The sequence below is a fragment of the Blautia sp. HA9023 genome (genome assembly GCF_056504095.1).
This window is the reverse complement of the sequence record NZ_JBWLUR010000008.1, coordinates 115,343-173,013: the sequence shown is the minus strand read 5'-3', so window position 1 is coordinate 173,013 and position 57,671 is coordinate 115,343. Positions and strand designations below refer to the sequence as shown.

At 45.1% G+C, this 57,671-nt stretch carries 52 protein-coding genes, 2 pseudogenes and 1 other annotated feature (1 of these 55 cut by a window edge); of the genes and pseudogenes, 11 read left to right on the top strand and 43 right to left on the bottom strand.

Features of this window, described 5'->3' with window-relative positions; all coding sequences use genetic code 11:
• The 3 genes from fabD to AC04Q6_RS10745 form a co-directional block, all read right to left on the bottom strand.
• Window positions 1-832 carry the 5' portion of an ACP S-malonyltransferase gene (fabD, locus tag AC04Q6_RS10755; RefSeq protein ID WP_021977156.1) on the bottom strand. The gene continues 89 nt to the left of window position 1, outside the view, so only the first 832 of its 921 coding nucleotides appear in the window; its start codon is at window positions 830-832; its stop codon lies beyond the left edge, outside the window.
• A gap of 4 nt (window positions 833-836) precedes the next feature.
• A complete protein-coding gene (gene fabK / locus AC04Q6_RS10750) occupies window positions 837-1,781 on the bottom strand; it encodes an enoyl-[acyl-carrier-protein] reductase FabK (protein ID WP_119248006.1) in 945 nt (314 codons plus the stop codon).
• A gap of 101 nt (window positions 1,782-1,882) precedes the next feature.
• Window positions 1,883-2,848 carry a beta-ketoacyl-ACP synthase III gene (locus tag AC04Q6_RS10745; protein ID WP_119248005.1) on the bottom strand — a complete coding sequence of 322 codons (966 nt, stop codon included), beginning with the start codon at window positions 2,846-2,848 and terminating at the stop codon, window positions 1,883-1,885.
• A gap of 377 nt (window positions 2,849-3,225) precedes the next feature.
• On the opposite strand from AC04Q6_RS10745, the gene AC04Q6_RS10740 reads away from it, so the two are divergent.
• Window positions 3,226-3,939, top strand: a complete 714-nt coding sequence (locus tag AC04Q6_RS10740; protein ID WP_119248004.1) for a YczE/YyaS/YitT family protein — start codon at window positions 3,226-3,228, stop codon at window positions 3,937-3,939.
• Window positions 3,940-3,969: 30 nt separating this feature from the next.
• Here AC04Q6_RS10740 and AC04Q6_RS10735 read toward each other — a convergent pair whose 3' ends face one another.
• From AC04Q6_RS10735 to AC04Q6_RS10720, 4 genes are all read right to left on the bottom strand, one after another.
• Window positions 3,970-4,242: a DUF1294 domain-containing protein gene (locus AC04Q6_RS10735; protein WP_021977152.1), complete on the bottom strand. Its 273-nt coding sequence runs from the start codon at window positions 4,240-4,242 to the stop codon at window positions 3,970-3,972.
• A 56-nt stretch (window positions 4,243-4,298) separates the two neighbouring features.
• A complete protein-coding gene (gene mnmM / locus AC04Q6_RS10730) occupies window positions 4,299-4,865 on the bottom strand; it encodes a tRNA 5-(aminomethyl)-2-thiouridylate-methyltransferase MnmM (RefSeq protein ID WP_021977151.1) in 567 nt (188 codons plus the stop codon).
• A gap of 22 nt (window positions 4,866-4,887) precedes the next feature.
• Complete coding sequence (locus AC04Q6_RS10725) at window positions 4,888-5,379, bottom strand: GNAT family N-acetyltransferase (protein WP_021977150.1); 492 nt, start codon at window positions 5,377-5,379, stop codon at window positions 4,888-4,890.
• A gap of 95 nt (window positions 5,380-5,474) precedes the next feature.
• Window positions 5,475-6,110: a Crp/Fnr family transcriptional regulator gene (locus tag AC04Q6_RS10720; RefSeq protein ID WP_021977149.1), complete on the bottom strand. Its 636-nt coding sequence runs from the start codon at window positions 6,108-6,110 to the stop codon at window positions 5,475-5,477.
• 216 nt (window positions 6,111-6,326) lie between these two features.
• Here AC04Q6_RS10720 and AC04Q6_RS10715 point away from each other — a divergent pair, with 216 nt between their 5' ends.
• Complete coding sequence (locus AC04Q6_RS10715) at window positions 6,327-8,120, top strand: flavin reductase (protein WP_021977148.1); 1,794 nt, start codon at window positions 6,327-6,329, stop codon at window positions 8,118-8,120.
• 174 nt (window positions 8,121-8,294) lie between these two features.
• On the opposite strand, the gene AC04Q6_RS10710 is transcribed toward AC04Q6_RS10715, so the two are convergent.
• Complete coding sequence (locus AC04Q6_RS10710; RefSeq protein WP_119248003.1) at window positions 8,295-9,425, bottom strand: glycerate kinase family protein; 1,131 nt, start codon at window positions 9,423-9,425, stop codon at window positions 8,295-8,297.
• 397 nt (window positions 9,426-9,822) lie between these two features.
• Between AC04Q6_RS10710 and AC04Q6_RS10705 the strand changes: the two genes are divergently transcribed.
• Entirely contained in the window at window positions 9,823-11,064 is a 1,242-nt protein-coding gene (locus AC04Q6_RS10705; RefSeq protein WP_244832821.1) for a CdaR family transcriptional regulator, read from the top strand.
• A gap of 11 nt (window positions 11,065-11,075) precedes the next feature.
• Here AC04Q6_RS10705 and AC04Q6_RS10700 read toward each other — a convergent pair whose 3' ends face one another.
• Together AC04Q6_RS10700 and AC04Q6_RS10695 are read right to left on the bottom strand one after the other, a co-directional pair.
• On the bottom strand, window positions 11,076-11,771 hold the full coding sequence (locus AC04Q6_RS10700) for a YjjG family noncanonical pyrimidine nucleotidase (protein ID WP_119248182.1): 696 nt from the start codon (window positions 11,769-11,771) through the stop codon (window positions 11,076-11,078).
• 4 nt (window positions 11,772-11,775) lie between these two features.
• The gene (locus tag AC04Q6_RS10695; RefSeq protein ID WP_021977144.1) at window positions 11,776-12,048 is read right to left on the bottom strand and encodes an acylphosphatase; all 273 of its coding nucleotides are present in this window, start codon (window positions 12,046-12,048) and stop codon (window positions 11,776-11,778) included.
• Between the two features lie 247 nt (window positions 12,049-12,295).
• Between AC04Q6_RS10695 and AC04Q6_RS10690 the strand changes: the two genes are divergently transcribed.
• The gene (locus tag AC04Q6_RS10690; RefSeq protein WP_021977143.1) at window positions 12,296-12,814 is read left to right on the top strand and encodes a nitroreductase; all 519 of its coding nucleotides are present in this window, start codon (window positions 12,296-12,298) and stop codon (window positions 12,812-12,814) included.
• An 88-nt stretch (window positions 12,815-12,902) separates the two neighbouring features.
• Here AC04Q6_RS10690 and AC04Q6_RS10685 read toward each other — a convergent pair whose 3' ends face one another.
• Together AC04Q6_RS10685 and AC04Q6_RS10680 are read right to left on the bottom strand one after the other, a co-directional pair.
• Window positions 12,903-13,814 carry a LysR family transcriptional regulator gene (locus tag AC04Q6_RS10685; protein ID WP_118062322.1) on the bottom strand — a complete coding sequence of 304 codons (912 nt, stop codon included), beginning with the start codon at window positions 13,812-13,814 and terminating at the stop codon, window positions 12,903-12,905.
• A 61-nt stretch (window positions 13,815-13,875) separates the two neighbouring features.
• Window positions 13,876-14,829, bottom strand: coding sequence for a hypothetical protein (locus AC04Q6_RS10680; protein ID WP_021977141.1), 954 nt, complete (start codon window positions 14,827-14,829; stop codon window positions 13,876-13,878).
• A gap of 370 nt (window positions 14,830-15,199) precedes the next feature.
• Here AC04Q6_RS10680 and AC04Q6_RS10675 point away from each other — a divergent pair, with 370 nt between their 5' ends.
• Window positions 15,200-16,291 carry a DnaJ C-terminal domain-containing protein gene (locus AC04Q6_RS10675; RefSeq protein ID WP_118062321.1) on the top strand — a complete coding sequence of 364 codons (1,092 nt, stop codon included), beginning with the start codon at window positions 15,200-15,202 and terminating at the stop codon, window positions 16,289-16,291.
• Window positions 16,292-16,405: 114 nt separating this feature from the next.
• On the opposite strand, the gene AC04Q6_RS10670 is transcribed toward AC04Q6_RS10675, so the two are convergent.
• From AC04Q6_RS10670 to AC04Q6_RS10660, 3 genes are all read right to left on the bottom strand, one after another.
• On the bottom strand, window positions 16,406-17,497 hold the full coding sequence (locus AC04Q6_RS10670) for a PTS sugar transporter subunit IIC (RefSeq protein ID WP_118062320.1): 1,092 nt from the start codon (window positions 17,495-17,497) through the stop codon (window positions 16,406-16,408).
• Between the two features lie 49 nt (window positions 17,498-17,546).
• Entirely contained in the window at window positions 17,547-18,671 is a 1,125-nt protein-coding gene (locus AC04Q6_RS10665; RefSeq protein WP_118071345.1) for an aldo/keto reductase, read from the bottom strand.
• 341 nt (window positions 18,672-19,012) lie between these two features.
• Window positions 19,013-19,648: a YczE/YyaS/YitT family protein gene (locus AC04Q6_RS10660; protein ID WP_147343506.1), complete on the bottom strand. Its 636-nt coding sequence runs from the start codon at window positions 19,646-19,648 to the stop codon at window positions 19,013-19,015.
• A 79-nt stretch (window positions 19,649-19,727) separates the two neighbouring features.
• On the opposite strand from AC04Q6_RS10660, the gene AC04Q6_RS10655 reads away from it, so the two are divergent.
• Window positions 19,728-20,573 (top strand): AraC family transcriptional regulator, encoded by an 846-nt coding sequence (locus AC04Q6_RS10655; protein WP_118071346.1) that lies wholly within the window; start codon window positions 19,728-19,730, stop codon window positions 20,571-20,573.
• Window positions 20,574-20,588: 15 nt separating this feature from the next.
• Here AC04Q6_RS10655 and AC04Q6_RS10650 read toward each other — a convergent pair whose 3' ends face one another.
• Entirely contained in the window at window positions 20,589-22,220 is a 1,632-nt protein-coding gene (locus AC04Q6_RS10650; RefSeq protein WP_242997059.1) for a glycoside hydrolase family 36 protein, read from the bottom strand.
• A 614-nt stretch (window positions 22,221-22,834) separates the two neighbouring features.
• On the opposite strand from AC04Q6_RS10650, the gene AC04Q6_RS10645 reads away from it, so the two are divergent.
• Together AC04Q6_RS10645 and AC04Q6_RS10640 are read left to right on the top strand one after the other, a co-directional pair.
• On the top strand, window positions 22,835-23,287 hold the full coding sequence (locus tag AC04Q6_RS10645) for an Hsp20/alpha crystallin family protein (RefSeq protein ID WP_118071347.1): 453 nt from the start codon (window positions 22,835-22,837) through the stop codon (window positions 23,285-23,287).
• Window positions 23,288-23,595: 308 nt separating this feature from the next.
• Window positions 23,596-24,240: a phosphoribosyltransferase gene (locus AC04Q6_RS10640; protein WP_021977133.1), complete on the top strand. Its 645-nt coding sequence runs from the start codon at window positions 23,596-23,598 to the stop codon at window positions 24,238-24,240.
• 255 nt (window positions 24,241-24,495) lie between these two features.
• On the opposite strand, the gene AC04Q6_RS10635 is transcribed toward AC04Q6_RS10640, so the two are convergent.
• The gene (locus tag AC04Q6_RS10635) at window positions 24,496-25,473 is read right to left on the bottom strand and encodes an RpnC/YadD family protein (protein ID WP_118071348.1); all 978 of its coding nucleotides are present in this window, start codon (window positions 25,471-25,473) and stop codon (window positions 24,496-24,498) included.
• Window positions 25,474-26,089: 616 nt separating this feature from the next.
• Between AC04Q6_RS10635 and AC04Q6_RS10630 the strand changes: the two genes are divergently transcribed.
• Entirely contained in the window at window positions 26,090-27,283 is a 1,194-nt protein-coding gene (locus AC04Q6_RS10630) for a DUF4317 domain-containing protein (RefSeq protein ID WP_118071349.1), read from the top strand.
• 176 nt (window positions 27,284-27,459) lie between these two features.
• The gene (locus AC04Q6_RS10625; protein WP_118071350.1) at window positions 27,460-28,257 is read left to right on the top strand and encodes an HAD family hydrolase; all 798 of its coding nucleotides are present in this window, start codon (window positions 27,460-27,462) and stop codon (window positions 28,255-28,257) included.
• A gap of 87 nt (window positions 28,258-28,344) precedes the next feature.
• On the opposite strand, the gene AC04Q6_RS10620 is transcribed toward AC04Q6_RS10625, so the two are convergent.
• The 19 genes and pseudogenes from AC04Q6_RS10620 to AC04Q6_RS10530 form a co-directional block, all read right to left on the bottom strand.
• Window positions 28,345-29,628: an FKBP-type peptidylprolyl isomerase gene (locus AC04Q6_RS10620; protein WP_118062311.1), complete on the bottom strand. Its 1,284-nt coding sequence runs from the start codon at window positions 29,626-29,628 to the stop codon at window positions 28,345-28,347.
• A 213-nt stretch (window positions 29,629-29,841) separates the two neighbouring features.
• Window positions 29,842-33,168, bottom strand: a complete 3,327-nt coding sequence (gene mfd / locus AC04Q6_RS10615) for a transcription-repair coupling factor (RefSeq protein ID WP_118071351.1) — start codon at window positions 33,166-33,168, stop codon at window positions 29,842-29,844.
• Window positions 33,169-33,175: 7 nt separating this feature from the next.
• Window positions 33,176-33,754, bottom strand: coding sequence for an aminoacyl-tRNA hydrolase (gene pth / locus AC04Q6_RS10610; RefSeq protein ID WP_021977127.1), 579 nt, complete (start codon window positions 33,752-33,754; stop codon window positions 33,176-33,178).
• A gap of 13 nt (window positions 33,755-33,767) precedes the next feature.
• On the bottom strand, window positions 33,768-34,718 hold the full coding sequence (locus tag AC04Q6_RS10605; protein ID WP_021977126.1) for a TIGR03943 family putative permease subunit: 951 nt from the start codon (window positions 34,716-34,718) through the stop codon (window positions 33,768-33,770).
• A gap of 94 nt (window positions 34,719-34,812) precedes the next feature.
• A complete protein-coding gene (locus tag AC04Q6_RS10600; RefSeq protein WP_118071352.1) occupies window positions 34,813-36,039 on the bottom strand; it encodes a CobW family GTP-binding protein in 1,227 nt (408 codons plus the stop codon).
• A gap of 211 nt (window positions 36,040-36,250) precedes the next feature.
• Entirely contained in the window at window positions 36,251-36,484 is a 234-nt protein-coding gene (locus AC04Q6_RS10595) for a hypothetical protein (protein WP_015525508.1), read from the bottom strand.
• 137 nt (window positions 36,485-36,621) lie between these two features.
• Window positions 36,622-37,734, bottom strand: a complete 1,113-nt coding sequence (locus AC04Q6_RS10590; RefSeq protein WP_118071353.1) for a DUF3878 family protein — start codon at window positions 37,732-37,734, stop codon at window positions 36,622-36,624.
• Window positions 37,718-38,650, bottom strand: coding sequence for a GTP-binding protein (locus AC04Q6_RS10585; protein ID WP_118071354.1), 933 nt, complete (start codon window positions 38,648-38,650; stop codon window positions 37,718-37,720). Before AC04Q6_RS10585 ends, AC04Q6_RS10590 begins: the two co-directional genes overlap by 17 nt.
• A 162-nt stretch (window positions 38,651-38,812) precedes the next feature.
• Window positions 38,813-42,145: a TRAP transporter large permease subunit gene (locus AC04Q6_RS10580; RefSeq protein WP_244832822.1), complete on the bottom strand. Its 3,333-nt coding sequence runs from the start codon at window positions 42,143-42,145 to the stop codon at window positions 38,813-38,815.
• Window positions 42,146-42,649, bottom strand: a complete 504-nt coding sequence (locus tag AC04Q6_RS10575; RefSeq protein WP_118514171.1) for a TRAP transporter small permease — start codon at window positions 42,647-42,649, stop codon at window positions 42,146-42,148.
• Between the two features lie 86 nt (window positions 42,650-42,735).
• Window positions 42,736-42,982: a binding site (T-box leader), on the bottom strand.
• Window positions 42,983-43,069: 87 nt separating this feature from the next.
• On the bottom strand, window positions 43,070-44,467 hold the full coding sequence (locus AC04Q6_RS10570) for an alanine/glycine:cation symporter family protein (RefSeq protein WP_110102704.1): 1,398 nt from the start codon (window positions 44,465-44,467) through the stop codon (window positions 43,070-43,072).
• Window positions 44,468-44,624: 157 nt separating this feature from the next.
• Entirely contained in the window at window positions 44,625-45,647 is a 1,023-nt protein-coding gene (locus AC04Q6_RS10565) for an alpha/beta fold hydrolase (protein WP_118071358.1), read from the bottom strand.
• Window positions 45,648-45,930: 283 nt separating this feature from the next.
• Entirely contained in the window at window positions 45,931-46,467 is a 537-nt protein-coding gene (locus tag AC04Q6_RS10560; protein WP_021977439.1) for a nitroreductase family protein, read from the bottom strand.
• Between the two features lie 199 nt (window positions 46,468-46,666).
• Entirely contained in the window at window positions 46,667-47,350 is a 684-nt protein-coding gene (locus AC04Q6_RS10555) for a pyridoxamine 5'-phosphate oxidase family protein (RefSeq protein ID WP_330636889.1), read from the bottom strand.
• Between the two features lie 72 nt (window positions 47,351-47,422).
• Window positions 47,423-48,364, bottom strand: coding sequence for a DMT family transporter (locus AC04Q6_RS10550; protein WP_021977437.1), 942 nt, complete (start codon window positions 48,362-48,364; stop codon window positions 47,423-47,425).
• Between the two features lie 4 nt (window positions 48,365-48,368).
• Window positions 48,369-49,460 (bottom strand): hypothetical protein, encoded by a 1,092-nt coding sequence (locus AC04Q6_RS10545; RefSeq protein WP_243004406.1) that lies wholly within the window; start codon window positions 49,458-49,460, stop codon window positions 48,369-48,371.
• Window positions 49,441-50,175: a class I SAM-dependent methyltransferase gene (locus AC04Q6_RS10540; RefSeq protein WP_118071369.1), complete on the bottom strand. Its 735-nt coding sequence runs from the start codon at window positions 50,173-50,175 to the stop codon at window positions 49,441-49,443. The genes AC04Q6_RS10545 and AC04Q6_RS10540 overlap by 20 nt, the downstream gene beginning before the upstream one ends.
• A 173-nt stretch (window positions 50,176-50,348) precedes the next feature.
• A complete protein-coding gene (locus AC04Q6_RS10535) occupies window positions 50,349-51,470 on the bottom strand; it encodes an ISAs1 family transposase (RefSeq protein WP_476389682.1) in 1,122 nt (373 codons plus the stop codon).
• An 82-nt stretch (window positions 51,471-51,552) separates the two neighbouring features.
• Window positions 51,553-51,741 (bottom strand): annotated as a pseudogene (locus tag AC04Q6_RS10530) (type II toxin-antitoxin system HicB family antitoxin); the annotation flags it as partial.
• Window positions 51,742-51,985: 244 nt separating this feature from the next.
• On the opposite strand from AC04Q6_RS10530, the gene AC04Q6_RS10525 reads away from it, so the two are divergent.
• Entirely contained in the window at window positions 51,986-52,345 is a 360-nt protein-coding gene (locus AC04Q6_RS10525) for a helix-turn-helix domain-containing protein (protein ID WP_021977433.1), read from the top strand.
• Window positions 52,346-52,427: 82 nt separating this feature from the next.
• Here the strand turns inward: AC04Q6_RS10525 and AC04Q6_RS10520 are convergent, their stop codons facing one another.
• The 7 genes and pseudogenes from AC04Q6_RS10520 to AC04Q6_RS10490 form a co-directional block, all read right to left on the bottom strand.
• Entirely contained in the window at window positions 52,428-53,132 is a 705-nt protein-coding gene (locus AC04Q6_RS10520; RefSeq protein ID WP_174095600.1) for a vWA domain-containing protein, read from the bottom strand.
• Between the two features lie 54 nt (window positions 53,133-53,186).
• Window positions 53,187-53,888, bottom strand: a pseudogene (locus AC04Q6_RS10515) (ADP-ribosylglycohydrolase family protein); the annotation flags it as partial.
• A gap of 151 nt (window positions 53,889-54,039) precedes the next feature.
• Entirely contained in the window at window positions 54,040-55,086 is a 1,047-nt protein-coding gene (locus AC04Q6_RS10510; RefSeq protein ID WP_021977431.1) for a macro domain-containing protein, read from the bottom strand.
• A gap of 232 nt (window positions 55,087-55,318) precedes the next feature.
• On the bottom strand, window positions 55,319-56,113 hold the full coding sequence (locus tag AC04Q6_RS10505; RefSeq protein WP_178087539.1) for a DUF3169 family protein: 795 nt from the start codon (window positions 56,111-56,113) through the stop codon (window positions 55,319-55,321).
• Complete coding sequence (locus AC04Q6_RS10500) at window positions 56,097-56,318, bottom strand: helix-turn-helix transcriptional regulator (RefSeq protein WP_021977429.1); 222 nt, start codon at window positions 56,316-56,318, stop codon at window positions 56,097-56,099. Before AC04Q6_RS10500 ends, AC04Q6_RS10505 begins: the two co-directional genes overlap by 17 nt.
• Window positions 56,319-56,959: 641 nt before the next feature.
• Window positions 56,960-57,217: a hypothetical protein gene (locus AC04Q6_RS10495; protein WP_330597701.1), complete on the bottom strand. Its 258-nt coding sequence runs from the start codon at window positions 57,215-57,217 to the stop codon at window positions 56,960-56,962.
• Window position 57,218: 1 nt separating this feature from the next.
• A complete protein-coding gene (locus AC04Q6_RS10490; protein ID WP_118071909.1) occupies window positions 57,219-57,641 on the bottom strand; it encodes a MarR family winged helix-turn-helix transcriptional regulator in 423 nt (140 codons plus the stop codon).
• Window positions 57,642-57,671 lie beyond the last annotated feature (30 nt).

Below are 57,671 nucleotides of genomic sequence, written 5' to 3'. Positions count from 1 at the left end.
CGGCCAGTGTTCTTCCAGGTCCGATCTCCACGAAGGTATCCACTCCCTGGCGGATCATGTTTTCCACACTCTGCTGCCAGCGCACGGAAGATGAGATCTGTTTTTCCAGAAGTGCCTTTGTTTCGGATGGATCTTCCACATACTCTGCGGTTACGTTTGTTACATATGGAATTTTAAGCTGGTGGAGTGTGATACCCTCCAGAACCTTCCCCAGCTCTTTTCCTGCTGTAATAAGCATTGCGGAGTGGAAGGGACCGCTGACATTTAACGGGATCACTCTTCTTGCGCCAGCTGATTTCAGTTTTTCAGAAGCTTCTGCAACTGCCTCTGCAAGTCCTGTGATCACGATCTGACCAGGACAGTTATAATTGGCAATGCTGACATCTGAAATGTCTGCGATCACTTCCTCGATCTTCTCTGTTTCCATTCCCATAACTGCCGCCATGCTTCCTTTTCCTGCCGGAACTGCCTGTTCCATCAGGATTCCTCTTTTTCTTACGGTTGTAATGGCATCGCAAAGCTCCATGCCGCCTGCTGCTTCGATGGCACAATACTCACCAAGGCTTAAGCCTGCAGTTACATCCGGATGAAGTCCCATCTCCTCTACGACCTTTTCCATGGCGAGGCAGGTGGTGACCAGCGCTGCCTGTGTATACTCCGTCAGATCAAGCTTGTCATTTTCTTCAAAACAGAGTGCTTTCATGTCCAGATCCAGCCACTTACTGGCAGAATCAAAAACCTTTTTTGCAGTATCATATTTCTCATAAAAATCTTTTCCCATCCCGGCTTTCTGTGCGCCCTGTCCTGGAAAGATGAATGCTGTTTTTCCCATCTGTTTATTCCTCCGCAAGAAAACTGTTTTTTCTGACTGTTTCTTTTGTCTCCGCCATCAGTCTTGCCATCAGATCTTTACAGGTGGGAATGTCTTTTACCATACCTGCGATCTGTCCGGACATCACGCTTCCGGTTTTTACATCACCGTCGACAACCGCCTTTCGAAGACCTCCCAGTGTGAGAAGCTCCAGCTCTTCAAAAGATGCTCCTGCTGCTTCTTTTTCCAGATATTCCTTTGTCATGGGATTTCTTAAGGTACGGACCGGATGACCTGTGGTACGTCCGGTTACTCTTGTGTCGATATCTTTTGCCTTCAGGACAAACTGCTTATAGTTTTCATGTACATTACATTCCTGTGTGGCAACAAAACGGGTTCCCATCTGTACAGCCTCTGCACCCAGCATAAAAGCCGCCGCAATCCCACGGCCATCTGCGATTCCACCTGCCGCGATCACCGGGATCTTTACCGCATCCACAACCTGTGGTACCAGCGCCATGGTAGTTGTCTCACCGATATGTCCACCGGACTCGGTTCCCTCAGCTACCACCGCATCTGCGCCGCAGCGCTCCATTCTTTTTGCAAGAGCTACGGATGCAACGACCGGGATCACTTTTACTCCTGCAGCTTTCCATGCTTCCATGTATTTCTCCGGGCTTCCGGCACCGGTTGTTATCACTTTGATGCCTTCTTCCACTACGATCTTCGCAACCTCATCGGCGTTTGGACTCATCAGCATGATGTTTACACCGAAAGGCTTATCTGTCAGTTTTTTTGCTTCGCGGATCTGCTCACGTACCCATTCTGCCGGTGCGTTTGCTGCCGCGATCAGTCCCAGGCCTCCTGCTTCGGATACTGCTGCCGCAATGTGATGGTCTGCCACCCAGGCCATACCACCCTGAATGATTGGATATTCGATACCAAGTAATTCTGTAACTCTTGTTTTCATTTTTTACCTCCGGGAAATTGAGTCAGGCGGATATTTGCAATCCACTTTTCTACTTACTCATAGTTTTAACAGTCCGTTAATCGGGACTTTGATTTTCTCATTTAATACTCAATCAAACTCGCTCCATACGTCAGTCCGCCGCCGAATCCTGCAAGGACCAGTTTATCACCTCTCTGCAGTTCTCCGCTTCTCTTCACCTCATCCAGAAGGATCAGAAGGCTTGCGGAAGACGTATTTCCATATCTGTCCATGTTCATGGGAAACCTGGAAATGTCTTCGCCCAGCCGCCTTGCCGCAGAACGGATGATCCGCTCGTTTGCCTGGTGGAGAAGATAATAGCGGATATCCCCACAGGGAACCTGCTCTCTGGAAAGAAGCTCCTTCACCGCTTCCGGTACTTTGGATACCGCAAAGGTAAACACTTCTTTTCCATTCATCTGTATGTAGGTTTCCTTTGCTTTGGGATTATTTTCGTAACAGATCTGATTTCTGCTCTGCAAGGTAAGTGCCCCGCCTTTTTTTCCAATGGAATGGGTTACCTGTGCATATTTGCCACCCTCTTCTGCTTTCAGCACAACTGCTCCTGCGCCGTCCCCGAAAAGGATGCAGGTACCACGGTCCGTCCAGTCCGTTAAACCGGACAGTTTTTCTGCACCGATCACAAGGGCACTCCGGTAAATTCCCTGGGCCAGGTATGCCTGCGCTGTGTTCAGTGCCAGAAGAGATCCCGTACAGGCTCCATTCAGATCAAAGCAGGTAGCATTTTCCGCTCCGATCTGCTCCTGTACACCACATGCCACACAGGGCATGATCTCTGTAGGAGAGATCGTTGCTACAATAATCAGGTCGATTTCTTCCGCCTTCATACCTGCATCTTCCAGCGCCTTCTGCGCTGCCCGGGCTGCCATTGTCACGGTATCCTCGTTTTCTTTTGCAATATGTCTCTGTACCACGCCGGTTCTCTCACGGATCCACGCATCGCTGGTTTCCACCATTCTGGCAAGATCGTTGTTATCCCACACCTTATCCGGGACCCAGGAACCTGTTCCACATATTTTACCTGTCATCTTTTTCTCCATGATATCTGTCTTACATCAGCCTGTAAAAGATCTCATCCGGTGAACATTGCTTTTATGCTTTTATGCAATGGCCTCCTGGCTGGATTAATCTATACTGCTGTTCTCTGATTTATCTTTTATCTTAAAATATTTTGATTATCAAATTATATCATCATAAAAGTATTTGTCAAGAAGGAAATTTCTTATAAAAATCGTGGATATCCTGTCAGATGGGACTATGGTTTGGTATGAATGGAATTTTGTGCTATGATTGTTATAATGCAAAATCAGAAGTAAAAGCCTGCTCTTATCGTGCAGACATGAACAACTTTTAACCTCTTTGCATCTGATATCTTATATTTTGCTGAAAGAGAGTGTGATAAGAAATGAAAAAGAACTTGTTCCTTCGGATCGTCTTCTACGTTGCCGGTCTTCTGATCCTGGTGCTGGGGATCATCCTGAACACCAAATCGGGCCTGGGTGTCTCCCCGATCATTTCTGTGGCCTACAGCATCGCCACCATTGGAGGATTTAATTTTGGTAATATTACCTTCCTTTTATATTCCGCATTTGTTGTAGTTGAGATTGTTTTACATATCTTCCGAAACCACAGATATTCCGGGGAAGCAGGCGGTGCCATTGCTCCGGCAGCACACCGGGATCTGAAGCTGGTGCTTGTAATGGACCTTCTTCAGCTGCCTTTAAGCCTTGTGTTTACACGTTTTATGAATCTGTTTTCCGCACTGCTTCCGACACCCTCTGACAATATGCCATCCAGACTTCTGGTCCTTGCCGCCGGAATCATCCTTACCGGGATTGGTGCCGCCATGTCTCTGAACATGCGTATCATCCCCAACCCGGGAGACGGGATCGTACAGGCCATTTCCGACTGTATCGGGAAATCTGTTGGGTTCACCAAGAACTGTTTCGACCTCTTTAATATCTGCCTTACCACTTCCATTGGCCTGCTCTTCGCTCATAAGCTGATCGGCATCGGCCTTGGAACTGTGATCGCTGTACTTGGCGTAGGCCGTGTTATCGCGGTCTTCAATCGCCTTTTTATGAAAAAAATGACAGCTGCCGCAGGCGTGGAGTATTGATCTCCACTGCCATACGGCAGCTGTTTTATTTTACTTCATCGCCCACTGCACCAGGCACATTGCACCGATCTGCACCAACAGTATTACCGGTACACCAATCGCAAATTTGGCTTTGCGGGTTTTGTGGTGAAAAAAACGCATGCCCAGGATAGCTCCAACGCTGCCACCGATGACAGCACTCAGGATCAGGGTTTTCTCCGGAATCCGCCAGGCATTACGCCGGGCTTTCTGCTTGTCGGCTCCGAAAAGTACAAAAGCCAGGATATTCACTGCAAGCAGATAATAATATATGTAATCGTTCATGATATCTCCCTCCGAGCTCTGTGTCCTATATTTCGGACAGTAGCAGATTCTTGTATTCACTGCAGTTTAATGATCAGCACCGGTATGGGCGGATTATTTGGCCGGTTTACATATTCCGACTGGATCACCAGATACTTATGAGGATCCAGCTGACGGATAAATGAAAGCATCGCATCCCGTTCCTGAAATCCGGTATCCCCACCGCTGTAAATACAAATCGTCATAAGGCCGCCTTTTTTCAGAAGCGTAAGGCCGCTTTCCACTGCTCTTTTGCTGCTGTCCGCTCTGGTTGCCACAGAATGGTCTCCCCCTGGAAGATATCCCAGATTAAAGGTGATACAGGATACGGTTTCTGCTTCTGCATAGGCTGCCATGTTCTCATGGGAATCCAGGAACAGCTGATAATTCTCCGGACAGTCATCCTTTTTCAGGCGTTCTTCTGTGTGTTCCAATGCCTGTTTTTGAATGTCAAATGCCAGAACACGTCCATTTTCTCCCGCAAGTCTGCTCAACAATACAGTGTCGTTACCATTTCCCATCGTTGCATCAATACAAATGTCTCCCGGCATGACCTGCTGCCGGATAAAATGTTGCGTGTATGCGGTGATCTGAAGATTTTTCATACCAAAATCCTTTCAAGATTTTTTACAGTTCATGATAATACGGGCAGATATCCTCATAATGTCCGTCCTTCATACGGAAGCCCTTCGGGATCACCCCAAGCTGTGTAAATCCAAGTCTCTCATAAAGATGTCTTGCATGGACATTACATGCCACAACCGCATTAAACTGTAGAACACCAAAACCGTGCTCTTTTCCCTGGATCAGACAGTCGGATACCAGTTTTTCTCCGATATGAAGTCCTCTGGAATCTCTGCTTACCGCATAGCTGGCATTGCAGATATGTCCACATCTTCCGATATTATTCGGATGAAGGATGTAAAGGCCGTAAACTTTTCCGCTCTCCTCATCCACTGCAGCCGCTGTATAGGTCTGCTCCGCAAAGAATGCCTTTCCGGTTTCCTCATTCAGATATTCTTCCTGTGGAAAAGCCACGCCATCTTCCACCACTTCATTCCAGATCCGGATCAGATCCGGAAGATCTTTTTCCTCGTATTTTCTTACTGTAATATTCATAATTATCTCCTCTCCGGTCAGGATCCGGGACTCTTCCAAAAACCATGACCCGGTTTTATCTCTGTAAAGCATACATTCTCAGTCAACCCGCCCGTTTATCGTAATTCCACATTCCGGCCGTCTCTTTTGATCACACCCTCATCAGACAGGTTTTTGATCTCACGCATCATGGCGCTTCGGTCCACACTTAAATACTGGGCCAGTGCGGTATAGGACATGGGCAGTTTAAACTTCCCGGTATTTTTCTCCGCAGCCAGGGAATGCAGATAAGCCATCAGCTTCTTCCTGGTGGAAGATCTGGAAAGCATATAGATCCGGTCCGTCTGCTGTCTGGAGTGAAGGGCCGTCATCTGCAGAAGATTGCTGACCATCTGGCTGTGATGATGACAGGCATTTTCACAGCGTTTGATCACATGCTCATAATCAATGAACATCACCCTCGTCTCCGTGGCAGCGCACACATAATAATGCTGGGAATCCGACGGAAGCAAAAACGGTTCACCAAATACACTGTCCTTATTCAGTTCATCGATGACATACTCATTTCCATCTTCATCACAGCAGTAAAGCACCGCCCGTCCCTCCTGGATCAGCCCGATCTTTTTCATAGAACTGGAATATTCCATAATGGTTTCTCCATTCTGAAAAACAGCCTCCCGGACTTTGAAACAGACACGCATTCTTTCCTGTTCTTCGGGCAAAATATCCGTAAATAAAGTAATGTGCTCCATGTTTTTCCTCCCCTCCTCACCAGCCAGATGAACCGTACATGTTTCTGATTTTATACCAGCACAGAAAAAATGTAAAGTCTGGAAAATTTCCCCTGTTTTGTTGTATTTGCAACAGTTTTTGTCAGTAAAATCTGTTATATTTTTATCAAAGTTAAGGAACAAACAAAACACAGTCACATAAATAAATCCACCATAGAAAGAAAAGAGGAATTGCTCATGAAAATCACAGATACTATCAAATATGTAGGCGTTAATGATCATCAGGTTGACCTTTTTGAAGGCCAGTACAAAGTGCCAAACGGCATGTCCTATAACTCCTATGTGATCCTGGACGAAAAAGTTGCAGTTATGGATACCGTAGATGCCAATTTTACCCACGAATGGCTGGATAATATTCAGCAGGTTCTGGGTGACCGGAAACCGGATTATCTGATCGTACAGCATATGGAACCGGACCACGCAGCCAACATCGCCAACTTCATGAAAGTTTATCCGGACACCACCGTTGTCTCCAACAAAAAAGCCTTCGCCATGATGCAGAATTTCTTTGACCTGGATCTGGAAGGCCAGCAGGTTATCGTAGATAATGGTGGAACTCTTTCTCTTGGAAAGCACAACCTGACTTTTGTATTTGCGCCGATGGTTCACTGGCCGGAAGTTATGGTTACTTATGACAGCACAGAAAAGGTTCTTTTCTCCGCAGACGGTTTCGGAAAATTCGGTGCCCTGGATGTGGAAGAACCATGGGACGATGAGGCAAGAAGATACTTTATCGGTATCGTTGGAAAATATGGCGTACAGGTGCAGAACCTTCTGAAAGTAGCCGCAACTCTGGATATCCAGACCATCTGCCCGCTTCACGGACCGGTTCTTACTGAAGATCTGGGACATTATATCAGTCTTTATGATACCTGGTCTTCCTACACACCAGAGGATGACGGAATCGTGATCGCCTACACTTCCGTATACGGTCACACCAAAGCGGCGGTTCAGCAGCTGGCTGACAAATTCCGCAGCAAAGGATGTCCAAACGTTGTTGTCTATGACCTTGCAAGAGATGACATGTCTCAGGCACTGAGCGACGCTTTCCGCTACTCCAAACTGGTTCTGGCAACCACCACATACAACGCAAGCATCTATCCGTTTATGAACGACTTTATCACCCGTCTGGTAGAACACAACTTCCAGAACCGTACCGTAGGTCTGATTGAAAACGGAACCTGGGCACCGCTGGCAGCAAAAGTCATGAAAGAGATGCTCTCCAAGTGCAAAAAGATCAACTGGCTGAATACCACCGTTAAGATCATGTCCGCAGTAAACGAAGAAAACCGCAAACAGATGGAATCCATGGCTGATGAACTCTGCCAGGAATACATTGCAAAAAGCGATGATCTTGCCAACAAGAGTGATATGACCGCTCTGTTCCGCATCGGTTACGGCCTCTATGTGGTAACTTCCAACGATGGCAAAAAGGACAACGGCCTGATCGTCAACACCGTTACACAGCTTACTGACAATCCATACCGCGTAGCTGTCAACATCAACAAGGCCAACTACTCTCACCACGTGATCCAGCAGACCGGTATCATGAACGTAAACTGTCTGTCTATAGAAGCTCCGTTCTCTGTTTTTGAACAGTTCGGATTCCAGTCCGGCAGAAGCACCGATAAATTTGCAGGCCAGAAAGTGAACCACTCTGACAATGGACTGGTATTCCTGGACAAATATATCAATGCTTTCATGTCTCTGAAAGTGGAAAATTACGTAGATCTTGGTACTCACGGAATGTTCATCTGCAGCGTCACAGAGGCCCGTGTCATGAACGATCAGGAGACCATGACTTACACCTACTATCAGAAACATGTAAAACCACAGCCACAGACTGAAGGCAAAAAAGGCTGGGTATGCAAAGTCTGCGGATATATCTATGAAGGCGATGAACTTCCGGAAGATATCATCTGCCCACTGTGCAAACATGGCGCTGTGGATTTTGAACCTATCGAAGGATAAGATAAAAATCCCGATCAACTGATCTTATCCGGTTACAACTCCCTTGTTTTTACAAATTATAAACCATCAAAAAAAGACAGACATTCATGGCCTGTCTTTTTTTGCGTTATCATCTGATATCTTTTCAGCATCTTTTATCTGACGGATTTTTGTGCTTTGCAGATCGGCTTTCTCTTATTTCATCAGTCTGATAACCTGCTCTGCGGTATCTGCCAGATTCCGTTTTGCGTTCTCACTTTTCATGGCCTCCTCCAGAGTTACCACTCCACGGAGGATCGGGAAAAATGCATCGATTCCCGCATCGTTGCAGGCTCTTGCGTCACGCTGTACGGCGCCCGCAAAAGCGATCACTTTTTTGCCATATTTCTTTGCAAGTTTTGCAACACCTACCGGAGCTTTTCCCATGGCTGTCTGTCCATCCATGCGTCCCTCACCTGTGATCACAAGATCCGCGTCTTTGATGTAGTCCTCAAGTTTTGTCTCATCCAGTACGATGTTGATTCCGGATTCCAGAACTGCATCGGTAAATGTAAGAAACGCAAATCCCATTCCACCGGCTGCTCCTGTTCCCGGATACTTTGGATCTGCTTTTGGAAAACGCTCTTTTGCAAGCTCTGCATAAGCGCCCAGCCACTGATCCATATCCTGGATCATCTCAGGTGTGGCTCCTTTTTGCGGTCCGTAGATGGCACTGCATCCAAGCTCTCCGCAAAGAGGATTGGTTACATCGCAGGCAACACGGAATTTACATTCTGCAAGCTCCGGAATTACATAGGCATCTGTGATCTCTGTGATATCTTTCAGTCCTCTTGCGCCTGGAAGAACCTGTTTTCCATCTTTGTCCAGAAATGCATAGCCAAGTGCCTGAAGCATTCCCACACCACCGTCATTGGTGGCACTTCCGCCGATACCCACGATAAATCTGCGGCAGCCTTTTTCGATGGCATCTTTGATCACCTCACCGACGCCGTAGGTTGTAGTATAAAGAGGATTTCTTTTTTCGTCCGGAACCTGTGTGATTCCTGCTGCACCGGCCATCTCGATCACTGCGGTCTTTGTACTTTCAATAATGCCGTACTCACAGATCACCGGCTCTCCAAGAGGACCTGTAACTTTTACATGCTCTGTTTTTCCATTCATTCCCGCAACAAGAGCTTCTACTGTTCCCTCTCCGCCATCTGCCAGAGGTCTTACAAGAACCTCAGCCTCTGCGTCTACACAATGGATGCCTTCTGCTGCTGCAAACCCTGCCTCCATGGATGTCATGCTGCCTTTAAAAGAATCGATTGCTGTTACTACCTTCATTGTATTTTCCTCCTGTGAAAATTTTTATATAAATCAAATATCCTCGTTTACAGTTCGGGTGAACCTGCTTTTGTTTTTAATCATAATAAAATTAAGCCTGTATGTATATATTATATATACTATATTTTTAAATAATTTTTATATTTTATTGTTATAAATAACATATTCAAATTGAAGCTATAAACCATATATGATATACTGACCCAAAGAAAGCACAGTCAAAAGGATATTCGCAATCCGCTTCGCTACGTAGCTCTACACCAAATAACTGCTCCGCAGTTTATCAGGAGGAGCTTGCACTCCTCCTGATACAAGCAAGTCCCCACCCACTGCTTATTGCTTTTCGCAACCCCGCAGGGGACTTACTTGATTTGGTTAACTTTTCCAGGAGGATTCCATGATCACACACATCAGCCACACGCTCGCCCAGCAGATCGTCAACACGATCAAGGACGTCTGCAGTTATGATATCAACTTCATCAATCCGTCCGGCACCATTATTGCCAGCACCAACGCTGCCCGGATCGGAGCTTTTCATGAGATTGGACGGAAGGCAGCTGTAACCGGTACTACCATCGAAGTGGCTGAATCTGACAATTTTACAGGAACCCGACAGGGGATCAACATGCCTCTTTATCATGAAGACCGTCTTCTGGCTGTGATCGGGATCACCGGTTCCCCGGAAAAAGTACGCAAGTACGCCTTTCTGGCACAGCGTATCACCAGCCTTCTGATCCGTGAACAGGAACTTGGCCAGTACAGCCGGCATCAGGCGGACAAAAAACAGTTTGTCATCAGTTCCCTGCTCCACGGAGACACTCAGAATCCGGAATATCTTCTGAAATGTCTGAGGGAATTTCAGATCGATCCGGATACACCCAAGCGACTGATATTGCTCCATACGTATCCGGCTGCTTCCAGTCAAAATCTCTCCGTAAAGATTGACCACAGAATTTTGGAATCCCAGGAAACTCCTGCTTCCCGGACAGATACCGAAAATCCAAATCTCTCACGGGAATCTTCTCTCCAGGCAGAAACTCATGACTCAGATTCCGGCATTGGGTCTGTTCTTTCAGAACATCAGATCCAGAATTTTTTCAAGACCATCGGGATCATGCTGTACACCTTCCGCTATCCCGGAGATTATCTCGCTGTTACAGACAGTTCCGGTTTTTCTGCTCTTTCCGGAACACTTCGTGATTTTGCGAAAAAGCATGCTGGCACTCTGGCCGTTGCTGTTGGCCGGTCCGTACCACTGTATCAGCTTGGTCTTTCCCTGACTACTGCGGAAACTGCCCTGCGAAACCTTAACTTTCACCGGCCTCTTACTGACCATGTCTGTGCAAAAAATTATGCCGTTTTCGATGATCTCACTCTGGAAATCGTTCTCTCTTCTGTGTCTCCGGATGACCGTGAAGAATTTTCCGGAAAAACCATTCATCAGCTGTCTCTGGATGAAAAGGAACTTCTGCGAACTTATTTTTCCCTGGAAATGTCTCTGGCTGATACCGCAGAGAAACTTTTTCTCCACAAAAATACTCTTCAATATAAATTAAACCACATTTATAAAAAATGTGGTCTCAATCCCCGGAAATTCCGGGACGCTGTTCTGTTGTATCTGGCGCTGGAGCTGGAATAAAAGGCCCATTTTTACAGAAGGTCTTTCAGTTCCTCCAGCCGCTTTATCACATGATCTGCTTTATGCGTTCTTCTCACATTTTCCAGTTCCGACTCTTCCTTCTTCTCCCGGCAAAACCAGCAGGTCTCCATCCCTGCTGCCTGTCCGCCTGCGATATCAGCAGTCAGGGAATCCCCTATGATCATACATTTCTCTGCCCTGATTCCCGGAAGCTGTTCCAGACATCGTTCAAAAAAACGTACATCCGGCTTGTCCACACCGATCTTCTCAGATACAAAACAATGATCGAAATCTTTCAGCATATCGGCTTTTTTCAGCCTGCAGATCTGCTGCTCATAAGGGCCGTTGCTGGCCGTGCACAGAATATATTTTCCCTGTAAATGATCAAGGATCTCCTTTGCCCCTTCCATAGGAACCGCGCTGTAAAACAGACATTTCCGGAACAGCATCTCCATAGCTACGCCATCTGCCTCAAGCCCAAGCTTCTTAAGAATCGCCTGCCAGCGCACATAGGGAAGATCATCCATGGTCAGGATCCCCTGTTCGATCTTTTTCCAGATCCGGTCATTCTCCTCTTTAAAAACCGAAAACATCTCCGGCTTATAGATGAGGCCTGCATCTTCAAAACAATGGGCCATGCCTTCCTGTGCCGCCGCATCAAAATCCAGCAACGTATTATCAATATCCATAAAAACAGCTCTGATCATTTCACTATCCTTTCACATGAAATCCAAACTCATCCTCAAGGGGGATCTCTTTCGATTCAATACCCTCGATCTCCACAAAACTCTGCTGAGAAAGGCGCTCTACCATCTCCCGGATCTCCTCTCTGGTTCCCTGCACTTCCATCTCCACACGATCATCCCAGAGATTTTTTACCCAGCCGGTCAGCCCCATGGACTGTGCAATATAATAAGAGCGGTAACGAAATCCCACTCCCTGTACTCTTCCTGAAAAATAAAAATGTTTTCGTATCTTCTCCATCTGGCACCTCGTATCTTCTGTCTCAACTATTCCGTCTCTGTATCTCCACCCAAAATTCTCCTGCCCACCGCAGGAATATCTTATCCCGATTATATAATAATTCTTTATAAGTTGTAAAGTTATATCCTTCTATCTATTGGAAACCATAAACATTTGCGTTATAATAATTTCTATCAGGATAAAAAGAAAACTGCTTTCTTTTGCAGGAAATATTTTCAACAGAATTTAGCATCAGGAGGTAATCATTATGAACGAAAGCATCAAAAACATGCTGGAGCGCAGAAGTATCCGCGCCTACAAAAAAGACCTTGTTCCACAGGAAACTCTGGATATGATCCTGGAAGCCGGAGAATATTCACCAAGTGGCATGGGACAGCAGAGTACCCTTATGGTAGTAACACAGAATCCGGAACTGGTTGCAAAACTTTCCAAAATGAACGCAGCTGTTATGGGCAGTACCTCAGATCCGTTCTACGGTGCCCCAACTGTGATCATCGTCTTCTCCGACAGCAAAATGGGCACCTGCGTGGAAAACGGAAGCCTTGTGATGGGAAATCTCATGAATGCCGCACATGCTCTTGACGTAGATTCCTGCTGGATCCACCGTGCAAAAGAAGTTTTTGATTCCGAAGAGGGAAAAGAACTGAAGAAACAATGGGGAGTTCCGGATGAATATATCGGTGTCGGCCACTGTGTTCTGGGATACCGCGACTGCGAGTATCCGGCTGCAAAACCTCGTAAAGAGGGCTTTGTGATCCGCGTTTGATCGTCTGAATATGTACAAAAAATCTGACAGATCTGCATTTTACACATCGCCGTGTATTATGCAGAAATCTGTCAGATTTTATTTTCTCTTATTTCAGCGCCTTATCTTTATATCTGGAAATCTCCTCGAGATATTTTTTCCCAAGAGCACTGATGTTAACACCTTTTCTTGCGATATACCCGATGGTCATGATCTCATCGGAATCCAGCTTAACCGCACAGTAATCGGAACCGTTCAGATCTTCACAGATAATACCGGAACACAAGGTATATCCGCCCAGACCTACCATCAGGTTCAGCATCGTGGCCCTGTCATCGGCCTTGATCAGCCGTTTATACTCATATGTGCTCAAAACCTCCTCCGCAAAATAAAAGGAGTTATTTCCTCCCTGTTCAAAAGACAGACAGGGGTATTCCTTCAATTCTTCCAGTGTGATCTTCTCGCGTTTCGCCAGGGGATGGCCTTTCCACATATAAACGTAGATCCTGCAGTTGAGAAGTTCGTGAAACTCCAATCCATACTCGTGAAACATTTTTGTAAGTACTTTGCGGTTAAAATCATTCACATAGAGGATCCCGATCTCACTTTTAAAGTTCCGCACATCCTCGATCACCTGATGTGTCTTGGTCTCATGGACTGCAAATTCGTACTCATCCATGCCAAACTGTTTTACCAGCTCCACAAAGGCATTGACCGCGAAAGTATAATGCTGCATGGAAACACTGAATTTTTTTCGGGACTGTTCTTTGGAGATATATTTGGCTTCCATCAGTTCGTACTGTTCTACTACCTGCCTTGCATACCCCAGGAATTCTTCACCCGCCGGTGTCACGGCAATTCCACGGTTTGTTCTTCTGAAGATCTCAACCCCGGTTTCTGCCTCCAGTTCCCGGATCGCCGTGGAAAGACTTGGCTGAGAAATATAAAGGCTTTTGGCTGCCTCGTTCATAGATCCGGCTTTTGCAATTGCTATGGTATATCTGAGCTGTGCCAGAGTCATCTGTTTGCCTCCCTGTACTTTATATCAGGCGGACATTTCTGATCCGCCTGGTGTAAAACATTTATTTAAGATAATTTTTATCTACATATCCTTCTTTTCCAAGTTTCGGAACAAACACATACCAGTAGGTACTGTCTTCTTTTTCAATGAGCTCAACCGTATCTCCGGTATTTAACTGGCCAATCTCATTATTTTTATCATAAGCTTTTTCACTTCGAAGTGCCAGATAGCCTTTGTCTACTTTAACAGTCATAGACTGGATCGCCGTTCCGGCTCCTCCAAGAAGATATTCCTTATCAACATAACCAGTTTTATCAAGCTTCGGTACATATACATACCAGTAATGTTCATCGGCTGTATCTTTTACCTGTACGGTATCCCCGGTATTTAACTGGCCAATTTCATTACTGTCATTATAGGCAGCCTGATTTCTGAGTGCCAGATAACCTTTTTCTATTTTTACGGTCCACAGTCCGCTGTTATAAATATACCGATTATCTACGTAACCGGATTTATCAAGCTTCGGCACATATACATACCAGTAGGTTGAATCACTGCTGTCCTTTACAAGCACCATATCTCCGGTATTCAGACGCCCAATCTCATTACTGTCATTATATGCAGCAGTGTTTCGAAGTGCCAGATAGCCACTCTTTACTTTCACAGTCCAGGAATCATTGGATGCAGCGGTACTCTCTGCTACCTGGATATAATTTTTGTCCAGATATCCGGATCTATCCAATCTTGGAACATATGCATACCAGTAGGTTGGGTCCTTCCGGTCTGTAACTTCCACCAGATCTCCAGTGTTCAACTGACCAATTTCATTACTTTTGTCAAAAGCCTTCTCACTCCTGAGAGCCAGATAGCCGTCAGAGACTTTAACTTTAAAGGTAGTTCCTGCTGCTGCCTTCGCCTCCCGGGCTGTTGCCGGAATAGCTGCTGCAAACATAACAGCCAGAATAGTCAGGCATTTCACTGCCTTTCTCCTGGACAGAAGAGTTCTTTTTTTCATATTTTACGCCTCCTTTTCTTTTTTGTGTCGTTCTTTGTTCTGCGGTTCTGTCTGCTTTTTATTTTATGGACCACCGCCGGAATTTATGGCAATATTATATCATATTTTGTGCTGACATCTGTAAGAATCATATCTCTCATTACAGTCCAAAATGGTCTTTCCACAGTGCAGGTATTGACACTTTTAATTAGTAGTGTTATATTACATGTAGAACAGGATAAAAGTAATACCCCCGGGAATCTTCCCGGGGAATTTTGTACGCATATGTTCGATATATGGCACTCCGGAAAGTCTATTCCTTAAGAAGGATATTACTCACCTGGAATGCTGCAGACTATAATCTATAATTATATAAGGGAAGGTGAATACCATGGCAGTAAAAAGAGATTATTACGATGTTCTGGGCATTGACCGGAACGCAGATGAGAAAACAATAAAAAAAGCATACCGTAAACTGGCAAAAAAATATCACCCGGATACCAACGCCGGTAATCCGGATGCCGCAGATAAATTTAAGGAAGTAAATGAAGCCTATGACGTTCTTGGAGATCCCAAGAAGAAAAAAATGTATGATCAGTTTGGTCACGCTGCTTTTGAGGCGGGCGCTGATCCGGGAGCCGGTGCAGGTGCCGGTGGATTCGGCGGATTCCAGAGTGGTGGCAATGGCAGCTATCAGGAATTTCACTTTAATGGTGAAAACATGGATGATATCTTTGGTGATATCTTTGGAAATATGTTCCACGGCGGTCACAGCACAGGCCATGGCTTTGGCGGAAACAGCACTTATGAGCACTTCACCGGTAACGGTGGCGGATTCCACGGCGGCTTTGGAGGAAGCGGATTTCACAGTGGCGGCGGCTTTGGCGGATTCCATCAGCAGGATTTCCCTCAGAAAGGCTCCGATGTGAAGGCCAGCATCAACGTTACCTTCGATGAGGCCGCTTTTGGTGCAGATAAAAGGATTTCTCTGTCCAGCCCGGACGGAAGCTCCGGTGCACCGCAGACATTACAGGTTCACATTCCGGCAGGTATCGATACCGGCAAGAGCATCCGCCTGAAAGGAAAAGGTATGCCAGGAACCGGTGGCGGCGAGCCTGGTGATCTGCTTCTGAAGGTTACCGTAGGAACCCGTCCTGGATATGAACGAAAGGGCTCCGATGTTTACACTACCATTTCCATCCCGTACACAACAGCTGTTTTCGGCGGTGAAGCTACTGTTCCAACACTTTATGGAAATGTTATCTGCAAGATCCGTGAAGGCATGCAGTCCGGCTCCAAGATCCGTCTCAGAGGAAAAGGCATCGTTTCCATGAAGAACCCGTCCGTCCGTGGTGATCAGTATGTAACCATCCAGATCCAGGTTCCACAGAATCTGAATTATACCGCGAAGGAGAAACTTCATGAATATGCGAAGGCATGTGGACTGGAACGGAGTAATGCCACCGGGTCACATGTAGCGTAAATAGTGAATATCGGTTAAATAAAAAAAGTATCACAGATCTCATCTTTATCAGGGAGTTTCTGTGATACTCTTTTTTTGATTTTACAAGGTAATCTGATATAAATTACTCTTCATTTATGACAATGTCATATCTCCGTCTTTTACCCATCCAAGTTTACGTACAAACATATTGATGAGCGGGCAGAGAACTGCCGGAAGAATGAAGGAGATCAGGAAAAGTCCCGCCCAGTCCATAGCTGTGACAGCTGTCTTGGTTCCTGCCGCAATGTCATTCATCCATCCTGTATACACACCGATCTGTCCCACAAAACCGCAGGTACCCATTCCTGAGGATACTGCTGTTCCGTTCATCTGAAGCTTGAACAGACAGGTAGCGATCGGACCTGTGATGGCAGAGGTTACGATGGGTGCGATCCAGATCCTCGGATTTCTGACGATATTTCCCATCTGGAGCATGGATGTTCCGATTCCCTGAGAAACCAGGCCGCCCCATTTGTTTTCTTTAAAGGACATAACCGCAAAACCTACCATCTGTGCACAGCATCCTGCTACTGCGGCACCGCCTGCCAGTCCGGTAAGTCCCAGAGCCGCACAGATCGCAGCGGAGGAAATCGGCAGTGTCAGTGCAATTCCCACAAATACAGAAACCAGGATTCCCATAAAGAACGGCTGCAGGTCCGTTGCCCACATAATTATACTTCCCACTTTCATGGCAGCTTTTCCAAGGGCAGGTGCCCACCATGCGGAAAGGCCTACACCCACCCCGATGGTTACAAGAGGCGTTACAAGAATATCTATCTTGGTCTCCTTGGAAACGGCCTTGCCGATCTCAGCTGCAAGTATCGCAACAAACAGTACTGCCAGAGGTCCGCCTGCTCCGCCAAGTGCATTGGATGCAAAACCAACCGTGATCAGCGAAAACAGCACCAGCGGCGGACAATGCAGGGCATAGCCGATCGCTACTGCCATAGCCGGGCCGCTCATTGCTGATGCCAGAGATCCAACTGTATATGGGATCTCATTAATTGTTGCAACGGTCATCGTCAGAAACGGAATGTGAAACTGTGTGCCAAGGGTATTGATGATCGTACCGATCAGCAGGGAGCAGAAAAGTCCCTGCGCCATAGCACCCAGTGCATCGATACCGTATCTCTTCAGGGAGATCTCGATATCTTTCCGCTTCAGAAATGCTTTGAATTTTTCCATTTTAAAACTCTCTCCTTACCCTGATCCGTTTCCCGTCGGATCAGTTCTTTTATTTGCAAAAAGTCTCGCTGACTTTCTCCAGTTCCTCACGGATAGAGATATGCTGCGGACAGACTTCCTCGCACTGTCCACATTTTACACATTCGTCTGCGCGCTTTCTGCCACGGCCTCCTACCAGCCATTCTTCCTGATGCGCTGCAGCAGCTTTGTTTCCGTACAGTGTCAGGTAATTCATCGCTGTGAAAGAACCGGAGATTCCGATTTCCATCGGGCATACCTTTGCACAGTAATTACAGGTTGTACATGGGATCAGAGGAATTTTGCTCATCGCCTCTCTTGCCTTGTCCAGAGTTTCCTTCTCGCTTTCCGTAAGACCGTTAAAGTCCTTCATAAAGGAAAGGTTGTCTTCCATCTGCGCGATGTTGCTCATTCCGGAAAGTACGGTGATCACGCCCTCCAGGTTTGCCGCAAAACGGATCGCCCAGGATGCTGTGGATGCTTCCGGCTCTGCTGCCTTTAAGATCTTTTCCACAGATTCCGGAGGCGTTGCCAGCATGCCGCCTTTTACAGGCTCCATGATCACTACCGGTTTGCCGTGTTTTCTGGCAACTTCGTAGCAGGCTTTTGACTGGATTGCCGGATTTTCCCAGTCTGCATAGTTGATCTGCAGCTGTACAAACTCCATCTCCGGATGTGCGATAAGGATTGCTTCCAGTTCTTCCGGTGTGGAATGGAAAGAAAATCCTGCATGTTTGATCAGTCCGGCCTCTTTCTGCTCACGGATCCAGTCCCATAAACCGTACTCATCGAAATATTTTGTTCTGTGTTCTCCAAGATTGTGGAGAAGATAGAAATCGAAATATCCGGCTTTTGTTCTCTCCAGAGATGTTTTAAACTGTGCAAGAGCTTCGTCTCTTATCTTGCAGTTGATCCAGGCTGCCATCTTGGTTGCAAGCTGATATTTTTCTCTCGGGTAACGCTCTACCAGAGCTTCGCGGATAGCATCTTCACTTCCTGCATAAGCCCACGCAGTGTCAAAGTAAGTAAATCCGGCTTCCATAAATTTGTCTACCATGACTTTGGTCTGCTCCACATCGATCACACCTTCGGATTTCTGCGGAAGTCTCATGAGACCAAAACCAAGTTTTTTAATTTCTTCGCCTAAATATGCCATATTTTTCCTCCCTTCTTATTACATCCCGGAAAATTCTCCATATCAATATCATCAGATAAGCAATATTTCCGACACGGATATCTCCCGGACTGTTATATTTTTACTGCAGGAAAAAAACCTGCGTTTCTCCTATTATAACGGTATTTCTCCCGGTGGTAAACCTTTTTCTTTTACAAGTGTCAAGACAATGCCTTAATTGTGTCTGGCCAACTGGTCCGATCTTCCCCTCGCAGATAAAGATTTTTTCCGGTCAGGCAGATATTTGCAGGCTACATTCACTGCGGAGTTTTATACAAAAAAACAGCTGCCGCACGTTTATCGCACGACAACTGCCTTTTGTTTTACTGCTTCCGTATCTGTTTCTTCTCTTTTCCATAAAGAAACGGCCTTGCCACTGTCCGGTTGAAAAACTCGATCAGTGGGCCCATAAAAAATGCGGTAACAAGAGTTCCGGCCCCAACAACCGCCCCCATAAAAAATCCGGCCGCAGTTGTGATCACATCCGTCCCGATCCTGCACATGCGGAAAGGGATCCGGGTTCTTTTATCCAGGATCAGTGCATAGGCATCATAGGCGGAAACACCCATATCTGCGGTAAAATACAGCGCTGACGCAAAACACATCATTACAACAGCGATGCACATCAGAAGTACTCTCACTCCAAATGTCCTCTCCGGCAGATACCTGTCAAAAAGCTGCATACCTTTTTCCACGATAATTCCCATAAAAAACAGGTTCAACACAGTTCCAAGTCCGATAAAATGCCGGTCCAGAAAGAACACACCCAGCAACATCAGTGCATTGATGGCAATATAAACATAACTGTATTTTATTCCCGCAAGATTCCACACCCCCATCACAAAACAGGAATTGGGATCTGTTCCAAAATCTGATGCCTTGAAAATGGCCACACTGACCCCCGCCAGAAAAATCCCTGCAAATGTCATGAGAACTCTTTTTACCGTTAATGAATTCATCTTTCTTCTTTACACCTCTGTTCAAATATTTTAAACTGATATTACCCTATAACCATGCATCGAAAGGCAGAAAACTCCCATGGAAAACAAACAGGTCCTGAACCATCAGACTTCATCAAAAGAACTTCATCTTATTTCCTGCGGCTGGGAAAAATGTACACCAGAACAATCCTATGGTCCGGGTGTCCGGCGGTATTATACCATTCACTTTGTGCTGAGCGGACAGGGTTATTTCTACATGAATAACCGGAAATATACCATAAAAGCCGGACAGTGCTTTTTCATTCCTCCTGTGACCAGCTCTCTCTATAAGGCAGAACCTTCTGATCCCTGGACTTATATCTGGATCTGTTTCAACGGAGAAAATGCTCCCATGCTTTGTGAACACTGCCATCTTACCGAGGAAACTCCGATCCAGCAGCTGGATTCTGTTCTTCCCTATCAGGAAACCATTCTTGAAATGATGACCCATCCACAGCTGACACCTTCCAGCGAAGCTTATATCCAGAGCGGTCTTTACCGGATCATCGCCATGCTGGAGGAAGAATTTCACGCTTCCTACACGACCATGGAATCCAACGAAAATTTTTATATCACACAGGCTGTTGATTACATCAAAAAAAGTCCGCTTCAGGATATTACTGTGACCGATGTTGCTGACTATCTGCATATCAGCCGCAGTCACCTTTACGGACTTTTTAAAAAACATCTTGGAACCACGCCCCAGGCTTTCCTGACTTCAGCCAAGATCATCAATGCCCGGGAACTTCTGACGATCACAGATATCCCTGTATCCAGCGTGGCGATCTCCTGCGGATATCAGAATCCTTTTGCCTTTTCCCGCGCCTTCAAAAAAGAAACCGGCATGACGCCCCGGGAATACCGGGAAAAATATCATCATGCCGAGGATCTTCTGGATTGCTGAATCACTTCTTCGGATTTACGGAACAACTACCTTTGCATTGTAGTATTCTACTGTCGCATCCATGGTCGGACCTTCGTTATCATACCAGTCGTACGTGATGGTCTCGCCGTTTTCTCCCCATACTTCCGGGCAGTCGATCTCCTCCCAGTCAAGTGGAACAAAATGCTCTTTCTGTTCTGATGCCCGCAGCATGATCTGATGAAGCTCCTCAAATTCTTCCGGGTTCAGAACTCCAGGTTTTGCGGATACAAACAGTGGTGTGCCGCTCTTTGCAAGAACGTCTGCCCACTGACGGTTTTTATCCCACGGGATCATTCCGAAAATACCTACACAGTCTGCATCAATATGATAAAAAGCATTGTGCTGTGGGAGACGGAATGCCAGTGTATTTACTCCCATTCTTCTGGTACGCTCCCAGATACGTCCGCTGGTATCGTCACCGGTCCGGTTCAGGTGCATCAGACCTGCGCCCAGGTGTCCGATAGTGTTGCAGCCGATGATCACTGCGTTATTACTGCGGGAAGCATCGTAAACTTCCTGATAAAGCATTTTTACAATTTCTGCACTGGTTTTGGTCTGGTCGTAGAAATGCCATTTCTCCATGGAATTATCTCTTAAATTTGCCTCAAATCCCCATTTTCCAAAAAGATCAAAAGTTGAAAAATCATGTTTGATCAGAGTGTATCCCCAGTCGCAGATCCGTTCGATATCTCTTCGGATATATGCCAGTGCGTCCGGATGGGACGGGTCGAGACAGTCATTATAGGAAATCCTCCACTCATCCGGGATGTTCTCATCCTCATTAAGAAGCAGACGTACCCAGATTCCCGGGCGGACACCTTTTTCTTTCAGCTTGTCTGCAAGGCCTTTCATATCCGGGAACTTGGCGTTACCTTTTGTCCATGGTCCTCCGTTGTATTCGTCCAGGCGGTGATGCTCCTGCCAGCAGTCATCAATAACCATGAATGGAGGATTTTTTACCCCTTCGGTCAGTTTCAGGATGTAATCGGTATCACTTAAGATCTCCTCTTCAGAGCTGTCGCCGTAAGCATAGTACCAGTTGTTGCTTCCATATACCGGGAACTCCGGGAAAATCGGATCTGTACACATTTTTTTGCAGAATTCCTGTGCAGTCTCAAAAGTATCTGCTCCTTCTGATTCCATGCAGACGATCTGTGCGGCATGCAGCTTTCTTCCTTTCAGCTGTACTCCTGTATTACCGCAGCGAACATCCAGAAATAATGTGATTCCCTTTGTATCTGCCTGCCAGCAGCACATAGCGGAAGGGCGGACCTTTACACCAAAGCAAAGGACTTTCTCAGAAAGCTTCGCCAAAAAATACCATGGCAGATAACGATTACCGCTCATTCCATGCCATTCCACATCACCATAGGTACGTTCCCAGGCATCTCCCAGGAATCTGGCGGATTTTGGGATCTTGTAATTCCATCTCAGTTTTACACATCTCACTGCATCCTCTGAGGTGACAAATATATCCTCATGTTCACCTGCATCCTGAAATTCCACGGTAGTCGCACCGGCCGTTACTGTCGGCTGTCCTCCCTGGCATACCAGTCTCTCATCTTCTGTCTCCACAGTTACATAATCCGGTACACCCAGTTTAAAATCTGCATATTTTTTCTTCATTTCTTTCTCCTCCTGCATTTTTCCAACTATTCAGCACATCCTTTTATTGTCAGTCCAATCCAAAATGACATAGTCAAGCGGATATTCGCAATCCGCTTTGCTACGTAGCTCTACACCAAATAACTGCTCCGCAGTTTATCAGGAGGAGCTTGCACTCCTCCTGATACAAGCAAGTCCCCACCCACTGCTTATTGCTTTTCGCAACCCCGCAGGGGACTTACTTGATTTGGTTAAAATTTTTCTTCAACGCATGTCATCTATATGCCTTATTATATTGATTTTTTTTCTTTTTTCTATGCTTTAAAGTTTCTATAACATTGCAGAATGTTCAATCCGTGTCTTTGATATGACTAAGGGTGGAAGTTACTTTTTCATTTTACCGTTCACAAATTCTTCACAAAAAAATTAGCACTCAAGGCTTGACAGTGCTAATAATACGTGTTATAGTACATATAGAACAAAGGAAGAGAGAAAAAAAGAAGAGCTTCCGGATGTTCCAGATAACTAAGACATCACCACAGCGGAATAAACCGCAATGGTAAGACCGACAACAGCTGGATCCCCTTGATCCGATCCGCCGGAACGGCGTTTCAATTTGAAAGGAGAAATGACTTATGATGTTCCCGAGTGTATTTGGAGAAAACTTATTTGATGACTGGATGGATGATTTTGGTTTCAGAGATAACTTCTTTGGCGGCAAGAATCCTCTTTATGGCAAACATGCCAAAAATATTATGAAAACTGATGTACGTGAGACTGATAAAGGCTATGAACTGGATGTAGATCTTCCTGGATTTAAGAAAGATGAAGTTCAGGTACAGCTGAAAGATGGTTATCTTACTATCTCCGCTGCCAAAGGCCTTGATAAAGATGAGGAAGATAAAAAAGGCAATTATATCCGCCGTGAGCGTTATGCAGGCAGCACAAGCAGAAGCTTCTATGTTGGTAATGGCGTAAAGACCGAAGATGTTCATGCTAAATTCGAGAATGGTGTTCTGAGACTTTCCGTTCCGAAAAAAGCAGCCGAAGAAATCGAAGCTGACAAATATGTATCTATTGAAGGATAACAATGACTCACTTTCACAGGAGGAGGGGAATCCACAGTGATTCCCCTCCTCCTCTTTTTATACATAACACCAGCCACTCGCATTCCACTTCGCTGCATTCTCATTGTCAAAAAATTCATAATATCGGGCATTTTTTAACAAAGTTATTAGTATTTCAGAATATTTTTTTGTATATTTTGCAGTACATTATTCCATTTTTTTGAAGTTAATGGTATAATATGCACATTAACTAAATCTGTTTCGCAATCTTTCAGGACAATACTCCTGAACAGCCACGTAAAACACGATCATGACAGGAGGTTTTTATTATGGATCAGGACAAAATGATTAAAATCTATGCACGTAGTGACAGCCGCATTCAGCTGAAAATGATTCCGGGACATTTCGTAACTTCTCAGTCTCATATCACGCATTATCTGGACCTCACCACCATGAAATCCAGATGCGCCGAAGCGCAACGTATCGCAGCCACTCTCGCAACAAATTATGAAGCATCCATTCCGGTAGACACCATCGTCTGCATGGACGGACTTGAAGTGATCGGTGCCTATCTCGCTGAAGAACTGACCAAAGCCGGTGTACTTTCCATGAACGCTCACCAGACCATTTACGTCATCACACCGGAATTCAACAGCACCGGACAGATGATCTTCCGCGACAACTATGAGCCGATGATCAATGGTAAAAACATCCTCATCCTCAACGGTTCCATTACCACCGGTTCCACACTGAACCGTGCCATCGAAAGCATTCTCTATTACGGTGGCAAGATTCGCGGTGTCGCAGCCATCTACAGCAGCGTAGACAGCGTAGCCACCCTCCCTGTCCACTCTATTTTCCAGGCCAGAGACATCCCGGACTACCACTCCTACCGCTCCGATAACTGCCCACTGTGCAAAAGCCGTCAAAAGATCGATGCCATTGTCAGCAGCTATGGATATTCTGTATTATAAGTTTAACCAAATCAAGTAAGTCCCCTGCGGGGTTGCGAAAAGCAATAAGCAGTGGGTGGGGACTTGCTTGTATCAGGAGGAGTGCAAGCTTCTCCTGATAAACTGCGGAGCAGTTATTTGGTGTAGAGCTACGTAGCGAAGCGGATTGCGAATATCCGCTTGACCCGAATCTGCAAACAAAGAGGAAGCCATATATTAACCAATGCTTCATAGATAACATCGATATCCCTATGGCTTCCTCTTTATGATTTCTGCTTATAATTGATATTCTCTGTACATGGCTTCACGCATTTCTTTATCCGTAACAACCTTCTGAATCTCATCACCCCGGCCATCAAGGATAAGCCTGTTGATCAGAACACTAAGACGCTCCTCACCCTGGGCCATTCCTTGGGCCATTCCTTGAGCCATTCCTTGAGCCATTCCTCGTTCTAATCCCAATGCTTCAGCCTGTTCTTTAGCTTCCGCAAGCAATCTTGCCCTTTTCTCAGATTCCAGTTCCAGAACATGTCCGCCCATAACCTCACCTATTCCTTTCCGGACTTTCTCCTCGTTTCTGAAAATATAATCAGATATCCGAGTGATCAGTCCAATCAGATCACTGAACAGTTCAGACCTTCCAGCTTCAGTAATCTCCACTTCCAGTTTACTCCGGATCACCTCATATTCATTCAGCAATTCCTGAAAAAGTTGCGGATCCTCACTCATCTCATGCCCTCTTTTCTCATATCTCATGATATAAAAAGGAAGCAGCATGAGAAGACTCTTCTCAAATATCTTATCTTTTGTATAATTATCAACTTTAATCGTGGGCACTCTGTACAAATGACATTCTCCATCCGGAAAAACCACATCCACTTCCAGAAAATCCGGCGTATTGCTACCACTTCTCAGATACAACACACAAGAACGTGGAAACTCCATCCGATACCTCCGTCCCTGCTTCCTTGCAAATTCAACAGCAGTTGCAAAATCATACTCAATCATCCGTACAGCCATCGTCGTGTCATCCGTACTCTGACATTCTATGTGATAAATCTTATTTCCGATCAACAACCGCGAATCCGTAATAATCTCACCATCCACCCGCTGATACTCATTACGCAACTGCACAATCTCCACATCAGCCGGATACGACGTATGAAAAACATCATTGATCAAAGGCACGACCAGAAACGTCATCTTCTCCATCATAGTACGAAAAACATCATCAAAAATCGTATTATCACTCAAACAATACTCCTTCTGGTATCTATAATTATACCATCAAACAAACACTGCAGAAACCCTGTATACAGTTTTTATAAATATTTTTGAAAAAACGCTTCAGACATTGAAGCCAAAAGAAACCAAATAAATGGCCAGATCTTATAAGATACATAAATCATACCACACATCCCATCACAACACCACAAAAAACCATCCCAAAAATTCGACATCCCTCCAGGCGTCCAGCAACGCGGCGACGCTCTCAACCTCCCGTCAAACCACAAACAATCTCAGCCTTTCCTCCCAGCCATCCAGCACAGTGCGAGATTTGCAGCAGAAGTCCAGGTGCTTTGGAGTGAGCCTTGGTTCATACTTAGCGTGTGAGGTGGCTCACGGAGAGGTACCCGGCAGCCACAAGCCGCAGGGTAAGGCCCATCTGTCTGAACCAGGTACGCATCAGCGTACATGGCGAGTTATGGGCCGGCCGCTCCGTGAGACACCTCAGACGCTTAGTATGACCAGGCGAAACGACGGCACCCGGACTTCTGCTGCAAATCTCACACGTCCGTCTGCGTCACCTTGCCCCCACCAAACACCTGTGCTATAATCAAACTAATCAAAAAACCGAGGTAAACCACACATGAATAAAAAAGAAATCGCAGAAATAAAAAAACAGTTCACCCCCGACCGATGTTCCATCACCCGCATCTGCGGCTGTTACGTAGACGGCGAAAAAAACAAAAAAACCGAACTCAAAGAAGCCTTTTTATCCTTATCAGAAGAAGAAACTTTTAAATACTTCGACATCTTCCGAAAAACCCTCACCGGCACCATCGGAAAAAACCTCATCAACATGGAATTTCCTCTGGACCAGGAAGCGGAAGGCGGAACCCAGAACTTCCTTATGAAGCTTCGTGAAAGCAAACTCACCGACGACACCCTCACCGAAGCCTTCTACGACAAAATCATCGAAAACTACGACTATGGTGAAAACTACTACATCATCCTCATCCACGCAGTCTACGATATTCCCGGCAAATCCTCCGACGGAGCCGAAATGTTCGACGCCTCCGATGAGATCTACGACCATATCCTCTGCAGCATCTGCCCGGTCAAGCTCTCCAAGGCAGGCCTGCACTACAACGCAGAGACCAACAATATCGAAGACCGTATCCGTGACTGGCTGGTGGAAATGCCTGACTGGGGATTCCTTTTCCCGCAGTTCAACGACCGCAGCACCGACATCCACGGGCTCCTCTACTACACCAAAAACGCCGAAAACCTCCGTTCCACCATGATGGAAGAAGTCTTCGGCTGCACCACACCACTGTCCGCAGCAACCCAGCGTGACTCCTTCAATGCTCTGGTAGAAGAAACCCTTGGCGATGACTGTGCCTACGATACAGTTCTTGAGATCCACGAAAAGCTCAACGATCTCATTGAATCCCAAAAAGACGAACCGGAACCAGTTGTTCTCACCAAGTCCGAAGTAAAGCGTCTCTTTGAAGAATGCGGTGTGGAGGACGACAAGCTTCAGAATTTTGACGAACAATACGAGCTTGCCGCCGGGGAAAAATCTTCTCTGGTAGCTTCCAACATCACCAACACCAGAAAATTCGAGATCAAAACTCCGGATGTCGTGATCCACGTAGCACCTGACCGTGCAGACCTGGTCGAGACCCGCATCATTGACGGACGGAAATGCCTGGTCATCCCAATGGAAAGTGAGGTAGAGCTCAATGGAATCCGTGTCAGCGCACTGAATCCGCCGGAAGAAATTTCTGACATCTCTCTCTCCAACGCTGAAAACGAATCAGAAGAAATACCTTTTTAACCAAATCAAGTAAGTCCCCTGCGGGGTTGCGAAAAGCAATAAGCAGTGGGTGGGGACTTGCTTGTATCAGGAGGAGTGCAAGAAGCTCCTCCTGATAAACTGCGGAGCAGTTATTTGGTGTAGAGCTACATAGCGAAGCGGATTGCGAATATCCGCTTGACCATAAGGAGGATCTTATGAACAATAAAAAAATCTTATTCTTCGACATAGATGGAACTCTGCTCACTCCACATCCTTTCACAGTTCCGGAAAGTACAAAGCTCGCTCTCAAAAAAGCACACGAAAACGGCCATCTTCTCTTCATCAACACCGGCCGCACCAAAGCCATGATGCCGGAAGAAATTTCCGAACTCCATTTTGATGGCTATGTATATGGCTGTGGAACCCACATTTACATGGATAACAAACTTCTTTTTTTCCGTACAGTCCCCAACCTTCTGTGCAAGGAGACCGTAGATCTTCTCCGAAAATGTAAGATCGAGGCAATGTTCGAATCCAACACTGCGATCCTGTATGACGGAGCCTCTCCCGCACAGTCCGAATTCGGAGCTAGAATGCGAAAAGAGATTCCAATGACTGACATCACCAAATTTAACCGTGAGGACGCCTGCACATATTCCTATGATAAATTCCTCGCACGTATGCTGCCGGACTCTGACGTAGAAAAATTCCGTAAATTCTGTAACGATCATTATACTGTTTTTGATCATGAAGATGGCATCTGGGAAGTAACCCAGAAAGGCACCAGCAAGGCAACCGGAATGGAATTTCTCCTGGATCGTTTTTCCATCCCGAAAGAAAACTGCTATGCATTCGGAGACAGCCCAAACGATCTCCCCATGCTGAAAGCAGCCGGTATCAGCGTCGCCATGGGAAATGCTTATGGGGGCATCGAAAAAGACTGCACCTGGCAGACAAGCGCAGTTGATAAAGATGGCATTTATCATGCATTAGAGCATCTGAATCTGATCTGATAATTACATCCCGCTCATGAACGCAAAACGGGAAGTGTACTATAAATCGTACACTTCCCGTTCTTTTATCTTGTCATATTCCGTATTTTATTTCTCTGCCTCAGGTGTAGCTGTAGTCTCCGCCTCAGTATCTGTCTCTGCAGTCTCATCCTCTGCTGCAACCGTAGTCTCACTCTCCTCAGCCGCCGGTGTCTCCGTTGCCTCTGTTTCAGCCTCAGATGCTGCCGGTGTTTCGGTTACTGCTGTGGAATCTGCTGCTGCGGAGTCCTCAGCTGCCGGTGTCTCTGTCACATTCGGATCCGGTGTAGGTGTCGGAGTCTGGATTGTAAAGCTGTGATTATCTGTGATCTTAATCTTCTTGATCAGTTTTTTCTCTTCTTTGATGTCGGCTTTTTTCTTCCATCCATCTGTAGTATCGTTATAAAAATCATCCTTCTTGGTATTTGTCAGAGACTCTTTCTTACTCTCTGTTGCTGTTTCATCATTCTTGGAATCCAGTCTTACCACATACCATACGGAATCTGTCTTGATAATCTCCTCGTTCAGTGCACCTTCATCCAGTTTTCTTAATGCGGTACGGACCTCATCCGGATAAGTAGTTCCGTTAGCCGCACTGTCATCGCCTTCCTCATAAGTCGGACAGGTACCGGTTGTTGCTGTCATATCTTTAGAAATCTCATCTCCAAGAGTATTGAAGTCTGCAGTAGGATCTTCTTTAACCTTGTCAAAGAATTTCTGGAGATTCTCTTTATTTGTCTTGATATCATCATCAGAAAGATCATCTCCGCTGACCTTCGCGCTTGCATAGCTGAAAGACATCTGCTGATATTCTTTCTCATCCAGCTTCACGTCTGCCTTGGCCTCAATGGCGTCTTTCATTTTCACATCGTAAGTCTCAAGCTCCAGGAAAGTTTTCACCATATCTTCATCAACTGCAAGCTCTGCAATTGTCTCATCAGAGTTTGCTGCAATAAAGTTCTTGGCAGCTTCCTCAAGAGCCTTCTGCTCATCCTCGGAGATCTCCACATTATACTCGGAAGCGTGCTCCTTCTCCAGGCACATTTTCTCAACAGTCTCAACGGATGTTGTTACCGCATTCTCACCGTAAGTCTCATCGGAATCATCACCCATCTTGGTACTCCAGATAGACATGTCGCTTCCGCCGCCAAGATACATCCTGTACATAGCCTCAGCCTGTGCCTGCTGCATACGTGCCGCAAGACTTACAACACCAAGCGGGATCTCCTGCTTATTCACTGTCACTGCAGTCTTTGTGCCGTCGAGTTTTTTATTTCCGCAGCCTGCCATCATTCCTGCTGCTGTAACGCAGACAAGAGCGGTAACTGCCGCTTTTTTTACTGAATTTTTCATTTCATCCTCCATCTATCCGTCCATAAAAATCACGGTCCGGCTCTTATTCCATAATGCTTAATTATAAACGTTTTCCTCTTTAAGAGCAAGGAATTTCACGAACTTACACGACATTTCACAAATTATCCACAAGTCTTTCCGGGAAAATATCCGGTATCCACAGACCGGATGTTTTTTCCCGTGGATAACCCTAAGCTTAGCTGATTCTTCCCTTTACTCCAGTGGCTCTGCCAGTTTTGCCAACTCCCCCGCAAACTTCATCAACTCTTCGATCAGCCTTCCCTGTGGTGTCAGGATAAATTTCGGCTCCTGATCCGCCTTAAACTGCAGTCCTCTCCGGTACTGCGCCAGAATCGCAGGAATACCTGCTGGATCCAACTTCGCTTTTTCGTAGAGCGTGATCCGCACATCTTTTCCAAGCTGCTTGATCTCCGTCACATATCCCTGATGAGCAAGGGCCTTCAGTCTTGCAATGGCAAGAAGATTCAGTACTGCTTTCGTCGGCTCACCAAAACGGTCGATCAGCTCTTCCAGCATATCGTCATACTCCTGCTGACTCTCAATACCGGCAATTCGCTTGTAAATATCCAGTTTCTGAAATTCGTTGCTGATGTAGGAATCCGGAATAAATGCATCGATATTAAGATCAATGGTCGTCTCAAAATCATCCATAGTCTGGATTCCCTTAGCCTCCTTGACAGCCTCACTGAGCATTTTGCAGTAAAGGTCATAGCCCACCGCGTTCATATGGCCATGCTGCTGAGCTCCAAGAAGATTTCCTGCTCCACGGAGCTCCAGATCCTTCATGGCGATCTTAAAGCCGCTTCCAAGATCCGAATATTCCCGCATGGCGCTGAGTCGCTTTTCCGCTGTCTCCTGAAGCATCTTATTCTTCGTATACATCAGAAACGCATAGGCAGTACGGTTAGAACGTCCTACACGTCCGCGAAGCTGATACAGCTGAGAAAGACCATATCGGTCGGAATCATGGATGATCATGGTATTTACATTGGAGATATCCAGTCCCGTCTCAATAATGGTAGTGGAAACCAGTACATCCACATCTCCGTTGATAAAATCATACATCACCTGCTCCAGTTCCCTCTGGCTCATCTGACCATGGGCAAAATCCACCCTGGCTTCCGGCACCAGCTTCGATATGCGAAGAGCTACCTCCGCAATATCATTAACCCGATTGTATACATAATAAACCTGGCCGCCACGTCGAAGTTCCCTGCGGATAGCCTCCCGGACAGTCTCCTCATCATATTCCATAACATACGTCTGGATCGGCACACGGTCCATAGGCGGCTCTTCCAGAACACTCATGTCACGGATACCAATGAGACTCATATGAAGAGTTCGGGGAATCGGAGTTGCAGTCAGTGTCAGCACATCCACATCTTTTTTCATCTGCTTGATCTTTTCTTTATGAGTGACACCGAAACGCTGTTCCTCATCAATGATCAGAAGTCCCAGATTCTTAAATTCCACATCTTTGGAAAGAACCCTGTGAGTACCGATCACAATGTCCACCTGGCCTTTTTTGATCCCCTCGATGGTCTTTTTCTGCTGGGCAGAAGTACGGAACCGGCAGAGAAGATCCACTTTCACCGGAAATTCCTTCATACGCTGCACAAAGGTGTTGTAATGCTGTTGGGCAAGAATGGTAGTGGGCACCAGATAAACGACCTGGCGGCTTTCCTGAACTGCCTTAAACGCAGCTCTCAAAGCAACCTCCGTCTTACCGTAACCAACGTCACCACACACAAGACGGTCCATGATCTTGGTACTTTCCATGTCCTTCTTGGTATCCTCGATGGCTGCCAGCTGATCCTCTGTCTCCTCATAAGGAAACATTTCTTCAAATTCCTTCTGCCAGACCGTATCCGGGCCACAGACATAGCCCTCTTTTTCCTGGCGGACCGCATAAAGCTCCACCAACTCTTTTGCGATATTTTTAACCGCACCCCGGACACGGCTCTTGGTCTTGTTCCACTCCTGTCCGCCAAGTTTATTCAGCTTGGGTGTTTTTGCATTTTCGGAAGATCCGGAATATTTCTGCAAAGCATCCAACTGGGTTGCCAGGATGTAGAGATTGCTGCCACCACGGTACTCAATCTTGATGTAATCTTTTACAACTCGGTCCACTTCCACTTTTTCGATTCCACGATAAATTCCAAGTCCATGTTTTTCGTGGACAACAAGATCCCCGATGGAAAGCTCCGCAAAATCCTGGATACGGTTTCCACTGTACTTTTTCTTCTTTTTGCGCTTCTTCTGCTCTTTGCCGAAAATGTCTGTTTCCGTCATCACCGCAAATTTGATCAGCGGATACTGGAAACCACGGCGCGCATGGCCATAAACAACCATGATCTCACCGGGGCTTATGATACGGTCTGTATCCTGTCTGTAAAAAGCATTCAGGCCTTCCTCTGAGAGATCCTTTGCCAGACGCTCTGCCCTTGTCCTGGAACCGGAAAGCAGGGCGATCCGGTACCCCTGGCTTTTATACTGGAGAAGATCTTTTACCAGAAGTTCAAAACTGCTGTTGTAAGAATCCACAGATTTCACCGTGAGATCAAATTCCTCATTGATCTTCCAGCCGGAACGTCTCGGAGAAAGTGCGGACACAGCCACGCAGTTCCGTCTGTTCAGTTTCTTCTGCACTTCCTGAAAACCACAGAGCCACTGTTCCGGAAGATTTGCCTCGCCTTTTTCCTCCCTGTGCATGCGGCTCTGACGGTACTCTTCCTCCACACCTTCGCCGTTTTCTGCCAGATGGTTCAGCTCATCCAGAAACAGCAGTGTTTTTTCTTCCGGAAAATAATCCAGGAAAGATACCATATCCTCGCAGTCCATCTTTTCTGTAGCCGGATAAATGGTGATCTCATCTATATTTTCCAGAGATCTCTGGCTTTCTGCATCAAAACTCCGGATGGAATCGATCTCATCATCCCAGAGTTCAATACGCCATGGATTCTCCTCCGTCAGCGGATAGATATCAATGATCCCTCCCCGCACGGAAAACTGTCCCGGAAGCTCCACCTGGCCAACCCGCTCATATCCCAGATCCACCAGATCTGCTTTCAGCTGATCCAGATCGATCACACTGTCACTTTTAAAATGAAGAAGGCTGCTTTTGATCTTTTCCAGAGGCATCAAAAAATCCATGCATCCGTCTATGCTGGTAACCACCGTCACTTCTTCCTGCTCCAGAAGTGCCCGGATCACACGCATCCGCTGCCGGATCAGAAGATTTCCATGAATGTCTGCCTGAAAAAACAGAAGATCTTTTGCCGGATAAAAATATACATTTTTGTCATAGAAGCGGTAATCCTCATAAATTTCCTTTGCGTTACGTTCATCATCCGCAAGGATCAGATGACATGGAAAAAGCCCGGAAAGTCCATACATCAGATGGACTTTCTGGGACTCCATACATCCGGAAACATTAAGAATTCCGCGGTTTGCGCCACAGCGCTTTTTTATTTCTTCAAACTCTGCAAGGCCCTGCAGAGGCTGCAAAAATGCTTCCATACAAACCTCAATTCTTAGGCTTTTTCCTGTTATACTTATTCATCGCCGCATCCACGCCCTCGGACAGGATCATTTCCACGGCTTCCGCCGCATCGTTGATTCCCTCGTCCACAAGCTTGCGGTCGCTGTCCGAAAAATGACCCAGCACAAAATCTGCCAGATCCCAGTCTTTCGGTTTCGCACCAACACCAACACGGATACGGATAAACTTCTCAGTTCCAAGACGACGGATAATATCCTTGATCCCGTTATGTCCGCCTGCACTGCCTTTTTTGCGGATACGAAGCTGTCCCGGTTCCAGATCGATATCATCGTAGATCACGATCAGCTCTGTCTCCGGATCGATCTTGAAATAGCTGGACATCTCCTGAATCGGACCGCCGCTTAAATTCATATAGGAAAGCGGTTTCATCAGAATGGCTTTTTCACCGCCGATGATGCTTTTTCCATACATGGCATTAAATTTTACGCCGCCCTGTGGGATATTATGCTTCTCCACAAGGCAGTCGATGGTGTCAAATCCCATGTTATGGCGGGTAGCCTCATACTGCTTTCCCGGATTTCCCAAACCTGCAATTAAATACATAAAAACTCCTCAGTTAGTTGAAATATACCATCTCATCAGCAAGAGGCTCACACACTTCCACATGCTCTGCATAAAGTACAATACCCTCTCCCTGATATTCCATTCTCTTCTCAAAAGCAACCTTCGCGGTAACTTCCACCCACTGTCCTTCTGCAATCTTCGGGGCAAAAGCGCTTTTGCAGATATATCCCAGGAATGTGGTATCATCTGCACAACATGTCATGGCTGTTCTTCCTGGAACAAAGAATTTGCTTCCCATTCCACGCGGTTTCAGGGCACGTGCCTTGAAATGGACAGTTTTTCCGACGTAACGGTCCGGATGATCCATGGAATCTACAAACCAGATGCCGTAATCCTCCGGAAGGATATCGATCACCGGTGCATCAATATCAAACGGCATCTCATCTTCAAAAAGATCACCAAGCTCGCCTTCTTCATCCTCAAAGATGATCTCTGCACGCTGGTTTACCACCTTGATGCTTCTTCTGTAGGAAGGAAGCGGATCCTCTTCCTGACAGCGGTTAAAGATAACCATATCTGCATTACGGACCATGTCCATAAAAAGGGACTTCATGTTGGCCATATAAACCTGGAATGTGCTGGCATCCACACAGGTAATGTGCTGTTCCACACCCCAGCCCGCCGGTTTTTCCATCTCTTCAAACTTGCTTACCAGCCACATGCCATTGTACTCAATAATCACACGTTCCGGCTGATGCAGGATATCCATTGCCGCAAGTCTCTCCGGTGTCAGTTCTTCCTCGCTGTCGATAACCTCCACAACGGTGTTGCTCTTTTTCAGGGCTTCCTCATCATACTCCTCTTCTCCTTCTTCGCAGAGGATAAGAAGTGTTTTTCCCTCAACCTGAAAATAATCCTGCTGCAGGGTAAAGCTCAGGAAAGAGGTCTTGCCACTTTCCAGAAAACCTGTGATCAGATAAATGGGAACTTTGATCTCTTCCATAAATTTATCCTGTAAGATACTATCCGTTAATCCGGACAGTATCCATTTCCTTTCTGTAATATAAAATCTGAAAAATTTCTCTTATGTTCTGTTTTTATGCGATTCCAAAAAGCTCTTCCAGAGCATGCTCGTCAAGTTTGGAACCGATCACGCACAGACGGCCTGTATATTCCGGTGCGCCCTCACGGATCTCGGTTTCTTCCGGAACCATATCAAAATAGATCCATGTTCCGTCCTCTGCCGGAAGCATTCCTTTTGCACGGAGGATGATACCATATTTGTCAGACTCGGAAAGTGCCTCAAGGATCTTCTCAAGTCCCTCACGTGTGAATTTTTTAATTGTCTCACGGCCCCAGCTTGTGAAGACCTCATCTGCATGATGGTGATGATGGTCATGTCCACAGCCGCACTCACCGTCGTGGTGATGATGGTGCTCATGGTCATGATCATGGCCGCAGCCACACTCGCCGTCATGGTCGTGATGATGATGCTCGTGCTCGTCATGGTCGTGGTCATGGCCGCAGCCGCACTCCTCGTCATGGTGATGATGGTGCTCATGCTCTTCGTGATCATGGTCATGGCCACAGCCGCACTCCTCATCATGGTCGTGGTCATGGTGATGCTCATGCTCCTCGTGATCATGGTCATGACCGCAGCCACACTCGTCATCATGATGATGGTGATGATGCTCATGCTCTTCCTCAAGCATTTCCTGCTCCAGAGATACCGGATGCTCCATAACCTCTACCAGTTTCTTTCCGTCAAGGTTCTCAATCGGAGTTGTGATGATGGCTGCATCTTTATTCAGGCTGCGAAGAAGCTCCAGGGACTCCTGAACTTTCTTCTCAGTTGCGATATCTGTACGGCTCATGATGATGGCGCCTGCATACTGGATCTGATTGTCAAAGAACTCACCGAAGTTCTTCATGTACATCTTGCATTTCTTGGCATCAACAACAGTTGTATAGCTGTTCAGTTTGATGTCAACCTCATCCTGAACACCCTGTACAGCTTTGATAACGTCAGAAAGTTTACCAACTCCGGATGGCTCGATGAGGATTCTGTCCGGGTTGTATTTGGTAACAACTTCTTTCAGGGAAGTACCGAAATCTCCAACCAGTGAGCAGCAGATACATCCGGAATTCATCTCACGGATCTGGATTCCGGCCTCTTTCAGGAAGCCGCCGTCAATACCGATCTCACCAAACTCGTTCTCGATCAGCACGACCTGCTCACCCTGAAATCCGTCTTTCAGAAGTTTTTTGATCAGAGTTGTTTTTCCGGCGCCAAGAAAACCGGAGATAATATCAATTTTTACCATTTTGTATACACTCCTTTTAACGTAGTTTGACCAGGAAGCGTTTATACCCCCTGGTTGTATCCTGTTATGATCATGATTACAGAGAAAAATTCGTGTTTCTTTCTCTGCTATCATTATATCCAATTTGTAAAACAGACATTTATGTTCTGTTTTGCATCCAGATTAAGACAGGGATGTGAAAAGCTCACATCCCTGAAAATCGTTCCTCTTATCAGCCGTTGATCATAAAGTTCATAAGCTTGTCGATATCCTCTTTCTCTGCTGCAACGATCTCAAGTTCCGGGATCTCACCAGCGGAAAAGATGTTTGCAAGAGATACATACTGGGAAAGCTTGGATTTCAGGTTCAGTCTGTCTCCCTCTCCTGTTACAAGCTCTACTCTTCCTTTACAGCTGTCAATTACCTCAAAAAATTTATCGATATCTGTAATATGTGTTACTTTCATTTTCAAAATCTCCTTTCTTAATTAAAGGGCTGTTCTTAACTCTTTCCGTTAGATTATACCCCAGTGTTTTTAAAAAAGCAATCCCCGCCGGGCAAAAACACTTCACAGATATTTCCTGTAAATAACAAATTCCTTTGTCACATTTCTTCAATCTCAACGGTACAGTCTTTTCTTCCTTTGTTCCATTTCATAAGATAAACTTTAAATCCAAGAGAATCTCTGGCAATGGTAAAAGGTTCCTCCCTGAGCACTTCCGACTCTGTTCCCTGTTTTTTCAGTTCTGCCTGTTTTCCCCGGGCTTTTTCCACCAGAACTTTCAACTGTTCATCCGCTTCTTTTCCAAAAGAACGATCTCCGTATCCGGCAGAAGCCTCCTGCAGTTTCCCGGAAAGGCACATTGTCACCTGGATGTGTTTTGTGCAGTGAAGCATTCCTGCCAGCTTCCGTGCTACCCATTTAAACGGAAATCTCCGATAGATTCCAAGCCATCTCACAAAAGTGCGGTCTCCTGCCTCATGTGCAATTTCTTCCATTACCGAAACAGCGCTTTCTGAAGGAATCCACGGATCTTCCCTGGGGACAATATATTTCTCCGGAACAGCCGGATAACAGCAATAATTCAGCGGCGGAAACTCCACCAGTGCAGAAAGTTTCTCCTCCAGAGCATTGCAGCTGTCCCCGCCAATATAATCATATTTGTCACGGAGGATGGCCAGACGGTACTCCAGCTGCCGCAAGTATTCATATCCTTTCACCCAGAAATGACCGATCTGACTGTAATCATAGAGATGTTTTTCCAGAGTCAGGGTTTCAAAAAACAAAGTCACCACCGAATCATCCTGGTGGACCACAAGGATATATTCTCTCCCCTGCCGGCTTAAATCTGCCAGGATCTCGCCCTCGTAATCCGGTTTGTATACACCTGTCATACGGGCATTTCCAAAAACAAGAAAGCTTTCTACCGCATCATTCATAAGATACACAAGACGGATTTCGCCGTTTTTTACATAAGAATCCACTCTGTACATATTGTCATCGGACTTTTCCGCAATTGCTTCCGAAAAAGCACTTTCTGATCCTGCTTTCTGATCCTGCGGATCTTTCTCATCATTCACTGCAACCAGCTCAAACTGATCTTCACCAAGCAGCTCTGCAAGCTTCTGAAAAGCATCTGGCAACTCTTCAAAAGCCTTCTCGGAAACGTATCTCTCCGGCGCTGTTTTTCCCGCAGTATTATTTCCAGTATTCATCAATTACCTCTTTGTTCAGTTTTTCTCCGATGACGATCATGATCTCCTGGCCAAGTTTCGTTGGCTGGATACAGATCTCATGGCGGGTGGCATTCAGCTCCAGCCACTGTCCGTCTTCTTTCTTAAGAAAACCTTTTACGCGTAAAACATCTCCGCAGGACGGGTCGTTCAAGATCTTTTCTGCTGTTTCCCGAAGTTCCTCTTCGCTCTTATGAACATTCATAAAAAACAGGGAATCAAATCCACCGCCTTCTGCATAGGATTCTTTCACATAATCTTCTGCCACATACCTGCAGTTCAAGATCTTTTCCAAATCTTCGTCTGTAAAATCATCCCAGTTTTTATCCATGATTTCGCTGTCCAGACGGCGCTTACACTGGATCTGACCAAGTGCACGGTTGAGATGTTCCTTTGTGCTGTGGATCTCTTCCTCTGTAGCTTCCTGACTCCTGCTCAGAAGTACGCAACCTGCATCTGCCACCTCAGAAGCCAGCAGATAATCCGCTTCCGCAGAAAAATCCTCCGCAAGCTTGGCATCCACAATAGCGATCACATTTCCGATCTCATACCATTTATCCAGCGGTTCTTCATGCAGCGCATCAAAAAATTCATCCACATCAAAGATTCCGGATGGTTCCACGATCACACGGTCATAACCGCACATTCCCATGGCGATCAGTTTTGTCTTAAATCGACGTCTGTGACAGTCCGCATCACATCCACCAGAAACCATCTCCAGCTCACAGTTGTCTCCCATCAGATCCTGAAGCAGCATCATATCCACATTTACTGCCCCGAAATCATTTTCCAGGATACCGATGTTCATGCCTTTTTTCAGAAGATAGGAGGCATATTTTTTTATAAATGTTGTCTTCCCGGATCCGAGAAATCCGGTTATCAGATCAATTTTTATCATATTTCTTCCTTTACTTTATCTCAATAATACTCCTGTCCGGCAGACACCGGACTGTTACCAGTATATAATCTTTTGCCCACAAAGAAAAGAGGCGGCCCTGAAAAATCTTCTCAGAACTGCCTCTTTCCGGCTATTTTACCCTTTTATGATTATGTATGAAGATTACTTTGTAAACAGATCTACCAGATCCTGGCCATCGTCATAGCCCTGATCTTTCAGCTCCTGAACAAACCACTCATCTACGCCGTCTACCGCTTCTTTGAAGGAATCGATATCCATGTCAGCTTTCTCTGTGAAAGTCACACCGTTTTTGTCTGCCCAGCGTGCTTTGATCTCATCATCACTGGAACGGTTGATGTAACGCTCATACTCAACAGCTTTCTGACCACACTCGTCAACAACAGCCTGCTGCTCCGGTGTCAGCGCATCATAAATATCCTGGTTGATGCAGAAGAACAGGCAGTCATAGATTGCATCCCACATGGAGCAATATGGCTGTACCTCCTGTACACTGGCTGCATCGATGGCGGGCAACGGATTCTCCTCGCCCTCTACCGTATTCTGCTGAAGTGCTGTGTAGGTCTCGGACCAGTTCATATTTGTAGCATCTGCCCCCCATCTCTTATAACACTCCATAAGAAGATTAGAGCCTGCTACACGAACCTTCAGATTCTTCATATCATCTACAGATTTTACCTCATGCTTGCTGTTTGTCAACTCACGAAATCCGTTCTCTGCAATACCCATACAGTGAAGTCCGTAGCCGTTAAGGATCTCCTTCAGCTTGTCTCCGGCCTCTCCGTCAAACTTCGCATCTGCATCATCGTAGGAATCATAGATGAACGGCAGGGATACCACATTGAAGCGTGGATCAAATGCAGAATAGATCAGATTGGAATGCATGGAGATCTGTACCGGGTCTCCGTTCATCAATGCCTGGATTCCCTCGGACTGATTTCCGTTTGTCAGCTGATCCGCTGCGTAAATGTTAACCTTGACCTTTCCTCCGGTAGCCTTTTCCATGAGTTCACCGAACTTACGTCCTCCATCAGCCCAGGTACTTGTCTCCGTTGTGGAGCATGCAAAGTTCCAGGTTGTCTCAGGCCAGTTCAGATCACTGTAATCCTCCACGGTATCTACCGAATCCTCTGTAAACAGATCTACAAGATCCTGTGCATCGTCATAGCCTTCACTCTTAAGCTCCTTTACAAACCAGTCGTCGATTCCGTCTACTGCTTTCTTGAAGGAATCGATATCCATATCCTCTTTCTTTGTAAAGGTCACACCGTTGCTCTTCTCCCAGCGGCTCATGATCTCCTCGTCGCCGGAACGGTTGATATAACGCTCATACTCAACAGCCTTCTGGCCTGCCTCATCAACAACCTGCTGCTGTTCCGGTGTCAGGCTGTCATAGATATCCTGGTTGATACAGAAGAACAGACAATCATAGATTGCATCCCACATGGAGCAGTACGGCTGTACCTCCTGTACACTGGCTGCGTCGATCGCAGGCAACGGGTTCTCCTCACCCTCTACCGTATTCTGCTGAAGTGCTGTGTATGTCTCAGACCAGTTCATATTTGTGGCATCTGCCCCCCATCTCTTATAGCATTCCATAAGAAGGTTGGAACCGGCCACACGAACCTTCAGGTTCTTCATGTCGTCTACTGTTTTTACTTCATGCTTGCTGTTTGTCAGCTCACGGAAACCATTCTCTGCGATTCCCATACAATGAAGTCCGTACTCACCAAGGATTTCTTTCAGCTTTTCTCCGGCCTCACCGTCAAATTTTGCATCTGCGTCATCGTAGGAATCATAGATAAACGGCAGGGATACTACATTGAATCTCGGGTCAAATGCAGAGTAGATCAGATTGGAATGCATGGAAATCTGTACCGGGTCTCCGTTCATCAGTGCCTGGATTCCCTCGGACTGATTTCCGTTTGTCAGCTGGTCTGCTGCATAAATATTAACCTTGACTTTTCCGCCGGTTGCTTTTTCCATAAGCTCACCGAATTTACGTCCGCCGTCAGCCCAGGTACTTGTCTCCGTTGTAGAGCATGCGAAGTTCCATGTCATCTCCGGCCAGTCAAGATCACTGTAATCTGCGATGGTATTAAAGGAATCACTTCCGTCTCCGGCATCCTTGGAGCTCTGGCTTCCTGTGTCAGAAGACTGGTCTCCTGTATAGGAGCCCTCTTTTGCAAGCGCCTTCGGAAGAGCTGTGGAAACAGCCGGAATATAAGTGATGATCAGAAGAACTGCAACGGATGCAGCGATCATCGGCATAACTGCTCTGGAGATCTGCTGAAGAGTAACCTCCAGACCTTTTTTGATCTTGATACTGATGGCAACGAAAAGGTTTACACCTACAGGAGGTGTTACCTGTCCGATCGCAAGGTTAACTGTTGCCATAACACCGAATGCTACCACATCATAGCCCAGAGCCTTACATACCGGAAGCATGATCGGTACAAAAATATACATTGCAGAGTTTGCATCAATGAAGCATCCTGCGATCAGGAAAATGATGTTTACGATCAGAAGGAAGGTAAACTGATTATGTGCAATGCCGGCAAGAAGCTCCGATGCCGCATTTGCAATACCAAACTTGGTACATACAAAAGAGAACAGGGAAGCACTCGCTACGATCAGCATGATTCCGCCTGTTGTCTTTGCAGAATCCACAAGAATGTCAAACAGATCTTTGAGCTTAACCTCACGGTAGATCACCATACCAACAAACAGACCGTAAACAACAGATACGGCTGCAGCCTCAGTTGGTGTAAAGATACCGCCGTAAATTCCTCCGAGGATGATAACCGGCATCAGGAATCCCCAGAATGCATCTTTAAATGTATCCCAGCGCTCTTTTGCGGAGGCTTTTTCACGAGATGGCTGGATATTGTGTTTCTTTGCCTCGATCATAACGATGATCACAAGGGCAACACCCATAAGAAGTCCAGGAACGATACCTGCCATAAACATATCTGCGATGGATACACCTGTGATGGAAGCGTATACAACGAATGCGATACTTGGCGGTATGACAATGGCAATGGAACTGGACGTTGCCATCAACGCTGTGGAGAACGGTGCGGAGAAACCGCCCTGCTCAACCATAGCCGGGATCAGTACTGCTCCAAGTGCTGCAACCGTTGCAGGACCGGAACCGGAGATCGCTCCGAAGAAGCAGGCTACGATAACACATACAATGGCGATACCGCCCTTTTTATGTCCTACGCAGGTATCTACGAAGTTGATCAGTCGTTTGGAAATACCGGCTTTTGCCATGATGTTTCCGGACAGAACGAAGAACGGGATGGCAAGAAGCAGGAATTTACTGATTCCGGAGTACATATTTGTAGCTACGATCGTCAGAGATGTGCCGGAATAAAGGATGGCACATACAGATGACAGACCTAAGCAGATCGCAATGGGAAGTCCCAGGATCAGGAAAATAAAGAAGGAGATAAATAAGATTGCACTGATCATTTATTTATCCTCCTTTTCATCATCTTTTTTCAGGCAGAAGTCCAGGCAGTACTCAATAAAATGAAGGATCATACAGCCTGCTCCGATCGGCACGAAGGACCAGAATATCCACTCCGGCCAGTTCAGTACGAAAGTTCTCTTGCCGTTTGCCAGCTGTGTAAGAACTTTGTCCATTCCATACTTAAATAAAATTGCGGAAAAAACAATGCACAGGACCGTGATCAGGATCACAGATGGTTTTTCCAGTTTTTTCGGAAGACGGTCCGTAACCAGTGTCAGACTTACCAGTCCTCCCTTTTCACGGCAGGCAAGTGCTGCTGCCAGAAGTGTGATGAGAACAAACACCGCTACAACAAGCTCTTCTGTAAAAGACCATGAGCGATGGATGACCTTACGGGAAAATACATTTCCCACAGTCAGCACAAGGATCAGCAGTGTGGAAATGACCAGTACGATTTTTTCTACTGCTGCAAGTGCGTTCATGAGTTTTTTGTACACTTTCATACTCTTTCCCCTTTTGTATATTTTTCCGGTTTCAGATCCTTACCCCGTGGTTTAAAATGTTTTTGGATAAAAAAAATCCGTCCCCTTTCAGGGACGGATATAAAATTCCGCAACCACCCTGTTTCTCAATTGAAACAAGCACGATTCTGCAACGTACCGGCATACGCGACTTCTGTAACGGGAAGCACCCGTGAAAACCTACTTACTTGTCTGAAACTTTCGGCTTTCCTTCTCAGGGATGATATTCAAGGCAGTTCCGACGCTGTATCACACCAGTCACAGCTCTCTGAAGACGGTTCCTCTGTCTTTACTGATTCCCTTCATGGAATTTGCTTCTGTTATGTGTTAACTCTTTAATGAGCTAAACTAATTCTAACTCTGTTTGTTTTGATAGTCAAGTTTTTTTTTTCAAAAACTCCTTCAGGCGTTCTTTCCTTCTCCGGCGAAGTACTCCTTCACAAGCTTTACAACCACACCGGAAAGCAGGAATACTGCGATAAGGTTAGGGATCGCCATCAGACCGTTGAAGGTCTCTGCGATACTCCAGAGAAGTCCGAGATCAACAGTTGCGCCGATGATCGCTACCAGAGAGTACAGTACCATAAAAGGCCTGATAGCTTTTTCCTTAAAAAGGAACTCCGCACATCTGGCTCCGTAAAGTCCCCATCCAATGATAGTGGAAAATGCGAAGCAGCACATGGCAACTGCTGTAAAGATGGAAACCCAGTTTCCGTATGTACTGGTAAAACCGCTGATGGTAAGCTCCGCTCCTGCTGCTGCGCCATAACCAACCGGCACCCCGCTGCAGAGGATGACAAGCGCTGTCAGCGTACAGATCACGATCGTGTCCGTGAATACCTCAAAGATCCCGAAAAATCCCTGTTTTACAGGTTTTCTGGTGTCTGCACAGGCATGTGCGATGGAACCGGTACCAAGACCTGCCTCATTGGAAAAAATACCTCTGGAAACACCTTTTTTCATACTCATGAAAAAGCTTCCTACTACGCCGCCTGTCACAGATGCCGGATTAAATGCGCCTCTGATGATAGCGCTGAAAACACCCGGAACATTTTTCCAGTTGATGATAATTACACCGACGGCAAGAATAATATAAAACAATGCCATAAACGGTACCAGCTTTTCTGTAACCTGGCCGATCCTTTTGATTCCGCCAAGCAGGATCATTGCCACAAGAATCGCAAGGATGATCCCCATAACAAGGTTTACCGTAGAAGTATTGTCTGCAGCGATCACATTGTAATTGATCAGTGCAGAATCAATAGCTGTTGTAATGGTATTAACCTGGGTTGCATTTCCGGTTCCGAAAACAGTAAGCACACCAAAAGCGGAAAACAGATATGCCAGCCAGTGCCAGTGTTTTTTTAGACCATTCTTAATGTAATACATTGGTCCTCCAACCAGATCTCCATTGGCATTGGTTTCGCGGAAATGTACCGCAAGTGTTACTTCTGAAAACTTTGTACACATTCCAAGAAGTGCGGAAATCCACATCCAGAATACGGCTCCCGGTCCTCCGATGGCAATAGCACCTGCCACACCTGCAATATTTCCCGTTCCCACGGTAGCAGCTAACGCCGTACAAACAGCCTGAAACGGTGTCAGACTTCCATCGGAAGCTTCTCTTTTCCGAAGCATACGTCCGATAGTAACCCTGATGGCATAGGGAAATTTCCGAATCTGGAGAAAATTCGTGCGGATACTTAAATAAAGACCTACACCAATAATACAGATCATCGCAGGAACGCCCCAGATAAAATTGTTTACAGCAGCATTCACTGATTCAATAACAGATAACATTCTATAATCCTTCCCTTATTTAATTTTGTCTTTTCGGTCAGTACGTTTGTTTGTACAAAAAAGACGATTCTCCAAATTATAGCACATTTTCTGTCGAATGTATAAGAGAAAAGCTTTATAATTTTACTGCGATAAACAAAGGAAGTGAATAAAGCACTCATCTGCGGTCAGTATCATTTTCCTCGTCATCCAGGAATGCAAGCATATATCCCCAGTATTTCTCCAGGATCTTGCCACGGCTTCCGTAGATCTCATGTTTTGTTCCGATCATATGGATATAATCGCAGGTGGTTTTTCCCTGACGGTTGATCTTTCCGGCAAAATTTTTCAGGGCACGGACAGACACCAGATCTTCGGTCTGGGCCTGGATGAGCAGCATTGGTGCCGTATACTTTTTCCAGCCGTAGAGACGCAGATACCAGCTCATCTCTGCGGAAGCCCAGAGCCAGCCATAGGACGGAGACCAGGTCTGGAGTTCTTTGTGCTCTGCGCGGAGATTTTTGTAACGCTCATATCTTGGTTTTGATGTTGCGGAACTTGTCTCAAAAGAACCGCCGCCATCATATGGTTTTTTGCCTGCTACGTATTCTTCATCTTTTCCCAGAATGCACTTCTCCAGAGCGATTCCGGTGGCTGCAGGCCACGGAACATTTCCGGTAAGAGGCCGGATCATCGGGGAGGAAAGAATTACTTTGTGAAACCAGTCCGGCTCCCAGGCTGCCGCAATACCGCCAATGGCGCCTCCCATGGAATGTGCAAAAAGATCCAGTGGCAGATCCGGGTGAGCTTTTTTTATGTAGCGGCATGCTTTCAGGAAATCACGGACATAACGTCTCCAGGTATCGATGTGTACCAGGAACGGATCTGCAGTAAGGCGGTAACTCCGGCCGTGACCACAGTGTTCCGGAATATACACGTGGTAGCCTTCTTTCAGAAAATAGTAAGCCACTTCATCGTATTTCGCTGCGGATTCTGTAAAACCGTGACTGATGACCACCACACCTTTTGGCGCATCAGACAGATACTGCAGCATGTGGATCTTACCTGTGATCCGTTTGTTTTCATTACGAAATGGGTAGTCTGCTCCCGGTACATATAGTTCTCTTCTCCGGGCTGACAGATATGGCTCTACGGTATTTTTCATGGTTTCTTCGTATTCAGTTTCATGTATGATTTGCATATTGATTAAAAACCTCCTTTACTTTTGGTGTATTGCTTTTTTCTCTGCAATTTATGTTTATCCTTTGTAAGATTTTTGAATGATCGTTGATTTCTGTCTTCTTACAGGATAACAGAATTCACTTCTTCCGGCAATATTTTTTAGTCCATTTTGCTCTTTAATTTCTGTTAAAAAATACCCGGACATTTTCGCATGTACCGGGCATTTCTGTTATGATTTCTATTATGATTTCTGTTGTGTCAAGCGAATATTCGCAATCCCGAAAAGGACTTCCCTGATTCGGTTAAAAGAATTTCACAATGTCTTCCACATCTTTACGTTTCGGGCGTGCAGGCTCCTCTGCTGCTTTTCCGATTGCAATCACTGCAACTACGGTCTCTGTTTCCGGAATGGAAAGGATCTCACGGAGCTTATCTCCTGTACGGAGTCCCATGATCACAGTTCCATAACCAAGCTCCCATGCTTTAAGAACCAGGTTCTCATTCTGAAGTCCCAGATCATAGCAGCCCCAGCCATTTCCAAGTTCATTATCCGGTGTACCGTCTTTCTGGAAACCGGAACGGTTCTGTACAAAAGTAGTAATGATCAGAGCCGCATTCTCTGCCTTGGGCTGGTTCATTTCCGGAAGGCATTCTTTGCTGATCTTCTCTACCATATCTTCAGATGTCACACAGTAATATCTTCCTGTCTGGGAGTTCTTCCAGCTTGGTGCTTCCTGTGCCGCCCTGATTATGGTAAGCAGCTCATCTTTTGTGATCTTTCCCTCCGGGCTGTATTTACGGATGGTTCTTCTCTCTTCGATCAGTTTCTGAAATTCCATATTGATCCTCCTCGCCTGGTGATGCAGAATTTGTGTAATTATTATTAAGTTCTGCGGTTATTGGTATGCTGATTTATATGTTCATATTTTTCATGAAATAATTTTAGCACAATACTGTGTTGAAATCAATTTGTACTATGAACAACGCACATACTGTAAACATTGAACACTGCTGTTCGCAAAATCACAAGCTTTCTTCTCAGAATTCCAGCATCTGTCTGGAATCTGCACCCTCCTTCTTAAAATCAGAATTCAGAAACTCAATCTTCTTCGGCTGCACCTTGATCAGGTTCATGGTATGCGGCATTTTTTTCAGCGCATCCAGCGGGATCTTCCGAAACTCTGCCGCTGCATTATACTCATCAGAAAACGGTGCCACAAGCTCTGCCTCTCCTGTCACCTGCATTCCCTTCAGTTTGCCAAAGCCCTCATATTTATCAAAAATGGCCAGACACACATGCTTATTCTTTTCCAGTGCGGCAAACTTCTCGCCGCCTTCGGAAAACATCCAGAATGCACCGTGATGATACGTATACTCGATAGGTGTGCAGCGCACAAACTCTCCCGCACCCGTTGCCAGTGCACAGGTTTTATTAGCCAGGATATACTTTTCCACTTCTTTCTTCAGTTTCGCTTCATCCAGCTTTACACTTTCTGCGTCTTTTTTCTTCCAGTAGGACGCAGCCGCCTCATATTCTTCATGGGAAAGATCTGTTTTTTCCAGAATCTCCTCACATTCATCTTTATCCAGGCACAGTGGGATTCCTGTTACGCTGTTTACATTAAATCCACCGTACCAGGTTCCTGTCACCTCTAGGATATCTCCTACTTTATAGTCGGAAGAATACTCGTCATTCTTTTTGATCACTTTGATCTTTGCCATGTTTTATCCCTCCCATATCTTGGCAATATATCCAAGTTTCACTAATAAATATGATTTTTCCGAAAAAAGTTGTCAATTAACAGACGCTTTATCTTTACGATTTACCACATAAATTCCCACGCAGACAAGGAACAGTGCGATCAGGCTTCCCAGATTAAATGCCTGACGTACTTCTCCCAGGACCAGTGCAGACAAAATCACACTGAACAGCGGATTTACAAATCCAAAAATGGCAACTCTGGATACATCATTCCATGCAAGCAGCACTGACCACAGCGTATAAGCCACAGCGGAAACCATCGCAAGATAAAAAATAATTCCGATTCCTGCTGCATTCACCACTCCCAGATGTCCGCCCATTATTTTTCCGATAAGGAACAGAACAATTCCTCCCATGGTAAACTGTGTTCCGCTGAGTATTACCGGCGACACTTTTCTGGAAAAAATATTAATCAGTACTGTAGACATTCCATAAGAAAACTGCGCGATCAGGATAAATCCTTCTCCCGTAAGCTTAAATCCTACATCCAGGGAATTTCCCATCAGGTTGATCACAACGACGCCTGCAAAACCCAAGATACATCCGATCATCTTTCTTCCTGTCATACGCTCCTTACGGAAAATAAAACAGGATAACAGAATTGCGATAAAGTTTCCAAGGCCTGTGATGATCGCACCTTTTACTCCGGAAGTATGCGCCACTCCGATATAAAAGAAGAAATACTGACACACCGTCTGCGCCAGGCAGACCGGTACTGCATATTTCAGGATCGTCCGGTCCGGGATCATCACTTTCCGTTCACTGATGGACGCAAAGATCAGTACCAGAATCCCTGCCAGTGCAAAACGCACTCCCGCAAAAACGATCTGGCTTGCGGTATCTGCAGAATCCACCTGCATCAGACGATATCCTGTCTTGATCAGCGGGATCGCACTTCCCCAGAGAAGACAGCAGACACAGGCAAGTGCCGCCACCACCCAGGTTTTTGTCAACGTTGTTTTTGTTTGTTCCATTTGTTTATTCTCTCTTTCCCAAAACTTCTTCCATCTGACTTAAGATGGATCTTATTTCATTTATTGCACTGATGCTGACATCTCGAAAATCAATCTTTTTCTCTTTTCCGCGAAGTTCCGATTCATAAGTTCTGGCTTTCTCTTCATCTTTGTCCTTATATCTGGCTTTTCCAATCCACCAGGCATTGGAATCCGCATGATCCGGATATTCCGTACTTCCCTGGATCAGAAAATCCTTCGGCGTTTCTGTCAATGCTGTTTTCAGTTTTTCTGCTTTATTCCGAAATTCTTCCGTTACCTGCGGGTAATGTTCTTTTATATAGAAGAGATTTTTGTGAATGCAGGTGGCACTTTTTTCCATCAGTTTCCGTTCTTCCGGATTCTTAAAATTATCATATTCCCCTGGTTTCACTTCCCAGCCACGGATAGACTTACTCAGTTCCATCAGCCAGTACACATGTCGAGAAACATCATCCGGGAACATGAAATAGGTAGAAAATTCATGATCGATCATCGGCGCAAGGCTGATAATCTCGCCCTCTTTATCACAGAGAAAAGCTACATTCTCATAATGATAATTCTGGTCTCCCTTCAGAACAGAGATCAGTACCTGCATGGCAAGCTGCTCTGCCAGATCTTCGTGTTTCTGGAAAAATTCCGATTCAAAGATGTCCCGGTAATCGTAAAACATCTGGCAATAGTTTACATAATTATCTATGTCGACTTTTTTATCCGGATATTTTCGGAAAAACTCCAGAAGATTCTGAAGGGACTCTCCCTCCTTATATGCCACAGGAACTGCGGTTCCATAATCAAGATATTTCTCATTTACTTCCTCATAACCTTCACAGGTCGCCAGCTCGTACTGAGGCGCAGGCATAAAATATTTATTGATGACCGTTGACCAGAATACCTCTGCATAAGCATATAGTGGTGTCGAAAATGGCTTGGATTTCGTCAGTGGTTTAAAGATCATGTTCCCTGGAAATATGGGGAAATGCTTTTCCCCGCTTACCACACCTACTGCTTCAGCTTTAAGGTTTCCAATGCGGTCTTTGTATTGATAATGTGTAACTTTATAACACATAGCAGTCATATCGTATTGCTTTCCCCTTCAATGTATAAGACGGTTCCCGACCGGCAAGACATTCACTTTTCAGCGGACGTTTGACAATGATCTTATCCGGATTCGCCTTGATCGCTGCATCAAAAAGATCCGTTTCCTCAGAACACGGTGGTTCCAGTTTCTGGATCAGCTGAAGTTTCTTATTGATCAGGCTGGATTTCTGTCTTGCCGGAAACATAGGGTCCAGATAGATCACGTCCACCGGATCAAGAAGTTTTGACATGCATTCCACACTGTTTCCTTCGATCACTTTCATACGACTGGCAATGTCTTTCAGATCTATATTTTTCTTCGCACGGCGAATCGCATCTTTCAGAAGAGCTGCGATCACCGGATTCTGCTCATACAAAGTAACTTCATACCCCTGAGCAGCCAGAAGAAAGGCATCTTCCCCCATTCCGGCTGTGGCATCAATGGCCTTCCTGCCCTCTTTATCAGACTTGGCAGCTTTCACCAGCATCTCATGCTGCAGCCGTCCATTGGTCACTCTGTGCAGCATAGACTCTACGAAATCCCCCTGATAGGTCAAACCAAATCCCGACAGAGATACCCCTTTAGAATCAAACCGGACAGTAAGATAATCCCCCGGCTTATCCTGAATCGGCGCATCCGTCCTCCTGGCAAAAGACTCTGCCTGATCCCTTTGTCCACCCTTTCCAAGGCAGACTACGATTTTATTGTTCATTTTTGTTGTTCTCACTTCCATGGTTGTTTGTGGTAATCCTGAAGATATAAGTATAACATAGTATTACCAAAACATCGTATCATTTTTTTGAGAATGTCACATCATTTCTTAATGTTCCTCCACGACAAACGCATGAATGGTTAGCAACTGCAAATTCTATTTTTTTCTACTTTTTAAGCTTCTAAAAGCTCTTCTAAATACTTAATTGGACGCAAACTTACTACGAACCTTTTCTTTCTCATTGACAACTTATGTCTTGATAGTTCTGCTGGTTTCAAAATACTCAGGCTCCATTTTCTTATAATGTTCAAATTTTGTGCCGCCATTTTATCGATTGTCGTATTTGCATCCTCCCGAAATGTTACATCCAAATGCCAATGCATACTTTCTATACTCCAATGACCTCGCACCGCTCGGCTGACTTCGTTGATATCCGTTTTTAAACTGCTTATAAAATATCGATATTCATACGTTATCTTTCCTGCTTTTTCTATTCGTTTCTTCTCCATTACAATGCTTCTCAGGCCTTTCCAATTCTTCTTTTGGCTCAGCCACCGGATATCTTCCGTCTGATAATACTCTCGGATCTCAATTTGCCCATGGGCTTTCTCACGGGTCTTCTTATATGCCCCCTTTTCGCGCATTTCTTTTTGAAACTCCTCATTCGAAAAGTATTCTTTTACATCTTCGTACATTGTGTATTGATTTTTCTTCAATGTCAGAACATAATCCGCTCGTTTCTGCCTGATTTTTCCTGCGATCGCTGTCTGCGTTCCCATTGCATCAATCGTAATGATCTGACCCTTTATCTGGATTTTTTCCAACAGCTCTGGAATCGCTGTTATTTCATTGCTTTTTTCTTTGACTGCTTTCTGTCCCAGACAAAATCCATCTTCCTTACTCCATGCAGAAACAATGTGACTTGCTTTTTCTTCTCCACGTTTATTCGAACACATCGTTTTTCCATCTATGCGGATGATCTTCTTCAACAGTTCTCCATCATTTTTATCCAGCCGCTCCTGCCATTTTCCATAGAGCTGCTGCAGAATTTCGGGCGATATCATCCCCATGACACGCCGGATCGTATCATGAGAGGGGATTCCGTTTTTTAGTTCAATATACTTTCGAAGATAATCCTGATAGCTTTCTGCAAACAATACCATCTCAACCCAGTCATCCGCATTCGCAAGAGTTGCAAACAACACAATGACAAGAATATCCTTCAACGTATGACGAACCTTTGTCTGCTGACGAGTATCTTCAATGTATTCCATCCACTCTAATAATTCCTGCATAAATAACACCCCTTTTTCTTTTATTTTACTAGAAAAGGGGGGTGTTCACAATTTATTTACTCATGCGTTTGTCGTGATGTTCCTCTTCCATCATTGCTTCAATCCATGCCTTTTTTGCATCCAATGCATTTGCTACCGCAATTTCAACAGTTTCACCGCAGGTAATGCACCCTGGCAAATCAGGATAAAAAGCCACAAATCCTCCCTCTTCCTTATCTTCTATAATTTCCATACGATAGGGCATTTCCATATAATCATTCAGCGTTTTCATTTTTATTCTCGGTCTCACTTTCGACTATTTGTCTTACCAGCTGGTAGATCGCTATTCCGTCTTTTCGGCCATTTCAACTCACAGCCTCTCAAGGAAGCTGACATAAAAAGAAAGTAAAAATCCTATATACAACGTTTTCTTTTTTCACTCTTGTAATATCTGATCTTTTCGTTTATAATAACCATTGGTTAGTATCGTTCTATATATTATCATAACCGTTGGTTAATATCAAGAGGTGAATTTTATGAATTTTTGTCCGGAAAGGCTGATCCAGCTTCGAACGTCCCTGAATATCAATAAAGCAGAAGCCGCACGCCAGCTGAATATTTCGGCTATGGCATACGGCCGTTACGAACGTGGAGAGCGTGAGCCCTCCTATCAATCTGCATGTTTTATCGCACAGACTTTTCATTGTAATGTAGATTTTTTATATGGAATATCTGACCAGATGGAAGCCGATCAGATCATCATCTCCCGTTCCGAATCACCGGAACTGTATGAACTGGTACAGACGATGCAGACAGACCAGGAACTGAGAAGCAGGATTTTTACTTATGTCAGGGAACTTTCATACAAAAAAACTGAGGAACTGTCCTGTAAATAGAACGGTTCCTCTGATATATTTTTCTTATATAGGGAAAATATCCATTATAAATATAGAAAATAACTCCCTTCTTCTGCCTGATTTATTCCCAGTCACTTCTCCGTTTTTTGTAGTCCTCATCAATCTGCCTTTTCCAGCTTTCATCAATACGCGCATCATTTCTGAATACAGAAATCGCTTCTCCGATCACCTGGTAATTCAGCATAGTTCCTCTGCTGTCACAATTATAATTTACCGCTCTGTCTTCACTGATGCCAAATCTTCCTGCCGTTTGTACCGCATCTATGTTTGCTCCCAGAAAAAGGAACTCCCAGCCATATCTGGATTTCTGACGCTCGATCATTCCTTTCACCTTTTTGGCACTGTAATAACGACTGGCATTTTCTTCCCCGTCTGTTATGATAACAAATAATGTACGCTCCGGCACATCCTCCATTCTGGCATATTTATGTACATTTCCAATATGATGGATTGCCCCTCCGACAGCATCCAGAAGTGCAGTACATCCTCCCACAAAATACTCTTTTTCTGTTAAGGGCCTGATCTTCTCTAAATCTACCCTGTCATGAAGAACTTCTGCCGTATTATCAAAAAGCACCGTAGAAACCAACACAGAACCTTTTTCTTTTTTCTGCTTTTCGATCATGGAATTAAATCCCCCAACCGTATCTCTCTCAAGTCCTGCCATAGAACCGCTTCTGTCAAGGATAAATACAATTTCTGTCGTCTCTTCCCTCTCGCAATCCCTGTCAATTTCTCTCTCAAACTGGTTAAGGACTTTTCTCATATTGCCTGGAATTCTCTTCCTGCATTCTTCCCGCAGCTCTTCCGATACACCATAAAAAGCTTCCGCAATACTGCCCGCAATAGCTGCCAGAGTATCTGTATCACCACCAATAGAAACTGCATTTCTCACAGTATCTTCGAAATCCCCTGCTTCCAGAAAAGCAATGATCGCTTCCGGTACTGTTTCCTGACAACTTTCCACATGATGATAAAATGGCCTGATCTCATCCAACGTTCTGTTCAGATTATAATGAAATTCTCCTGTTACATATTCCCGGATCTCTTCCTTTGACTTTCCATTTCGGGCAAGAAAAATACAGCTGGCCGTTGCCTCAGCACCTTTAATTCCTTCCGGATGATTATGTGTCACCTTTGCTGTTGCCCTTGCTACTGCCCGGGTCTGTTCCAGATCCGGATATAACCATCCTGCTGCCGACACACGCATCGCAGAACCATTTCCATAGCTTCCATAAGGTTCCGGATGATCCGCCATAAGCCACTGACGAAATCTTCCGCCATACCCTGCTCTTGGATATCGTCTTCCCCATTTACGCATCTGATCCTGAACAGCATTTTCAATTTTTTCTTCATCCGCATCTATTCCGGTTTCCATCAAAGCTTCTGCCACCGCGATTGTCATTACAGAATCATCTGTAAAACGACATCCCCATGAAAACAGTTCAAAATCTTTTGTCTTATCGCCTCTGTCAAATTCAAATGGACTTCCAATAATATCTCCTAAAATCGCACCGTACATATATGCCTCCTGTCCCCGGAACCAATCCGGTAATCTTGTTTTTTTATTGTGATTTTATAATACACAGGTTTTATACCAGTATGGTCGCTGAACCGGCGACATTTTTATAAGATAGGAATAAAATATCCATTTGCACTCCACTTTGCTGCATTCAGACTCCCAGTATTTCATTTGTGTATTTAAACAAAACCGTATTCAACTGCATGATATCATACTGTCTGTCTATAAGCGCTTTCTGCACGATCAGATCCACCTTACTGCTCGGGCTGAATGCCCAGTCTGCTCTCGCCAGAAGATCTTTTGCCTGTTCCAGATTTAATTTCAGCGCAATACACAATGCCATAACTGTTTTTTTCTTCGGATGATAATGGCTGTCACACTGGATTTTTGAAAAATGCTTCCTGTCAAGATTGGCCGCTTTCCACACATCCTTATTATCCATTCCCGATCTTTCTATCAGCTCGAACAGTTTTTCATGAAAACTCGGTCCGATCTGATTCAACTGCTCCTCCAGGGACATCGCTCCCCATCCCAATGCTTCATTGGAAAAAGATGCCTCATAAAAATTTTCTTCTGGAAATCGATCCGCAGGATAACCGTTTCGATTCTCATACTCTGATCTTCTGTCCCGGCGAAATGGTTGAGAATATTCTGCCGCATAATTTTGATTCACATAATTTTCATCAATGTAAGAATCTACAACATCTACAATCTGACTGGAAAGCTGAAATGATTCTTTGTCAAATACCGCAAGAATGATATTCATCTCATGCTCAGCAAGAAATTTACTGAATGTAGAAACTGCGATCTCAAGAGCCATATCTTTCGGAAATCCATACACACCCGTTGCGATCAGCGGAAACGCGATACTTTCACAATTCAGCTCTGCTGCTTTTTTCAGAGATTTCCAGTAACAACTTTCCAGTATTTCAAATTCATGAGATTTTCCCCCCTTCCATACAGGCCCAACGGTATGGATGATATACTTTGCGGAAAGATTATACGCATCCGTTACCGCAATCTCTCCCCGACGGATTTTTCCGATCTTCCACCTTGCCCGAAGTAACTGTGATTTTCCTGCCGCCTTATAAATCGCATAATCCGTGCCACTGCCGTAAACTGGATTGGGATTCGCCGTATTTACAATGATATCCGCTGTAATTTTTGTGATGTCATTCTGTATGATCTTAAATGGCATAGCATACCTTCTTTCTGTTATTCACGTTTATGAATATAATATTTCCTGGACTAATTATCTCTTTTCTTATCATACCATAAACCGATATTTCAGCGATATCTATTTTTCTTCCGTAGTGTGCTCCTGCCACAAGAGCTTTTTTATGCCACTGGAATATTACGAAATAATTTTCCATAACAAAAAAGCTGAACCAGATTTTACATCTGATCCAGCCATAATAATTCTATATATTTCACGATCTCAAAATCCGGTCCTTACGCAGACTCACACAGGAACAACTGTACTTCCCAACCAGAACCAGGTACATCACGCCAACCACCAGGATTGCCATGATACCTGTTTTGAAAAACAGATGGGATAACATTGTAACGATCAGCAACAGCCCGATGGCTTTGCTCATAAAAATATAAGTCTTGTAAGAACTCTGATAGATAACTTCCTTCTCCGCCTCATCGCAGCTCTCCAGCCACTGCTGATGGAATTTTCTGGAGGAAATATCTCCTCTTTTTTCCGGATGCACTGTCTGAAGCAGCTTGATATATCTGGCCTGCATGATTCCATTATAAAAGAAACAAGCTACAAACAGCCCACAGGCAATGAGAATATTAATCGCATTTTTATTACTGGATTCGATATATCCTATCTGGTATCCATTTGCAAGAAGAAAAATGCAGAGTACCTGTGAAACAGCATTGACACACTGCAGAATGGCTCCATATTTTTCCTCCTGATAGCTGACAAGATCTGCTTCCTCATCTTCCGCTGTAGCTATTCTGTCACAAACCGTTTTCAGTTTCCACAGGCAAAATTCTCCAGCCAGAATGGAAACAATATTTACTATCAGCAAACCCGGAACCAATATACTCTGAACCATCTTAGTCCACGTTGTCAGAAATGCTTCCAGATCTCCATGAAAATAATACATAAAAACACCGAAAAAGCCTCCAAGCACACCTCCAAACACCATTGCCAGAAGCATTTTTATACTGAATTTCTTAACACTTTTTGTCTTATTCTCCTGTTTCATCTTCATCCTCCTCATACATGAAAATGTCCTCTACACTTACCTGAAAGATCCGGGCGATCTTAAGCGCCAGTGTTACAGACGGTGAATAATCGCCTCTCTCGATCAAGCTGATCGTCTGCCTGGACACCCCCGCCAACTTCCCCAGCTCAGTCTGATTAATCCCCTGGCTGGAACGGTATTCTTTTAGACGATTTAACAGTGGCAATTCAGCCCCTCCTTTTGCTGTTTGTTTTGACAAGTTTTCTTGTCATTTCATGGTTTTATCTTAGCATTGACAACTTTACTTGTCAATATGTTTTTGACAAATATTGTTGTCATTTTTTCAAGGATAGTTTTATGCATTTAACTCACAACTTCGCGAAGGGAATGACAAATGTATTCGTAGATCATATTATACCTGTTGCATTTCAACCCACAGCCTCATGAAGAGGCTGACAGCGAATTCATTTACTTTGTCGGACATGGTGGTATATTCTATTATTTTTTCTTTGTCAATACGTCTTATTAATTTTACAATAAATAATAGCACAAATTAATCTTATCCAATATAAAAAAGGCGATGAAACTAATCTCATCGTCTTTTGGCATAAAACAATATATAATAGCACTTTTCAACTCACAGACTTTCATCTGACACTAAATAAAGGCTGCAGGAACTACTCGTTCCTGCAGCCTTTACGATCAATTGTTTATAACAAAAATAATTTCTGGTAAATACCACCCCCGCCAGGGCCAGTGCACAGCCGAGACCGGAATAGAAAAAAGCAACGAAGATATCAGGGAATATTCCCGCTGCCCTGAAACCAATTCCTCCGCTCATCATACATGTCATGATCAGATATGCTTTCAGATCAAAAAATGCCAGAACGGACGGTGGCTCTCATATCCCAGGATCCTTTTTGTATGCTTTTTGCTCATCTTATAAAACATCATGCCAAACATAAAAAGTACAACGACCGAAAACAGATACAGATACCACTTCCGATCGATCACCCGGTATGATAATATCCCAAGTCTGGCAACATTAAATCCGGCAATCAGCCATACAATACCCGCGATCAGCAAAAGAGTCCTTTTCTTTACATGAAATCTCTTTTTCATCATCTCACCTCATATATTTATCCGCATTTTCGCAGATCTTATGAAATACCTCTTTACAAATACGCTTCTCTTCCACTGTCAGGCCGTCCAAAGCGATTTTTGCAAATTCCTTCTGTGCTTTTATTCCATCTTCAATGATCCGATATGCCTTATTTAATAAAACGATCTCGATATGCTTCTTATTATCCGCACTCTGGATCCTTTCGATCAGACCTCTGCTCTCCAGATTTTTCAGAGAAGAGGACACGTGGGATTTCGTCGACTTACGGACTTTAACGATCTCAGCCGCAGTATTATGCTGTGGATTGTTGTGTAAAAACATAAGGATATCATATTCCATATGCGTCAGCTGATATTTCTCACATACACTCCCTGTGACTTTTTCATAACAGCTTGTTATCGTTTTATGCTGATCCCAGAAAAACATAGCCTTCCTCCATATCTTTTTCGTTCTATT

What these genes read in the sequence shown, in the direction of transcription:
- fabK (WP_119248006.1), bottom strand. Translation starts at nt 1,781, where the DNA reads ATGAAAACAAGAGTTACAGAATTACTTGGTATCGAATATCCAATCATT.
- AC04Q6_RS10745 (WP_119248005.1), bottom strand. Translation starts at nt 2,848, where the DNA reads ATGACAGGTAAAATATGTGGAACAGGTTCCTGGGTCCCGGATAAGGTG.
- AC04Q6_RS10740 (WP_119248004.1), top strand. Translation starts at nt 3,226, where the DNA reads ATGAAAAAGAACTTGTTCCTTCGGATCGTCTTCTACGTTGCCGGTCTT.
- AC04Q6_RS10735 (WP_021977152.1), bottom strand. Translation starts at nt 4,242, where the DNA reads ATGAACGATTACATATATTATTATCTGCTTGCAGTGAATATCCTGGCT.
- mnmM (WP_021977151.1), bottom strand. Translation starts at nt 4,865, where the DNA reads ATGAAAAATCTTCAGATCACCGCATACACGCAACATTTTATCCGGCAG.
- AC04Q6_RS10725 (WP_021977150.1), bottom strand. Translation starts at nt 5,379, where the DNA reads ATGAATATTACAGTAAGAAAATACGAGGAAAAAGATCTTCCGGATCTG.
- AC04Q6_RS10720 (WP_021977149.1), bottom strand. Translation starts at nt 6,110, where the DNA reads ATGGAGCACATTACTTTATTTACGGATATTTTGCCCGAAGAACAGGAA.
- AC04Q6_RS10715 (WP_021977148.1), top strand. Translation starts at nt 6,327, where the DNA reads ATGAAAATCACAGATACTATCAAATATGTAGGCGTTAATGATCATCAG.
- AC04Q6_RS10710 (WP_119248003.1), bottom strand. Translation starts at nt 9,425, where the DNA reads ATGAAGGTAGTAACAGCAATCGATTCTTTTAAAGGCAGCATGACATCC.
- AC04Q6_RS10705 (WP_244832821.1), top strand. Translation starts at nt 9,823, where the DNA reads ATGATCACACACATCAGCCACACGCTCGCCCAGCAGATCGTCAACACG.
- AC04Q6_RS10700 (WP_119248182.1), bottom strand. Translation starts at nt 11,771, where the DNA reads ATGATCAGAGCTGTTTTTATGGATATTGATAATACGTTGCTGGATTTT.
- AC04Q6_RS10695 (WP_021977144.1), bottom strand. Translation starts at nt 12,048, where the DNA reads ATGGAGAAGATACGAAAACATTTTTATTTTTCAGGAAGAGTACAGGGA.
- AC04Q6_RS10690 (WP_021977143.1), top strand. Translation starts at nt 12,296, where the DNA reads ATGAACGAAAGCATCAAAAACATGCTGGAGCGCAGAAGTATCCGCGCC.
- AC04Q6_RS10685 (WP_118062322.1), bottom strand. Translation starts at nt 13,814, where the DNA reads ATGACTCTGGCACAGCTCAGATATACCATAGCAATTGCAAAAGCCGGA.
- AC04Q6_RS10680 (WP_021977141.1), bottom strand. Translation starts at nt 14,829, where the DNA reads ATGAAAAAAAGAACTCTTCTGTCCAGGAGAAAGGCAGTGAAATGCCTG.
- AC04Q6_RS10675 (WP_118062321.1), top strand. Translation starts at nt 15,200, where the DNA reads ATGGCAGTAAAAAGAGATTATTACGATGTTCTGGGCATTGACCGGAAC.
- AC04Q6_RS10670 (WP_118062320.1), bottom strand. Translation starts at nt 17,497, where the DNA reads ATGGAAAAATTCAAAGCATTTCTGAAGCGGAAAGATATCGAGATCTCC.
- AC04Q6_RS10665 (WP_118071345.1), bottom strand. Translation starts at nt 18,671, where the DNA reads ATGGCATATTTAGGCGAAGAAATTAAAAAACTTGGTTTTGGTCTCATG.
- AC04Q6_RS10660 (WP_147343506.1), bottom strand. Translation starts at nt 19,648, where the DNA reads ATGAATTCATTAACGGTAAAAAGAGTTCTCATGACATTTGCAGGGATT.
- AC04Q6_RS10655 (WP_118071346.1), top strand. Translation starts at nt 19,728, where the DNA reads ATGGAAAACAAACAGGTCCTGAACCATCAGACTTCATCAAAAGAACTT.
- AC04Q6_RS10650 (WP_242997059.1), bottom strand. Translation starts at nt 22,220, where the DNA reads ATGAAGAAAAAATATGCAGATTTTAAACTGGGTGTACCGGATTATGTA.
- AC04Q6_RS10645 (WP_118071347.1), top strand. Translation starts at nt 22,835, where the DNA reads ATGATGTTCCCGAGTGTATTTGGAGAAAACTTATTTGATGACTGGATG.
- AC04Q6_RS10640 (WP_021977133.1), top strand. Translation starts at nt 23,596, where the DNA reads ATGGATCAGGACAAAATGATTAAAATCTATGCACGTAGTGACAGCCGC.
- AC04Q6_RS10630 (WP_118071349.1), top strand. Translation starts at nt 26,090, where the DNA reads ATGAATAAAAAAGAAATCGCAGAAATAAAAAAACAGTTCACCCCCGAC.
- AC04Q6_RS10625 (WP_118071350.1), top strand. Translation starts at nt 27,460, where the DNA reads ATGAACAATAAAAAAATCTTATTCTTCGACATAGATGGAACTCTGCTC.
- AC04Q6_RS10620 (WP_118062311.1), bottom strand. Translation starts at nt 29,628, where the DNA reads ATGAAAAATTCAGTAAAAAAAGCGGCAGTTACCGCTCTTGTCTGCGTT.
- mfd (WP_118071351.1), bottom strand. Translation starts at nt 33,168, where the DNA reads ATGGAAGCATTTTTGCAGCCTCTGCAGGGCCTTGCAGAGTTTGAAGAA.
- pth (WP_021977127.1), bottom strand. Translation starts at nt 33,754, where the DNA reads ATGTATTTAATTGCAGGTTTGGGAAATCCGGGAAAGCAGTATGAGGCT.
- AC04Q6_RS10605 (WP_021977126.1), bottom strand. Translation starts at nt 34,718, where the DNA reads ATGGAAGAGATCAAAGTTCCCATTTATCTGATCACAGGTTTTCTGGAA.
- AC04Q6_RS10600 (WP_118071352.1), bottom strand. Translation starts at nt 36,039, where the DNA reads ATGGTAAAAATTGATATTATCTCCGGTTTTCTTGGCGCCGGAAAAACA.
- AC04Q6_RS10595 (WP_015525508.1), bottom strand. Translation starts at nt 36,484, where the DNA reads ATGAAAGTAACACATATTACAGATATCGATAAATTTTTTGAGGTAATT.
- AC04Q6_RS10590 (WP_118071353.1), bottom strand. Translation starts at nt 37,734, where the DNA reads ATGAATACTGGAAATAATACTGCGGGAAAAACAGCGCCGGAGAGATAC.
- AC04Q6_RS10585 (WP_118071354.1), bottom strand. Translation starts at nt 38,650, where the DNA reads ATGATAAAAATTGATCTGATAACCGGATTTCTCGGATCCGGGAAGACA.
- AC04Q6_RS10580 (WP_244832822.1), bottom strand. Translation starts at nt 42,145, where the DNA reads ATGATCAGTGCAATCTTATTTATCTCCTTCTTTATTTTCCTGATCCTG.
- AC04Q6_RS10575 (WP_118514171.1), bottom strand. Translation starts at nt 42,649, where the DNA reads ATGAAAGTGTACAAAAAACTCATGAACGCACTTGCAGCAGTAGAAAAA.
- AC04Q6_RS10570 (WP_110102704.1), bottom strand. Translation starts at nt 44,467, where the DNA reads ATGTTATCTGTTATTGAATCAGTGAATGCTGCTGTAAACAATTTTATC.
- AC04Q6_RS10565 (WP_118071358.1), bottom strand. Translation starts at nt 45,647, where the DNA reads ATGCAAATCATACATGAAACTGAATACGAAGAAACCATGAAAAATACC.
- AC04Q6_RS10560 (WP_021977439.1), bottom strand. Translation starts at nt 46,467, where the DNA reads ATGGAATTTCAGAAACTGATCGAAGAGAGAAGAACCATCCGTAAATAC.
- AC04Q6_RS10555 (WP_330636889.1), bottom strand. Translation starts at nt 47,350, where the DNA reads ATGGCAAAGATCAAAGTGATCAAAAAGAATGACGAGTATTCTTCCGAC.
- AC04Q6_RS10550 (WP_021977437.1), bottom strand. Translation starts at nt 48,364, where the DNA reads ATGGAACAAACAAAAACAACGTTGACAAAAACCTGGGTGGTGGCGGCA.
- AC04Q6_RS10545 (WP_243004406.1), bottom strand. Translation starts at nt 49,460, where the DNA reads ATGACTGCTATGTGTTATAAAGTTACACATTATCAATACAAAGACCGC.
- AC04Q6_RS10540 (WP_118071369.1), bottom strand. Translation starts at nt 50,175, where the DNA reads ATGAACAATAAAATCGTAGTCTGCCTTGGAAAGGGTGGACAAAGGGAT.
- AC04Q6_RS10535 (WP_476389682.1), bottom strand. Translation starts at nt 51,470, where the DNA reads ATGCAGGAATTATTAGAGTGGATGGAATACATTGAAGATACTCGTCAG.
- AC04Q6_RS10525 (WP_021977433.1), top strand. Translation starts at nt 51,986, where the DNA reads ATGAATTTTTGTCCGGAAAGGCTGATCCAGCTTCGAACGTCCCTGAAT.
- AC04Q6_RS10520 (WP_174095600.1), bottom strand. Translation starts at nt 53,132, where the DNA reads ATGAGAAAAGTCCTTAACCAGTTTGAGAGAGAAATTGACAGGGATTGC.
- AC04Q6_RS10510 (WP_021977431.1), bottom strand. Translation starts at nt 55,086, where the DNA reads ATGCCATTTAAGATCATACAGAATGACATCACAAAAATTACAGCGGAT.
- AC04Q6_RS10505 (WP_178087539.1), bottom strand. Translation starts at nt 56,113, where the DNA reads ATGAAACAGGAGAATAAGACAAAAAGTGTTAAGAAATTCAGTATAAAA.
- AC04Q6_RS10495 (WP_330597701.1), bottom strand. Translation starts at nt 57,217, where the DNA reads ATGATGAAAAAGAGATTTCATGTAAAGAAAAGGACTCTTTTGCTGATC.
- AC04Q6_RS10490 (WP_118071909.1), bottom strand. Translation starts at nt 57,641, where the DNA reads ATGTTTTTCTGGGATCAGCATAAAACGATAACAAGCTGTTATGAAAAA.